We start from the raw sequence: 57,671 nt of genomic DNA, 5'->3' as shown, positions 1-57,671 counted from the left end.
TGTGCCCCGTCGCTCCAGCGCGGGCCGGGTCCTGATGAGGATAGGTCCCACCGTCGAATGCGGGGGCATTTGCTGTGGAGAGGACTTTACGACGTCCTCCTTGCGTGCGCTTAGGGCCGGAAGCATGCTTGATCTGTCTGACAGGATTCAGGACGCGGGGATATTGAAGAAGCTATTCGGCAGCTCTGGCGACACGTCCAACTCTGTGACGCAGCCGCCACAGCACGCTGTGAGGTCGGAACCACGTGTCCAGGTCAGTGTATCGATGGCGGTCGCGCAGGATCGTGTTCAGTTGACCGGCACGACGACGTTCGCGAGGGACGCGATCACCCGGCTCGCCGAGCGTCACCGCATCGCCGCAGGTGGATATCTAGAAGTAGGCGGCACCATCCAGCGCGAACCCGAGAACCCAGCTGATCCTCACGCGATCGCAGTCCATGTTGAGGGTGAAAAGGTCGGCTACCTGCCTGGCTACCTGGCCAGGACGATTGATCTCCCGAGCGGTGGAGCTCGGGCTGTCCAGATCCAGATCTTCACTGAGTTGCTGCCAAAGGGCCTGCGCGCTGAAGCGTGGGCATGGTTGGGCAGAGGACCTGCGAAATGGCAGTACTCCGAGACAGAGCGCCCTCCAATGTCGTCCAGCGCGAAGGCCGCCGCGCATCAAACGAGCATCGACCAGATGATCGCCGACGCTCTTGCCGGTGGAGGTGATCGAGCAGAGTCGTTCCACCGAGGCATGGTCGGGGGAGTGCACTACCTACAGCTGGTCGAACCGATTAAACAGCTCAAACGAGACGGCCGACTCGACGATGCCCTCGTGCTCTGCTACGCCGCAATCGAAGGCGCCGAGGGAGCGCGTAACGGGCTCGAACCCGCACCTTTTTACACCGAACAGGCTGCGATCATCCACCGCAAACTCGGCCAGCGAGACAAAGAAGCTTCCGTTCTGCGGCGATGGCTCGCATACTGCCCGCCAGATCGACGCAAGGGCAGCAGCATTAAAGAACGCCTCGACAGGCTCACCGGATAGTTACGGGAAGCGGTGTGTCCTGGATTGATCCGATCCACCGACCCCGCATTTACCTGACCGGGAATGCAGTCCCGGCGTGGCACTAAACGCGCATCCGTCGCTCCCCGAAAGCTCATTCCATGAGGCTGTTCGCTGGTAGACGCCGCGGGGCTGTGTACCCGAGCGATGTAAAGCTCGGGAACGCAATCCGGCCGCCTCAGGACCACGGCGAGGCTCATGGCGGCGTTCGCAGGAGTCAGGCGTTATCGGATGACTCTAGAGTTGCATTCCTTCCTCGGATCCAGATCGATGCGGCGGATGGGCGTCTCGGATGGCTTGGTCTGAGCGTGGTCGCAGGATTCCCATGGAGAGCTTCCGCCCTAGTTCGGTGAAGCGTCGGCTCTGATCGAGCGGCTGTGCGTCTACGGAGTGTTCGGGCGCGCTCGATTCCCGTGCATGTTGGCGATTAGCGTGGAGCTCCCGAAGGTACCCCGCAGCCGGGTCCTCGTCCGGAGTCCAGTCGATGAGGCGTGGCGGATCTCGCCAGCTCGAAGTGGAGAGCGGCGTGGCAGGCGCGGGGCTCGTGGGTGCAGCGTCCCCAGCAGCTTCCTGAACCTTGGCCAGGGAGAGGTACAGGTCCGGGCGCCAGAGTGGACCGCCGGTCAGCGAAAGGATGCGGTCGACGCTCTCGAGTTGTTCGTCGATCCCTGTGTCTCGACCGAGCCACTTGCCTGCCAAGGCATAGTACGTCTCTAGCCAGGAGTCAGGGTCTGGGTGGACGTCGTAGTCCGACGCCCCGGTGAAACGGAGGAGCAGGTCCATCTGAGCCTCAACGATCCTGAGTTGAATCTCCTCCTCCATCCGAGGGTCGTCGCCGTGGATGTCCTCGTAGTCGTCGCGCACGTCGTCATAGTCCGGCTGTGGCTTGCTGAATCGCAACCCATGGCGAAACATCGCCACCCACTCGTGCTGTTCCTCCCTCAGGTCGCCCGAGGGGCCTGTCTGTTCTTCGCTCATCCTGCGAGCCCCTCGCTCAGGTCGATCAGGCTGGCTCGACGCCGTACGACACCGCGAACGACGAAGGGCGAGGCTCCGAGGAGCATCGTGGCGGCAGCGCCTGCGGCGAGGGTGGCGCCGTCGAAGCCGGTGCTCGCGAGCTTCTGTCCGGGGCGGTCGAGGAAGAGCGTCTGCTCACCTTCCTGCCCACAGACACCTTCGCTGAGGAGTACCTGCTTCGAGTCATCGGCATACGTACGCTCGATCCAGTTGACCCCGGTGCCCATGTCGCGGGTGGCAGTGAATGTCGGCCCGGGCACATCCTTGCGGCCGTTGACCAGGATCGGCGCCGACTCCGGCAGGTATTCGGTTGTCGCGTCGCAGACGGGCTGACCGTCGGTGATGCGGTAGGCGGTGAAAGTCTGCACAGCGGTGTCGGGGTAGAGGCCGACATCTTCGTGGTGGGCGGTGTCCCCGTACTGCTCTCCCTCCATCACCGACGGCACGGCCTTCGTTGTGACGCGGGGGATGACCGTGGTCTCGTCGGGCAGCCCGAACGCGTCGTGCCACGGTCCCTGCAGGACGGACTTGGTCGTGTCGGACTGCTTGTCGAGGTCGAGTGACCAGACTGCGGTGATCGGCCCGTCGGCCTCGTCGGGGCGGGGGAAGCTGGCTTCCATGATGTCGCCGACCTCGTCGCAGGTGGCGGTGGCCGTGCCGAGCGCCGGCCGCCCTTCCGGGACCTCGGGGAGGCTGTCTTCGCCGGGGCGCTTGGCGTAGATCGCGACGTCCCAGGTGACTTCGACGCCTTCATCGTCTCGGTTGCGTCGCCAGGTGGTGCTGGTGCTGTCGGGGGAGAGGTCGCAGGTTGCGTGGTCGATGATGGTGCCGCCGATGGGGACGAGGGTCTGCTGCATTTCGCTCGTCACGATCGGTTGGAAGATCGTCGAGGCGGTGATGCTGGCTTCGGAGGTGAACGGGATGGGGGAGCGGTTCTCGCTGCCGCGGGCGAGGCGCTGTTGACCGGGCGTCTCGTACATCCAGGCCTCGGAGGCGTAGCCGCCGGGCGTGCTCCAGGAACCGTCGGCGCGGATGTCGTAGTCCGCGGTGCCGTCGGCGGGATCGCCGGTGATGTCGATGCGGGATCCGTTCCCGACGGCCACCGAGGTCGCGCCGGTGCTGGTCTCGTGCGCGCCGGTGAGGGCGAGCGTGCCGGTCGCTGCTGTGGGGTCGACGGTCACGTCGATGTATCCGGTGGTGCTGTCGGTCATCGTGATGGCTGTGGTCGCCGTGTTCGAGCCGGCTGCGGCAGCCCAGTTCTTGCCGACCCATGCCCAGATGCTGTTGAACGCTGCGGTCACGGTGGCGTCGTGGCCGTCGGCTTTCTGGCTGATGTAGTGGATGGCGCCGTCGTAGCCGGGGTGGTTCTGCGAGGTGAAGGCGTAGACGAACGCGGCGACGGCTGCCGCGGTGTCGTTGTCCGTGGTCTGCCCGAACTGGGAGAGGCCCGCGTTGAGCATTGCGAGTTCCGTGCCGCCGACGTCGCGCGTCCCGGCTGTTGCTCCGATCCCGCCGACGAGCGTTCCGCCGCCGGTCGCACCTGATGGCCAGTCGGCTTGGACGTCGATGCAGTACGCGAGCGATCCGTCCGGGGTGACGTAGTTCACGAGCTGGCCCCAGCCATAGGCGGTGGTGGCTCGAGGGGATGGAGTGGTGCTGTCCGCAGCGGCCGACGTGTCCTCCGCGGCGGGAACCGAAGCGCTCGCCGAAAGGGCAGGCAAGCTCAGCGTGGTGGCAAGCAGAATCGATGCGCCGGCCGCGCTCAGGAGGCGGCGGCTCATGCGGCCTGCTCCACCCGAGCTCGGCTTCGTCGGCTCCGTACGGCGAGGGCCACGCCCGCCGCGATCGCGAGCAGACCTCCCGCAGCACCGGCGATGAGGAGTTCTTCGTTCGCGCCGGTGACGGCGAGCTGTGGACGTTTGGTCCCGACGCTCCCGCCAGAGCGGTCTGCAACGACATCGATGGCGGTCCCGCCGCCCTCATCCGCGTCGTCGACGGGTAGCTCGGTCTCCTTGCCGTCCTCCGGGTCAACGACGGCCGGTTCGGTGACATCGACGACGGAGGACTCGTGGATGATCAGGTCGAGACCTTCCGGATCGTTCGGGTTGTCGAGCGTCCAGGCGTATCCACCGGCGGCCGAGACGCTCACGCAGTCGCCGTCGTAGCTCCACTCGGAGCCCGTCCAGGTCGCAGAAAATGAGCCGACCGTCACAGCGTCGGCGACCGAGCCGACCGGGAGCCAGCCGCCGTAGGGACCGGTGAGCGCTGCTGTGATCGGTTCGATCGCGATGCCGTCCTGGGTCCCAGTGACGTCGAGTGCGAAGCCGACGCAGTCGCCCACTTCCGCTACCGACGGGCTTGCGGAACCCGAGGCCGTAACGGCAGCGGGTGCTGGCGCGTTGAGGGGGATCGCTGGACCGGTCGTACCGAGCGCGGTCGCACTCAACGCGGTCGCAGCGAGCTGCAGTGAGAGGGGCATTGCCATGGTGTCCTTCCGTCGCTTGCGCGAGTTGAGATGAACGCAGGTGCGTCACCTCCTGTTCTTGCGGAGAGCACGACAAGCAGGCGGACGCGTCCTGCGACTCCAGCCGCTGTCCGGCGTCGGCTCACTTCGACCCCAACGCCATCGAGGCTGGCGGCGCGCGGGCACATCTCCGGTCCCGCATTCGGGCTGCCGCGCCTCGCTCCGCTCGCCTTGCCCTCGAACGGCCGCCATGGTTCAGAGTGTTGGCACCAATTGGGCTGCGATGGGTATCGATGACGGAGCCGCCGCTGACAACGAGGGGAGGGAGCACATGCCCCCGACCCGGGGCCGGAGGCGACATGGACAGGGGTGTCGAGTCAGGGATGCACGCAGGCACCGGGGTGGTGACTATGGCAACGTAAGTCACACCCACCAGGGCAATCTAAGCGGAGACCACTTGCCGCTTGACGGGGTGTCCACGGAAGCCTGAGCCGGGCCCACCTCCACCGTTGACGGAACTGTTGTTCCGGATGCTGATGGTGGAGGTTTGGGATGGGATCTCGGGTGGATGTGTTCGCGACGATCCGGCGTGATTCGCGGGTGGAGGAGCTCTCGATCAGAGAGCTCGCGCGCCGTCATCACTTTGGGTGCGCGACGGTGCGGCGGGCGTTGGCTTCGCCGGAACCGCCGCTGAAGAAGACGCGGGTGAGGTCTGCACCGCGGCTTGACCGATTCAAGCCCGCGATCGACGCCATGTTACGGGAGGATCTGACCGCCCCAAGGAAATAGCGCCACACCGCGACTCGGGTGCTGGATCGTCTCATCGAGGAGCACGGGGCCACAGAACTGTCGTACTCAACGGTCCGCAACTACGTGCGTTTCCGCCGGCCCGAGATCGACACGGCCGCGGGCCGCCGAGTGGAGGTCTTCATCCCTCAAGACCACGCGCCCGGCGCGGAGGCAGAGGTTGATTTCGGGGAGGTTTGGGTGGTGCTGGCCGGGGTGAAGACGAAGTGCCACATGTTCGTGTTCCGGTTCTCCAACTCGGGGAAAGCGATCCATCGGGTCTATTCGACTCAGTCGCAGGAAGCGTTCCTTGAGGGCCATATTGACGCGTTCGAGGAGATCCGTCGCGATCGCCTCCAACGAGTCGTTCTCGGGCTGGACTAAGACCTTCACCGACCCGAGGCTCTGTGCTGCGATCGTTGACCGACTCACGTTCGGTGGCAGCATCATCGAGACCGGCACTGACTCCTACCGCCTCGCCCACACCCGTCGGCTCACCGACTCCGTCTGACCCGCGGTCCTAGTAGATCGTTCCCATCGCCTCGCGCACCTGACCGAGCGTTACCTCGGCCGCAGTGTTCGCCGTCTCATTACCGCGACGAAGGATCGCCCGCACGAGGCTCTCGTCGGCGGCTAGCGCTTTCCTCCTCGCACGCATCGGCTCGAGGAAGTCGTTCACGGCTGTCGCAGTCAGTGCTTTTAGGGCGCTGCTGCCGCCGTCGCCGATCTGATCGGCCAACTCGACCGGTTCAACATCCAGGCACAGCGCGGCCGTCGACAACAGCGCCGAGACGCCTGGCCGGCCTTCGGGGTCGAAGCTGATCCGCCGGTCCTGATCGGTTCGGGATTGACGGATCACTGCGACCGTCTCGTCCGGTGTCATCGATAACGCGATTGCGTTGCCATAGCTTTTCGACATCTTCCGACCATCGAGCCCCGGCACCTCCGGGGTCGAAGTGATCAACGCATCCGGAACCGGGAAGACCTCTCCATAGCGCTCATTGAACCGGCGGGCGACCACTCGGGTCATCTCCACATGGGGGAGGTTGTCTTTGCCCACAGGCACTAGAGTGCCCTTGCAGAACAAGATGTCGGCGGCCTGATGCACCGGATAGGTCAGCAGCAGCCCGCTCAATGCACGGCCGGACGCTGCGAGCTCCGCTTTGACGGTCGGATTTCGATGCAGCTCCGCTTCGGTGACCAGACTCAGAAATGGGAGCATCAGCTGGTTCAGCGCCGGCACCGACGAGTGGGTGAAAATCGTCGTCCGTTCCGGGTCGATGCCGGCAGCGAGATAGTCGAGGACGGCGCTATACACGTTCTCTCGAACGTGGGCCGTGGTGTCCCGGTCGGTGATGACCTGATAGTCCGCGAGCACGAGGAACATTTCGACGCCGGCCTGCTGCAGGCGCACCCGTTCCCTGATAGTGCCGAAGAAGTGGCCCAGATGGAGCAGCCCGGTCGGCCGCTCACCTGTGAGCACCCGAAACCTCTCCGGGTGCTCGGCTACGAGGGCGGCGACCTCTGCCGAACGTTGCGCTGTTGCGGTGAAGGATTCCAACTGTCTCTCCCGATGATTGGGAGCTACACGGAGCACTCGGGCCGTTCCGCGAGCTGCCGCGCAGCCCGTGAACATACTTCAACCGGCTGCTATCGCAGCCACCACCAAGCGGAACGGTTGAAGTTCATGAACGGGATACTACCGGGACTCATCCCCAAGCCCAGAAGACACAGAGTGGGTCTGGCTTAGATTGCCGCCCTGGACCCAGCTGAGGTTGACATTCTCAGGGTGGCCACGTCCGCGTCGGCTGTCCGCCAGCGGCAAGAGCTAGCGAGGCGGAACGACCGCCTTCGGCATGGAGGTGCTCGTGCGCGGCGGCATGGTCAGGTGGAAGCGAGGCATTACTTCGCAAGGGGTCAGGCAGGCCGTCGACTACGCGCTCGGTGGTGCCTGCGATGCAACTGTCGGCACACCCGCTGGCATCGCCCGCGCGCTCGGCTATGCACCCGAGACCGTCACCCGCTTCATCGTCGAGAACGAACAGATCACCGCCGATCAGCTCGACCGGCAGAAGCTCGCCGCCTGGGTCGCCGGCCGTGATCCCGGCACCGAGGTCATGCGTGGCGTCCTGAACCCGTCACCTCGAGCGGATCTCCTCTTGGATGCGACCATTAACGCGTCGAAGTCGTTCTCTGTCGCGGCGATCCTCGATCCGGAGGTCGCGGCAGCCTACGACGCACTGCAGGATCGCCTCCGCGAACGGATCAGCCTCGCCTGGCAACGGGAGCTCAACGCCCGTCGCGGGAAAGCAGGCCACCGTCGCATGCCGCTGACTCGCATCGAGATCGTGGAGCTCCGCCACGCCCGCTCGCGTGCGCTCGATCCCCACCAGCACCGGCACCTGTGGCTCAACATCAAGGTGCTTGGAAAGGACGGGCGTTGGAGCAACATCGACTCCCGAGTGGCGCTGCGTTTCCAGACCGTCATCAACGCGGAGGGCGACCTCGCCGCGAGGACGGACCCGGAATGGATCGCTGCCCTCGCCAGGAGGGGTTTCAGTATCGGCGACGACGGCGAGATCGAGCATCTCGCTCACATCGTGCGACCGTTGTCGAAGCGGTCTCGTCAGATCGAACGGAACCGCGCCAACCGGCTCGACCAATGGCGGCTCGAACACCCCGGCGTTGAACCCACGCCGCAAGACCTGACCGCCATCGACCAGTGGGCCTACGCGCACAAACGCCCGGCGAAGCCTGCCGCGATCGACGAAGCCGACTGGCTGAACCTGGTCCGAGACGAGATCATCGAGCTCGATCCGCAACTCACTGAGCAGCGGGCCCCCTTCGCGCCGATGGTGAGCAGCCTCGGCGATCTCGATATCGATCTGCTTGCGAGGCGGGCGGTCGCCGATGCTGACCAACGCTCGACCCCGAGTGGAGGACGATTCAGCCGATTCGACGTCCACGCCGGCGTGCTTCGGGCACTCGCCACAACAGGGGTGGTCGCTGAGCGATCCTTGCTCGAGCCACTGATCGAGCAGGTGATTCAGCGCGCCGTCGACGAGGGCTGCACGGACTTGCTCGGCGCCGACGAAGTGCCGCCACAGGTGAAGGGCTACCTCTCGAATCACACCGCGACGCTCAAACGGGATGTCGAGCGCCGCATGGTCGAACTTGCGTCCCCCGGACGATCCCTGACCGAAGAGGCGGTCCTCCGCGCCGAGCGCGCGTCCCTTCCAGCCGGTCGCTCGCTCGATGAAGGGCAACGAGCCGCCGCCGCAGCGCTGGCGGGCAACGATCGGCTCGTCACCGTGACCGGCCCAGCAGGTACCGGCAAGACGACCATGCTGCGCGTCGCCTGCGACTTACTCCGTCGCAACGGCCGCCGCCCGCTCCTGCTTGCACCGACGCGGAAAGCCGCGCAGGTGGCTGGTGCCGATACGGGCGCAGATGCAGCGAGTGTGCATGAGCTGCTCCGAGCCCACGGCTGGACTTGGGATACAGATGACGCCGGCCGCGATGTCTGGACATGGGAACGTTCAGCGAACCCGATCGCTCGGCGCTACCGACTCCGACGCAATGACCGTGTCATCGTCGACGAGGCCGGCATGCTCGACCTCGAGGCCGCTCGCGCGCTCTGCATCACCGCAGAGCAAACCGGCGTGGACCTGGCCTTCGTCGGCGACCCGATGCAGTTGCGCCCAGTTGGACACTCGGGAGCGATGCTGTTGGCGACCGAGGCCGCGACAGCACGCGTCGATCTCGAGGACGTGCACCGCTTCCGCAAGCCAGACGGAGCGATCGACCTCGAGTACGCGCAGCTCACGGTCGCGCTGCGCGATGCACGGAGCGAAGATGATCGGCTTGCCGTGGCAGATGGCCTCATCGCCGGCGGCCATGTCGTCGAGTTGGAGCCTGGTCATGATCCGACGGCCTACCTCGCCGAACGGTATCTCGCAGACACCGCGGCAGGGCTGCGTGTTGCGTTGGTGACGGCGACGAACGAGGAGGCGCAGCGCATCAATGACACGATCCAGCGACTCCGACTCTCGCGGGGCGAACTTCAGCCGCGTTCCGTGCTCTTCGCGCAGGACTCGCAACCCATCTACGAGGGGGACCTCGTCCAGAGCCGAGCCAACGAGAGGAACCTGGGCCTGAGTAACCGTCAGCTCTGGCGAGTCCGCAGCATCGCCGGTGAGCACGCCTCCCTCGAATCTGCTTCGGACCCAAGCCGTGTTCGAAACGTCCCCGCGAGCTACATCGCTGAGCACGTACACCTGGCCTACGCATCCACGGCGCATGGTGCCCAGGGCGAGACCGCGGACGTCAGCTATATGTCCGGTGCCGTCAACGGCGCGGCCATCTACGTCGGCCTCACGCGTGGAAAGCACCACAACACATTGGTTCTCCCGTCGAGGGTCTTCGACCTCCGTGATCAGATCGCCGAGGCGCTGGCGCTCAATGCCGGGGAACCGACGGTCAATCGGACACAGGTCGCGGCTCGCGTCGACTTGGCCCGCGCCGCACGAGAAGCAGAGGGGGCTCAACTTGCGCTCTGAAAGACGCGAGCTTGTGGTGTACATCGCCACAGGCATCAATCACCGAACGGTCTCGCTCGCCCAGACTCGTTGGCCCGGCTGCCACACCGTGTACGAGCGTCGCTTGGCCGCTGACACGGACGAACTCCTTCTGTAACGCTGAACGTGCTGTCCACTAGAACGCGAACTTGTTCGTGCTGGAGGTGTCCGCTCACAATGAGGGCGTACCGTGGTGATCAATGATGATTGACGTTGAGGGCGACCGCTTCTCTCTGGAGGTGCGCCTAGGATCAGACGGACGTCGAGTCTATGACTTCTCATGGATCAACGGACCTAGCGAACCTTCTTACGGTTTCACCATTGGGTCGACGTCCTCATCCAGCGAGTTCTCGACGGAAGAGCTGGAGGCGAAAGTCGCCGCTTTTGTCGATTACTTCTATGCCCCAGGGGGGATCGGTCCGGTCGATTTTCCGGAGTTTGTGGCATCCAGAAATCGTCAATAAGCCGGAAGCTGCCCGTCTACCCGATCACTCTGACGATCGCTTACATCGCTGAACACGTTCACCTGGCCTACGCGTTCACTGCACACGTCGCCTAGGGTGAGACCTCGCACGTCGGGTGCGGTGAACGGCGCGGCCATCTACGTCGGTCTCACTCGCGGAAAGCTCCAGAACACACTTGTGCTGCCGCCGCGCGTCCACGAGCTCCGTGAGCAGATCGCTGGGACGCTCGCGCTCGATGCCCCGGAGGCGACGGCGAAGGCCGGTCGACACGCGGCGCGGGTCGATCTTGAGCGCGCGGCCTGCACGAGGGCCATAGCCGAAGCGAGTATCTGACGCTTCCGGGTGTCGGTGATCGCCAGTTTGGGCAGATGGGTTCGTCCATTGTCGCTGACACGACGTACACTCGCTTCATCGAACACGTGTTCGAATCTCGGAGGTGCGGCATGGCGACGATCGTTGACGAAGCAGTGGATGTTGATCTCGCGGCGGACGGTGATCCGCTGGCGTTCGTGTGGCAACGGTTCGAACACCGAGTCGTCGGCCAGCCGCAAGCATTGTTCTCCCGCCAAGCCTGGTGGACAGGCGACTCCTCGCCAGCCCGCATCGATATCGAGACGTGGCGGGTCGACGCAGCGCGAGGCGACGAGGAGCCCACCCGGTACGACCTCCGCCGCGACACCGCGGGCAGATGGACCCTCGCGGTCGCCTGGACGTGAGCTTCTCCCACCTCCACGTCGCCTCCCATCTCTCTGCGCACTACGGCGTCACGTCGAGCGCCGCGTTGGCCGGTCTCGCAGCGGAGGACGGGGCATCGTTCCTCGCCCTGACCGACCGCGACGGACTCTACGGAGGGCCGAAGCACGTCGGAGCGTGCCTGGCTGCGGGCATCTCCCCGGGGCTGGGGGCCGACCTCGCCGTCCTCGATGAACATCAGGAACCGATCGGCCGAATCATCCTGCTCGCGCATGGTCAGAATCGTGGAGCTGGGTTCGCTCAACTGTGTCGGACGGTCAGCGCGGCGCATGGTCGCCGCGAGAAACCGGCGATCCTTCGCGATGAACTCGCCGCGATCCTCGCCGACGATCCCGCGCTGACGGTAATGCTCGGCCCTGAGTCGGATGTCGGGCAAGCGATCGAGCACCGGGATCACGCCGGCGCCGGTGCGGCCCTCGATCGGTGGCGGGAACGGCTACCAGCGCGTCATCTTGTGATCGAGGTCGTCTGTCACCTCACCGATCAAGGGGTGCGGGGCAATGTCGCGGCCGCGACTCGGATGCTCAGCCTCGCGGAGTCCGCCGGCATCCCTGCGGTGCTCACCAACGCCGTTCGATACGGGCTTCCGGACGAGGCCGCCACCGCAGACTTGGCGGACGCCGCGAGATTCTTGCGTCCGCTGGCAGAGCTCGACGACGTGAACGAGCTGCAGGTGAACGGACAGGCCTGGTTGAAGCCCGCAAAACAGATGCGTCAGATCGCCAGGATGATCGTCGGCGCCGGTACACACGATGACGGGGCTGTGCAACGACTACTGACCGAGACTGAGCGCCTCGCCGAACGGTGCGCCCTCGACCCCGTGTCCGACGTCGGCTGGAAGCAGCCGCGCATGCCGGAGGCCTCGGTGATTGGCATCAGCGGAGATCCTCATCAGGCGCTCTGGGAGCGGGCGCGTGCTGGCGTCGATGAACGGTACACGCGGCCGGGGATGCCTTCACTGGAAGACGCGCACCGGGCGCTCGAACACGAAATGCGGATCGTGGAGCAGCTCGGCATGCCGTCCTACTTCTTGACGGTCGCCAAGGTCGCCGACATCATCCGCGAGATGGGGATTCGGATTCAGGCACGTGGGTCGGGCGTCGGGTCCGTCCTCAACTACGCCCTTCACACGTCGTCGGTCGAGCCCATCAGCAACGGGCTCATCTTCGAACGCTTCCTCTCGGCCGAACGCACCAACCTGCCCGACATCGACCTCGACGTCGAGTCCGCCCGCCGACACGACGTCTACCGCGAGGTGTTCGCTCGCTTCGGCTCAGACCGCGTCACGCTCATGTCGATGACCAACGCCTACCGCTCGCGTGGAGCCGTCCGCGACGCGGGTCTCGCTCTCGGTATGGACGAGTCGATGATCGACATGATCGCCAAGCAGATGTGGCGGTTCAACGCCCGCGAGTTCCGCGACGCCCTCCGCGACAAGCCAGAGCTGGCCGACCTCGCCGACGCGGTTCGCGAGTCCCGCGAACTCGACCTGCTCGTGGACGTCACCGAGCGTCTCGATCGCCTGCCGCGCCACATCAGCGTCCACCCCTGCGGTGTCATTCTGTCCGATACGTCCCTGCTCAACCGCACGCCGACGCAGCTGTCGGGCATGGGCCTTCCGATGTCGCAGTACGACAAGCACGACATGGACAACATGGGCCTCATCAAGCTCGACATCCTCGGCGTGCGGATGCAGTCGGCCATGGCCCACGCCGTCAGTGAGCACGAACGGTTGACCGGCGAGACCATCGAACTCGATGCCCTGCCGCTCGACGATGAACCCACGTATGAACTCCTGCGTTCCACGCGCACGCTCGGTGTCTTCCAGCTCGAGTCGCCGGGGCAGATGGAACTGGTCGGCAAGCTGCAGCCGGAGGTCTTCAACGACCTCACCGTGGAGATCTCGCTCTTCCGTCCCGGACCGATGCAGAACAACATGCCGCTGCAATACCTCCAGGTTCGGCACGGTGAGACGATGCCCGACTACATCGACCCGAGACTGCGGCCCATTCTCCGAGAGACGCGCGGCGTGGTCGTGTTCCACGAGCAGGTCATGCGGATCATCGACGAACTCACCGGCTGCGGTCTCGGACCCGCTGACGTCATCCGCCGACAGCTTGCGGACCGCGGACGTCTCGCGGGCATCGAGGCGTTCGTGCGGGACCGTGCGATGGCACGCGGGTTCCGGCCCGCCGTGATCGACAAGGCCTGGACGATCCTCGCCGGCTTCGGCTCGTTCGGGTTCGCGAAGGCGCATGGAGCGGCCTTCGCGCTGCCGACGTTCCAGTCGGCCTGGTTGAAGCGGCATCACCCTGCCGAGTTCATGGCCGGGCTCCTCACTCATGACCCGGGGATGTGGCCGAAGGATCTCATCCTCGCGGAAGCGCGCCACCTCGACGTGCCAGTCCTGCCGATTGATGTGCAGCGCTCAGGGCTTGAGTACGTCGTCGAGATCGCACCCGACGGCCGACTCGGCGTGCGAATGTCGCTCGTCGAGATGAAGGGGAGCACCGAGAAGGAACGAGCCCGCATCGCGAGACACCAGCCATTCTCATCGCTTCAGGACTTCCGTGACCGAGTCCGCCCACGCCGCCGCACCTTCGAGGCGCTGGCACGCGTCGGCGCACTCGACGCGTTCATCGACTACATACCAAGACGACGCCACGAACTCCTCGCTCACCTCGCTGGAGTGACCACGAGCGCCCAGCTCATCGCAGATGAACAGCTCGCGTTCGAACTCGACCTACCCGTTCCAGAGCGCAGCACTATCACCTCGCTCGAGCTACGCGGACGGACCCAGACCGACCTCGAACTGCAAGAGATGCGCCTGGCCGTGAACCGCCACCAGATGGAACGGTTCTATCCCCTCTTCCGGGAGCTGGGCGTCACGCCGGCGCGGGATCTCGTGGACCTTCCCGGAGGAACGGAGGTCCTCATCGCCGGCGTCCGCCGAGCAACGAACACGCCACCGATGCGCGGGGGTAAGCGCGTTGTCTTCGTCTCCCTTGACGATGGCACCGGTCCGGTCTCAAACGTCGTCTTCTTCCACGATGTCCAGGAACAGATCGGCTCAGGAGTCTTCCAGACGCACTACATGCTTGTCCGAGGCACAACGCGACGTTCCGGAGCGCGCGGTGTTTCCGTGACGGGTACCGACGCCTGGGATCTTCTAGGACTGAACCGCGAAAACGACCCGCAGCAAGCGCACCCTCTGAATATTGCGCAACTGCCGCGGCGTGTAGTATAACGCGGACGCCGCAGCCGGCCGCTAGTATATTCTGCTCTGTAGAGAAGACGGTGTCACTGGCAGGTTCGCATGTAGCTATCGTCGATAGAGTCTGAGTCGCGCAGATCGGCGGGCTTTCTATTGACTGCACTCGGCTTCCATGGAGTGGCCGAAATTTTCGGGCAGCCCTCGACAAGGTTCAGCGGGCAAAATCGAGAATAGCTGGCATAGACCCGCTTCCAGCCTCCCGCGGCAAAGTGTTCAATTTCAGCGCAGCGTATTGAGCAATATCTGGCGGGAGAAGGCGATCGGACAGGGCGTGTTCGACCGCGGATCGTCCCGTTGGTGCCAATAGAGCTGATCGCACAACTACCTCCGCGAGGGTCCGCGGAACCTCATCGAGTCGGCTCATGAGGACGCCGACATGTGAAACTGAAGCCCGGCTGATAATGCTGATGCCTACTCCATGGAAGACGGTGGCGAGTTTACTTCTCTGCTTCCGACTGACAGGTAAGTCAGATATCGACTTGCACACGTCCAGGAAGGCTGCCAAGCAGTCTTGGATTGCTCCCGTTTCCAAGTGGCGCCGAATAAATGTGCTAGCGTCGTGGAGCATTGATGGCTCCACTGATGCGCTGCCGGATAGTCGAGGCTGAAACGACAAATCGAGCAGCGTTGGCCAGTCGTTCATCGGCCCATGTGAACCGATGATTGCTCGGTGCACCGACTTCTGAGCGTCGAGCAATGCTCGGCCACGGGGTAGGTCAGATTCGTTTAGCCACTTCATGGCCTTGTGGGCCTGAGCGGGGTCGTTTCGAACAACTATTGCGGTCATGCGCGTCAAGCGAGCCTTGTCGATGTCGCTGCGCACGATAGATACGGCGGACGATAGTTCGTCGACACCAGGCGAGAGAATGCCCATATTTTGGAAACTCTCCCACAGCGTTACTCCGTGCCTCTGCATGCTGTCATTGCCAGCGATGTGTTTGGCGATCGCCGACTCGATCTCCGGTCGACTTGCTTCAAGAGAGCTGAAACACCCAGGTTGCCGAGCCATCTCTTGGAGGGAGCCGACAACATCACCAGCGAGCGCGATCGAAACAGCGGAACGAGCTACTTTGACATCGACGTTCGAGTGTTGGGTGGCGCGCTCGAGGTAGGTCCGCTTTGCGGATGCGTCTAGCAGACTCGGATCCTCCGTAATGCTCTCCACGGCGAGTATGGCGCCGCTGTGGCCGCCAGTGGCGGCTACAGGAAGGATTGGCAGACCGAAGTCCGGAGCGAGCCAGAAAGCAAGATGATCCGACCCATCTACACCAGTTAGGCATTCGGCAGCTACGTCGGGCAAAACGCGTTGGTCGATCAGTGACCGCCTCACAGCGATGGCCCAATGCTGTTCGTTCGTCAGGCCCGAGGCATTGTCGCGGCTGGGGAGGCCGCGATTGAGCACGCCTCGGATCCGGTCGATCACTTGGGTTCGCCCAGGTGACTCGCTGCTGAGCAGGGGGGCTATCAAGAGACCGACGATGCGTGGTGGACCAGACGCTGCAGACACCTCGAATACTACGTCGAGAAAGCGTTCGAGTTGAGGGACATCAACAACGCGCTGGATTTCTAGCTGCAGCGCGACGAGTTCCGCGCCCACTTTGATGGAACTCTCGACTGACCCGACGCTGGCCAGGAGCCGTTGCGCCTGCAGCAGGCGTTCCTCTAGAGGAAGTAGATCCGCCCGCCGTCGCTCGAGGTCGAGAATAATTCCTAGTGCATTTCGGACACTCCTGGTGGGACTATTTTCTCGGCTGTCAAATACTAGTCGTACCTTGATCTCGAGGAGGTCATAGAATTGGTTTCCCCCTAAAGCCTCCCAGTGTTCGCCTGCCAGCTGAAGTAGCTTTATCAGGGGCTCGGAACCCGGCGCGGCATCAAATATGCGCAGAATACTCTTCTGGACGAACGGTGTGCACGACTTCGTTAGCGCGAATAGGGCGTAATAGATTTCGGCAGGGTTGCTTAGCGTATCCGGGGCTTCGGAGATAATTGCCTCAATCAGATCCAACTCCTGCGCCAACGCACCCATCGTGAGTGGATCGCGTTGGGCGATGCGTCCTACGCAACGAATGAACTCGTGCATGACCTCGCCTCGGCGCGAGTTCCATATCCGCGAGAGGGCTTCGACGATATCCGTGCCCTGGATCTGAGGCGCAAGTATCAAGAAGCGGCGCAACGCGGGCGTCGGGAGCGCTTCTAGCCTCGCAGTAAGGTGCTCCGCGAGAGCGGAGTTGTGTGCACATACCGCAACTCCAAGCTGGATCGCGGTTGGAGCATCAGAGTCCAGAAGGCGATTGACACTCTTGGTTACTGCTTCTCGTCGCGCGGCGCTGCTAGAAAGTAGGATGAGAAATTGTTCCAACACGGCGCCCACGAACAAATCAAGCGGTTGGTGCAGTACATGCAGTAGTAATCTCTCGAGCTCCGCCTCGGGGTTCGGCCGGCGGAGTAGTGCTTGAGCCGCGGCGAACTCGAAAAGAGTCTGGTGGAAAAAACGTATACGGTCGGCGACTCGCAACAGTGTTCCTCTGCCTATCAACGCTTGAAGGGCTTCCGAGGGTTGAATAACGTCTGCCGAGAATGCAACTTGAATGGTGGTTTCCAGCAGCAGATCTACCTCGACATCGGGGCTTCCTTCAGCGAGCATGGCCAGTCCGACCCTACATGCCATAGTGGTGAGGTCCTCAGACGGAGTTGGTTGGGTGTCCCTATCTCGTTTGTCTGTCTCGATGCGATCGCGCCAGTATCGCCGGTAGAGGCTTGTCACGTCCATATCCATGGAAGGCGTCAGTCCGTCACTCAGTTCGAAAAGTAGACGGAGTAGCAGCGGCGACTGTAGGACCTCAAGCACAGGAAGCTGGCGCACATGAGCCTGTTTAATGAGGTCGACGAGGTTCTCTGGAGCATGATCTGGGAGATACCGGGAGGCTAGGGATCGGACCGCCGATCCCAGCTCGCGTTCTGAGTAGCGCTCGACGATCACGCGCTTGATCTGCGAAGGAAGCTTTTCCGCTTCCGCAGGTCTCACTGCGAGGATTATCGCAACTCGTAGGGTTCGCAATTCTTCGACCAGCTCGATAGTTGCGAGTACGGAGGCAGACGAGTGCAACAGGAGATCTGCTGTGTCCAGAAGTACCACCGGCTTCGAAGCTTGCGAAGCGATGGATTCCGCATAGGCGACGATGTCACCACGAGTTGCTCGTTCCTCGCCGGGCTTTGCCACCCCGGCAAGCAACGCAGCGGAAACAAGAATCGGCCGATGCGTCAACGTGGCTGCGAGTTCGCGCGCGGTTCCCCACAGCAGACTCGTCTTTCCAAAACCGGCCTCGCCTGCCACGATCAGTGGATCCGTCTGACCGGACATGATGTGATCGACGATCCGTGATTGCAGCTCCCTATGCACGAACAACGGGTGCGGTTCGTCCGGAGATTCCCTGACCCCCGCGAACTCCGCGCCAATTGATTCCAGCATTCGCTCGGAGTCTCTCTCGATGCGAGTGAACGCCAGTAGAGAGGCTCGCGCCGATGCGGTGTCGTCCGCTGCGAGGGTTTGCCCGCGTATTAGAGCCCCGACTCCCTCGGCGAGGGTTGCAGGCTCGGCCGTAAACCAGTCTCGTACTCCGTTAGCCAGGACGGCCGCGAAGGCCTGCGAGTATCCACGTAGGTCCTCTTCTTGATCGAGCACGGTTCCAATGAGTTCAGGTGCTTGAACGAAGCGCGCTGACCATGCTGGTCCGTTGGAGAGCGCGTCTGTGCGAACTTGGCCCCCCTCAGGCCCATGCAGGTCCTGAGTGAGCCGCTCTAGGATTTTGGTCATTGCTTCACGCGTTGGTCCGGTTAGAGAGCTTGGCACCACCTCGTCGCCGGGCTCGGTGAGTGCCCGTTCTGCGTGGTCCAGGAGCTTCTCGTAGGATCCTCGGTCTGGCTGAAGGATCCACGCCTCGATCGGCGCCCTCAATGGCGCAGGCAATGCCGAGGCAGCTCGTGCCTTCCAGAAGCCCGGTCCGGGGCGCTTGCCTAGCGATCCTGCCACGCACCCAAGCATAGGTGGGCGTCGGATTGGACGTACCGACGGAAGCGCTCTAGTTGACAGGAAAATCGTCGCCCCCGGCCCGTAACCGGGGCGTCGAGGACTCCCATGGAGCGGGTTGTGGGTGCGAGCCAGGCAGGGCGATGATTGGAACCTTGTGGCCGGCATTGACGTTGCGAATGGGCGTGGGTCGAGATGCAGTATCCTTGACATCACGACGGGCTGGTCACCAGAACGTTGTTCGCCGGATGCCCCGCCTCGCGGGGCTTTCGTGCTTAAGGGCGCCAGACCCATACATGGACGACCGCCGGCTCGATCGCGGCCCACAGACGCTCCGCGGAGCGGCGTGCACGTGCGTCTCCTTCGGGGTGTCCGTCCAGCCGGTGGTACAGGTAGGCGATGAGGTCTGCTGCCTGGATGCCAGGAGTGCCTCGCGACGCTCGGAAGCTCAGCGGCAGTTCGATGCCGGTGAGTGTCGATGAGGCATAGCCTGGCGTCCCGATGTCGCGGAATCGGCGCACGAGTGCGTGCAGCGCAGTCTGGTCGGGGAGCTCATCGGCGATGACGGTCAGCCATGTGCCTCGGGCAACAGCATGCTCGCTGAGTTCTTCGAGGATGTGCTGCAGTACGACCTCATGCGGTCGGCGTGGATAGCGGTACCGTGCGTGCAACCTTGCAACGTCGAGTCCCCGCACGTAGACCTCGACGGGAACATCGACGAGCAGTTCGAGTGCTCGTCGGTAGATGGTCGCGACTGCTCGGTGGCGCCCTCGCAGTGGTGACCAAGCGCCCTTGCCGGCCGTCATCTCGTGTGCGTGGAGTTCGACGTCGTGAGGGAGACCGAACGCCTCGGCAATGCCCGCCGCACGCACGATCGCCTTTCGGAGCCGATCCTCGTGCTTCGCATCGATGACGACGGCAGCGATGTAGTAGTTGTCGCGAGTGTAGGACTCATCGAGGTACGCGATCAGCATGTGCTGTCCGCCTGTCGATCATGACAGTCAGCCGGATAGCCGCCTGCCCGTCTGTGCGTTTTTCCGTCTGTCATGACGGATTGCGGTTGAGACGGTCGCGAATCGCCTCGTCGAGGAAGTCGACGATGCTGATGTCGTGGATCGCGAGGTAGTGGTCGAGGTCATCCCGGAGGGACATCTCGATCTTCGAGGAGAACGGCTCCATCCGGCGGCGATTGCGCGGCCTACCCGGTCCCAGGCGGCGGGAGGCGAGATCATCCGTCATGCCGCCGGGCCGGCCGGCGGGCGAGGTCAGCGCTGTGAGGTCATCGACCGTCGGCGCCTTCCTCAGTGCTGGGCGACGGTCATCCGCGCTCATGCTGCCACTCCGTGCAACGCCTCTGAGAGTGCAGCGAATCGCTCGGTCAGCACCAGTGCACCGGGAGTCGTCAACGAGCTGAGCGGTCGACGGCGGCTTTCCGCATCTTGTATCGACGTGCGTTCTGGCAGGAACGGGCGGAGCAGGACTTCGCCGTAGGTGGCCTCGAGTTCTTCCAGGCGGTATCGGTGCTCTGAGGTCAGTCGGGGTGTGACTCGGTTGACGACGATACCGGCGAACCGCAGGGAGGGGTTCAGGTGCGGGAGCGCCCGCACCTTTGCCACCGTCTCGAGGTACTGTCCGACGCCGGTGAGGCCGAATGCTGTGGGGTCGGTCACGACGATGGTGCTGTCCGCCCAGAGCAGCGCATTGAGCGTCAGTCGTCCGAGCGCTGGTGGTGTGTCGATCAGGACGTTGTCGTAGGCGTCGAGCTGCGCGCTTCCCCAGGCGGACGTCTTGAGCCGCAGCTCAGGCGTCAGGAGTGACTCCGACTCAATCCGCGCGAGATCCGGGGACCCGGCGATGAGGTCGACGTTCTTCCAGTCGGTCGGAGCCGCCGCTGCACCGAGCGTTCCTGCGTCGCCCGCGTAGAGGACATCAAAGACGGTGTACTCACCGCGTCTCCCGAGGACGGTTGTCGCGTCGGACTGCGGGTCCAGGTCGATGACGAGGACCTTTCGCCCCTCTTGGGCGAGTGCGTCTGCTCGACCAAGGACGACCGTTGTCTTGCCGACACCGCCCTTGCGGGAGCCGATGGCTTCTTTGTGAGGCATGTGTTGACGTCCATTCGTATGGTTTGTCGGAAGGGTGGACGGTGTGACGGGCGGCCGTCCTTCAATACGTCATGACGTATTGACAGGTTGAGCCTCCGTGCCCGAGGCGGCGAACGCGTCAGCCTGCGCCGAGCTGTGTTTGCCGGACGTGGATCAAGCCGTCGAGGGCGGCGTCGTCTGAGTCGTATCTGCCTGCCGGGAGTGCGAGGAGTGCGCCACTGCAGAACGTGAGCACGAGGAAGGCGAGGTATCGAGGCTGACCAGGGCGACCGGGAGCCTCGCGCGCGGGGGCCTCGTGGACGTGTTCGTGAATCCGCTCGACGTGGTCCAGATTGATCCACTGCCACTCGGCCGCTGCCTCGGATGGCAGCCCAGTGTCGTTGAAGGTGGTGAGCATCATGCGGGTGAAGCGAGTCATTCGGTGTCCTGTTCGTTGTTGCTTCGAACGTAAGGACGGCGACACCGGCCGTGGGGTGACAAGTGTCTGACTGTGGATAACTTCGGCGCTGCGGACCATGTGGACCACCTCAGCTCATCGCCGGACTGTTCCGACCCCGGCTAGCTCGACGAGCGAGTTGCTCGGCCTCGCGGCGCTTCTCTGCTTCTACGGCCAGCTGGAGTGCGCGTGCGCGCGTCATTCCAACGGGGGTGACCTTCCCACGCTTGTAGGGTCCAGTCGTCGGCGTGGGTCGCATTGCGGGGTCGATCCGTGAGCGGGACTCGAAGATCTTCTTTCGCTCCTCGGCCGTCGGCCGGCCTGGCTCCGGATGGAGCAGCCTCCACAGTTGTTCGCCACCTCGTCGCTCCTGGTAGAGCGCCTCAAGCCGGGCAGGGCTTGCCCGACTCAACGCGGAGAAGAAGCTCCTGGCACGCTGCTCTGCGAGTCGCTGTTCCGCCGCCGTGGTCTCGTGGAGTCGGGGCGGCGGGAGTAGTACCCGCGTCGGCAGCGGCACGTAGTTCCGCTTCGCGTCCTCGCGGTAGAGGCCGAGCAACGACTGGGTGCGCTGTTTCGCGAGGGCCTTCTCCCTCCCGTACCCGAGCCCGCGCGCTTCGCGGATGTGCTCGCGAGCGATCCAGTCGCGAGACTCCCAGAGCACGAAGCTGAGCTTGGCGTCGTACGCGCCTTCGTTCAGCAGTGCTTGCAGACGCTCGGGGCTCGCATTCCTCAGCCCGTTGAAGAACGCCTTCGCCTCGGCCTGGTAGTCGAGGGTCTTGGGAGCCGCGACGAGCATCAGGGCACCGTGCCGTCTCGGTCGGCACTGCCGATGCGCGCGCGGAGCTCAGGTCCTTCCGACATGGTCCGGCTCGCCGTTTCCAGGTGTCCGTTCGCGCAGCCCTCGGGCTTGTAATGGCGAAGGCGGGAGCGGAAGTACTCGAATCGCTCGTGCCAGCCGAGGGGCCCGTGCCCGCCGCTGTCGGCTTCTTCGAACGACACCTCCCAGCTGCTGAAGAGCGCGGAGAGTTCCTCCACGATGCCGTCGTGGAGATACCAGCAGTCCGGTATGAGCCGGGCCGGGATCGTGTACCGGGAGCAGATCCAGGAGACCCACTCCGCGAGCAGCCGCCAGACCTCTGGCTCACGTTCGTCCGGCAAGGACCGCCAGTTGACGACACCGAAGTACTCGGGCTCGGGCAGCGTTGGCCAGGTGTCGAATCCATCGCCGACCTCGTCCGCGTCGTCCAGCGCGAACGGAGCCCGGAACTCACGCTCCGCTGCCTGCCGCCATCCGCCAGTCTCAGCCATGCGTCTTCCGCCGGGCTTCGGACTGTTCGGTGAAGACCTGCCGCTGGGCAGCCTCCGTTGCTCGCTTGCCCGCGACGATCTCGCGAGCGTCGCGTCGTGTGGTCCATCCTTCGACGTCGAGGAGGACGCCTCGTCGGTTCCGGTAACTCAGCAGACCCATGCCTTCAGGGAGTCGGCGGAGTTCATCGACCGTCAGCACCGGCTCCAGCTGTCGCTGCTCGGAGCGGGTCGTGCCCGTCTCGCTGCGGCTGACGGACCCACGGTTCACCTGCCGTTGGCCGAGCATGCTCGACACGTCTTGCAGGTGCTTGATGTTGGACGACCCGCCGAGCATGAGCTTGGCGATGGCGGAGTTCCAGATCGTGTCAGCCTCGCTCTCCGACCAGGCTGACTTCGCCTGCGACAGCGACTGGAGCACGACCATCGTCGAGATCCCGATACCGCCACCATCGGAGAGGATCGTCGGCAGTTGCGGCCAGGCAAACATGTTCGCGATCTCGTCGAGGATGAGCCCAAGTGGTGGATCGAGCCGGTTCCCAGGGGAGGCCAGCGCCTTGCGGCGAGCGGTCTCGACGATGTCGTCCAGTACCGCGCCGAGAAACCCGCCGACCGCCCCCGCGCCGGTTCCGGTGCCGATGAGGTAGATCGTGTTCGAGCCGGCGAGAAACTCGTCGACGTCGAGCGCCTCGTCGGATCCCGGGTTCATCGCGTCGAACACGGACGGGATCGCGAGCGGTCGCAGGGCCTCGGCGACGCCGAACCACTTCGATCCCAGCAGCTTCGCGTCACCCTCGATCACATCCGCGAGGCCCATCGCCCACCCGGGCGCACCGGAGTCAGCGAGCACATCAACTGCACGTCCCGCCAACACCGGGCTCATGCCCCAGTCGCGGAGTGCCGTCGTGCCGCCGCCGCTGAGCGCTGCTGCATGCAGCAGAGCAGCGAGGAGGGTCCCCGATGCGCCGGCCCATTCCTGGTTGGTGGAGGAGCGTCCGAGTGCACTGCCGGCGATGATCGTGCGGGCTCGTTGCTCGGCGACCAGTGGGTCAGCACAGCCGGTCACCGGTGAGATCCGGAGGGCGGAGCGGATGCCTGAGAGCTGCTGCGGGTCGAAGACCGTGACGGTTCCCCGTTGTGCGCGGTGTGCCATCGTCGCGGCAAGGTTGTCGTTGCGGGTGGAGGTCGTGACCAGCGGGCCGTTCCAGTCGAGTATCGCGGAGATGATGACTCGCCAGCCCTTGCCGGACCGGGGCGGGCCATCGAGGAGGAGCGAGTCTTCGATCGAGACGTAGACGTCGAGGCCACGCGAGGTGCCGATCCGCCAGCCGACATCATCGGCGGTGGGATCCGCGAGCGTCGGACGAAGGGTTCCCGCCCTTCGAAGGAGCGCCCGCTCGGAGACCTGTCGCCGCACCTCGCTGCGTCCCGCCAACCCACTGCGCCGCAGGAGCTGTGATCGGAACCAGCGGTCGGATTCACGGAACGACAACCATCCGGCAAGACACAGCGCGGCGACGATCGTGAGCAGGACCACTATGCCGATGACCGCCCAACGGGCGCCATCTGTGGAGACGGCGCAGGCCCCGCCCGGTGTTGCGGGAACCGAACCGCTGGCGACCAGTAGCCCAGCCGCGGCGAACGGACCGAGTCCAGCCGGCACCTCTCCGCAGGTCAGCAGCACGAAGACCATTACCACGGCGCCTGCGATGCCGATTGCGGTTGCCGCGATGGCGATGATGCCCAGGAGAACGAGCACGAGTCGGTCGGTCATTGGGGTGCCGCTCCGGGGCCGTCGGTGCGGAAGACAGCCAGTTCGCCCGGTGTGCAGTCGTTGCGGACCTTGGCTACCCGCTCCGGCCCGATCTGCCAGAAGCCTTCGCCACGGCGGAGTTTGCGGACAAGCTCGGTCTGCGTCCGGTTCCATCCGAGGACTTGCGAACTGCGCTCGAGCTCTCCCGTGTGCTGCGCGTAGTTGACGCGCGTGTCGCAGTCCGCCAAGAGCCCGAGGGCTTGAGCGTGCAAGGCGGACCCGCGATCGCCAAGCGCGTCGAAGTCGTTGATGCGGTGGATGAGGTAGCAGTTCGACCGCCTCTTGTGACGAGCGGTCTTCTCGTCGCTCACTCGTCCGACGAGGTTGCCACCGCCCGCGACCTCGTTGAGCAGCGCGACGGCTGCCTCCTCGTGCACGATCAGCCGCGCCTGGCCAGGACCGGCAGGGGTACCCCGCTCGATCCAATCGGTCGTCGTCAGACGGAGAAGTGCTTTCGTCTCCGCACTCGCGCGCAGGAGCCCTGAGGTGTCGACCGTCAGCATCGGTGTGTTCGCGTCGAAAGCCACCGTCGATGGGCGGTCCATGAGGTCGGCGAGATCGCCGACCGTGACGCGACGAAGGGTGTGGGCGAGCATCTGGCCGCCCGCTCCGATCTCCTCGGCGATGTGGGACTCAGGGTTACGCAGCGCTTCCCAGACCATCGGCACCAGCGCGGTCGAGTTCGACCGGTGCACCTGCTCAAGTGCGAGATCGATAGCCGTGTGCTCGATCTCGCTGAGGTCCGTCGTGTTCCGGAGGATGGCGACCATGGCGCGGACCTTGGTCCGCTGGAACTGCAAGACTTCCTGCGTCCAATCAGCACCGCTCACGTCGGCGCGGCGGGGTCCCGGATCGAGTGGGTTGATCCGCGCGGCCTGACCAGGGCCCAGGCGCATCGTCACACCTCCGACGTAGGCGGCGACGCGCGTCCACTCCCCGTTCGGATCGTGCGGCACCGCGACCTTCCGGCCTAGCCGACACAGGCGAGTGCTGAGCGCCTTCGCGAGCACGGACTTGCCGCTGCCCTTCACCCCGAAGATCGCCATTGAATGCGAGCGAACGACACCCGCGGCGTAGGCCTCCCACGGGTCGAAGCAGAACGTGGATCGCGACAGCAGGTTCGGGCCGATGTATGCGCCGGCCATCGGATTGCCGCTCTCGGCAAGGAAGGGCAACGCCGCTCCGAGGGTGCGTGACGAGGCGCGGTGGACCGGCGCGACGACGCCCGGCCGCGCGCGGAGGTTGTGCGGTGCTTTCCAGCCGCCGGCCGGCATCGAACTCGCCGGAAGCGCGTCTTCGGCGATTGCATCGCGCCATGCGCTCAGACGCGACACAGATCCGGATCGACGCCGGCTCATCGCTTGCCCACCGGAGTCGGGAATGCGGTCGATATGAACGCCGCGGCCTGTTGGAAGTACATCGCAGCGAGCGTGACCCGGGCCGGCTGCGCTGCCTGCAGGATGGAGGCCGATGCGCGGGTGAGGCCGTCGACGTCGGCGGCCGAGACGGTCACGAACCCGCGGAACTCCATGTCGGTGAACCCGTCGACGATGTCATCCTCGCGTTCGCCGAGATCCTCGTATTCGCGATCCTGCTCACGGGTGGTGATCATCCCGCGTCGCTGACGCAAGCCTCGTGCGACCTCGAGGTCGACCTTCGCTCGCCCCACCTGACTCAGAGCCTTGTGGGTCGGTACCGGCCGCACGCTGAGGGTGAGCACCCGCGTCGCGTCGCCTGAATAGAGCAACTTGTCTAGGAACCCGACGCTGATTTCGGAGCGAGGCCACTCGGCGATCCAGTACGTGCGGTGGACCGAACCATCGATCTGCACGTGATCCCAGCGCTCCTCGATGCCCATCACCGGAGCGAGTTGGTTCTGGCCGTCACTCCGCGACTCTGCTGCAAAGCTCGTCGGGTTCATGGCGAGTGCGAGCATCTCGTCGATCGCTTCTGTGTCGAGCCAGTTCCGGAGCTCGACGCCGATGGCTTCGAGCGAGTCACGCATCTGCTCGACAAGGTCGGTCACGATGGCAGCGATGCCGACGAGGCCGCCGCCAGAGTGCTTGATCGCCGACCGGAGCGAGCGTAGGTCGCAGGTGACGGTCACTGTGTTGGTGAACTGCATCGATCGATCGGCACCCGCGGTGATCAGCGCGTCGTACTCTGCTCGGACCGCGCGGCTGACGGTCGACGGCTCGGTTTGGTCGCGTTCCGCTGCGTAGCGCGCGAGTTCGTCGGCGGGTTTGGCGTCGACACGGATACGCGCCGTCGCGTCGACCAGCCCTGGAACCGCCTCGAGCCCGCTCATCCATCCGACGAAGCCGTCGTAAGCCGCCTGCTGGACGCCTTCATCGAGCAGCGGCCATGCGGAGCTCAGGACGTCGACCGAGAACGAGACGAGGGATCGTTTCGGGTCGAGGATGAATCCGCCCCGACCTGGGACCTGGACGAAGCGCAGTGATCCGTGCGCGCCGGGGAGGCGATAGCGATGGACCTCGCGCGGGCCTTCAGTCCCGCGCCGCTTCGTTCCGATCTTCATGGGTTCGTCCTTTCGTGGGTCCCACACGTCGCGCCTGAAGCTCGTCTGGAGGCGATGCTGTCGGGCGGCGTACGTGAGGACGCGCCAGATGAGCGCGAGACCGGACTCGCGATGCCAGGTCCAGCTGCCGACGGCGATCGAGAGTGCTGCCGGCCAGACGCCGATGCGCCAGTAGCCGTCCCAATCGACCAGGAGCCACATGACGGAGGCCGCTGCCGTGGCACAGATGACGGTGAGCTGGGGCCAGCTCAGACCGAGGAAGGCGCCGCGTCGCTCGCGCTGGGCAAAGCGGACGCGGGGGAGGGGCGGCGAGTTGGTCATTTCGCGAGAATCCGTCCGAGGACGCGCATGGCGTTCTGGGCCTTGCCTGAGACATGCGGCCGGGGCTGCAGGGAGTTGCGGACCTCATCGCCGGCGAACGACACCAGGCGGACCGCCCACAGGGGAGCGAAGGCTGCGGCGAAGACCACCCCAGCGGCGACGATCACGACGCCGAGGTCGGTGGAACTCGTGACCAGCTGTATCGAGAGGACCAGGATCGCCGCCGCCAACGGTTCGGCGATGACGAGGCCGATCGTCAGGTTCGCCCACCTCGTCGCCCAGACGGCGAATTTCGGCTGCCCGATCATCATGAGGCCGATCGGGGCCGTCGCGGCGAGGGCGACGAGCGAGAAGGAGCGGATGGACATCGAGACGTAGAGGAAGAGTGCGGCCAGCGCCATGATGGCGAGGATGAGCAGGACCACGGTGTACTGGCCGATGACTGCGTTCGGGGCGAGCTTGGCGGTGGTCATGGCCTGGGCGATCGCGCCATCGTCGGCCGGGACGGAGACATCAGCGACCACGCGGTATCCGAACATGCGCAGCAGCGCGTTGCCGAGGCTCTGGTCCTGGACGGTTGCGACGAGTGCATCGGTCGTCTCACCGCCGTAGGTCACGAACTGCCTCATCACGTACACAGCCGCGACGCTGGACGGCACTGCGACAACGAGGCCGACGGCGACCTGCGCGATCCGCCGGCCGTCTCGCATGATCGCCGCCGGCGCGAGCTGGAAGCAGGCGACGATGGAGATGACGAGTCCCATCGTCGCGACCCAGAACCAGAACTGTCCGTCGGCGATGGTCCAGCTGGACTCGCCGGGACGGCTGCCGATGAAGGCGTTTGCGAGCATGTCGGTCATGAAGTCGCCGAGGCCGATGATGCCACCGCCGATGAAGCGGGCAGCCGACTCCTGAGCCATGCACGGGATGTCGGCTGGCCCGCAGCCGAACTGAGGCACTCCGAAGTCGTCAGTACGGAAGCCGCTCATACGATCTGCAGCCCGACGCCGAAATTGATGAGCGCGGTCGTGCCGGCCGCGATTGCAGCGGCCGCTACTGAGCAGAGAACGCCGGCGATCCCGACGGACTTCAAGGCTCCGTTCTTGATGAGCCAACCGAGCGCAATGCAGGCGGCAGCGAGAAGCACCCCGATGCCGCAGAGGATGAGGACGACGAAGAGGATGTTGCCCGCAAGGTCCTGGGCGGCTTTCGATCCTGGACCAGCCTTCGGCGTGATGTCGGGGATCGTCTTCAGAAGAAACCCGCCGAGGTTCGTGGTCCCCAGGCTCGTGATGATGCGTTCGCCCACGGTGTTCACTCCGCGTGGATCGGGACGGAAAGGATGAGCGGGTCGTCCTGGGAAGGCACGTCAACGACGAGTTTCAGCGCGGAAACACCGAACGGCACGTAGTAGGCGAGTGCGAAGCTCGTGCTCAGGTGGTTCGGCAGAGACCAGTCACGACCGCGCCCCTGCGCGCTGGCCGGACCCCACGGGACGCCGGCATCGGCCGCGAAGTCCGGTCCTTCGTTCGTGTCTAGTTCGGCCGTGTCGCCGAGGCCGGCCCAGGTCGTCTCCCGAACGGTGAGGCCGGTGAGGTCGAGTTCGCCGAAGGGGACGAACCCGTCGAGCGAAACCTGGATGACGATCACGAAGCTGCCGGCCGGAAAGCGGTCCGTTCCGCCGGGCTGGCGGAGGAGACCCGAGTCCTGGGTCGTCACGTAGCTGCCGAGCTCGTAGACGGCGACGCCAAGATCTGAGGTGGCCGCGCGGGCGACTGGCTCTTGATCCGGAGCGGCGGGGGAGCGGTCTGTTTGGCCTGTGGATGAGGCTGTGGACTGGGGCGCAGTGTCGGCATCGACACACCCGGTCAGGGTGATGGCCCCGACGGCAAGCAGTCCTACAAGCAGCGGTCGCCGCATCGATCCTCCCGAGAGTTCGCGAGGACATGTGCGTCCTCGATCGCTCTTGACGCGACATGGGTAGACCTGCGGACTTAGTTGCGGCGGCGGTAGGGCGTGAGGTCGAAGAACGTACCCGATGTCGCCTGAACAATGCGCTGCCGCCGAGCGACGTGTCTGATGTAGAGCGTTGCGTTCGCGGCAGCAGCAGCCCATATGAGGGCGAGAGCCAACGCGCGTGTCGCGGGATCCTGATGTGCGTCGTTTAGCAGAACCGCGGTTCCGAAGAACGAGACGCCGATCTGGCTGATGACCCAGCCGCCCCAACGGCTGAGGATCACTACAACGAGCACGATCGCCAGGAACGGCAGTGGGAGCAGGAACATCCAGCCGCGCAGCTTCATCGGTTCGCCCAGGTCATGCAGTCGACGCTAGGCGGGGGAGTGGCTCCACTTCGGGCGACGACGGGCGTCTGTGGATAACTTCCCGACTACTTGGACGCTGGTCGAGTCCGGCCCAGGCCAAGTTCGACGCCGAGATCCCGGTAGCGCTCGGATACGACCTGCTCGAGGACGACGTACTCGTACCGGTGCCGTTTGCCGTCAGGCTCCTGGATCGGTTGGGCCTCAATAACTCCCAGTTCACGCAGTGTTTCCAGGTGGTCCTGCACCGTGACGCGGTTTACCTCGACGAGCTCGGCTATACGTCCGCGCGTGAGGGGGCCCTGCTCCAGCAGTCTCGAGAGGATCGCGAAGTTCACCGGTTCACCGAGGGTCGCGAGCGCACTCCTCGCATCGTCGGAGAGCTTGGGGCGAGCGACGCGAGGCATGGGGTCATTGTGCACGGTCTCGGACTGGTCCATGATTTGCAGATGGTTAAACCAGCTTTAAGAGGATCGAGGGTGTGTGACTGCAAGAGCTGAAGTGATCGGCGCCGTTGATGGAGAGGTCCTCCTCACCGGCCCGGTGGAGCGTCCGGTGGTTTCGTTCGTGCTGGCGGACGATCAGCGAGCTTTGAGCGACGATGGGCTCATCGTTCGAGTTCGGGTTGCGTGGTGTCAGGTCATCTGCCAATCCGCTGACACCGCGGAGGCGGCTGGCTCGCTGAGGTCCGGAATCGAGGTCGCTGTTCGAGGAGAGTTGAGCGTCCTGCGTGCCACGCCGGCATCGCAAGGTTCTGATGCGGTCCTTGTCTCACTGATGGCTGACAGTGTTCAGATCCTTGGTCCTGCGCATTGAGGCTTGCGAAACGGTGTTCATCCAGCTTTTGATGGATCCCGCCGTTGGTGGGCTAGGGGAGGAGCGTTTCCAATGGCCAATCCCACGCAAGCCTGATGACGGTCTCGCTGCAACAAATGTTCGTCTCTGGAATCTGGAGCCGAGTCCATGCCATTTTTGCCGCGCCGGCGAGTTCCCGAGGGCGGTTCTTCGTGCCTTCGAGCGGACCAGGTCTTGTCTCGTTTCCTGGAGCGAGCGAAACGGCTCGACCATCTCGCAAGGACGTTGAAGTCGTACCCGACCACGATGGTCTCGAAGAACGCTTGGTTGAACTTGCGACGGATATCGTCGGTCGAGCGAACAGGCTTCTTAGCAGGTATCACGGCGCGCTACCAGTCTTGTGTTCGTGAATCCGGGCCTAGAAGATCAGACGTTCGCACAAAAATAGGGGGATTGATTGTCACGAAATAGTATGCCAAGACCGCGAGGTCTGCGTCGCTCGCATCGGCTCGTCGGAGTTCTTGCAGCAGCTGCAATTTTGGCTGGTTTTACCACCTTTACCGCTCCGGCTCCTTCCGCGCAGGCCGCAATAGCCGGCTCGTTGGTGGCTGGCGCCGACCTGCAAGCGCTGTCCGCAAGCATGGCCACCTCGGCGTTTCCATCAGGCTCGACGAAGGCGGTGGTTGCTCCATACACCAAAGCAGAAGTTGTTCACCAAGCAGCAGCGCTCGCGAGCAGCCTCGGCGTTCCCTTGATTCTGAGCACGTCGAAGACGAGCGCCACTGCAATCAATACAACTCTGAACACGCTCGGCGCCAAGTCCCTGTACTTCGTGAGCGAGGCCGCGACCTTCTCCGCAGCATTCCGATCTAGCTTGCCGGCGGGCACGACCATCGCACTGGATGTGAAGTCTGACAGTGTCTTCGCGCGTTCAACGGCAATCGCCGCGGCACTCCCGGTTGGCCCGATCGTGGTGGGAAACACCACTGTGGCGAACTCCATGAACGCCGCGGGCGCGATGGCAACAGGTCAGGGTCTGACCCTTATCCTGCTGGACGGATCGGAGACAGACGCGACGGTCCAGTCCTTCTTCGCAGGACGAGCCAACCACTACATTGCACTTGTCGGTGGAGCTACAACACTCAAGCAGTCGCTACTGCCCCCGCTGCCGGACAACGGCCTTATGATCCTCGATACCGCTAACGTCGTCTCTGCTTTCAGGACCATCGCGCTGCAGCAGATTAGTAGCCAGGCCGCCGCGTCAGGTTCAAGCTTGTGGACGGCACCTATGAATCAGCCTCAGTCCCAAGCGCTGGCTGCACTCTCAGCCAAGGTGTCCAAGACCTCGTTCCTGCCTGCTGGCACAACGGCAGCTTTCACGACAACCAGCCCAAGCCATGAATTCATCAAACTGTGGGGACCCGAGGCGACGAAAGTCACTCTTGCAGGTACAGCCATGACTGCAGCGGAACTGAACTCGCTGACGGCCTCGGCCAGTGTGACCCGTGTTGCAACACCAAGCTGGACCGTGACCAACATGCAGCTGGGTTCCGGCAACTACACGATCACAGTCAAGGCGCGCTCGGGAGCGGTGAAGTACCAGGCACGCACGCTGGGCGATGCCGTCGCCGGTGAGTCGACGTCAACAACCATCACCGTGCCCGGTTTGCCTGGAACGGTCACCTACATCGCGGCTTTGAACGCTTCTGGCGCCATTGTAGATACCTTCCCGATGAGGGTGAATCAGTACCAGGAAGTGATCGACCGCGAATCAACGGTAGTGGCGACCATCAGAGACGGAGGCAAACACCATCTCAACTGGATTGACGACCGCCGGGTCCCGCGTCTCATCACTCGGTACACCATCGACCCGTTCATGGATGATCCGAATGCTCCATCGGGCAACCCTGCCGGGGCTACCTTTGTCGCCATCACATGCGGCACGGAGTACACCACGCCAGCCAGTGACCTGACGAAGCAGTGGGTCTACACCGTGCAGATACTGTCGACAGACGGCGCAAGCTGCGGAACTCGAGGGGCTACGGGCATGACGACAGCCGTCGCGTCCGGAATCAACCTTCCATTCATGGCCTTCCCCGCGGCAGCCAAGATGCGCTCGATGGACGCTGCAGAAGACGGCGAGACAGACGCGATGCCTATTCCGGGATACACCGTGAGCGATCAGCTCATTGTCGAATCAGGAAAGTTGGACGCCCCGCCCGCTCCGGAAGCTGAATCGTCGGCGCAGCGAGCCGCGCGGTCGACGTCGAGCGACTCTGATGACCCGTCGCCGTCTCCAACGAGTTCGCCGTCGACTAGTCCGATTCCGCAACCCGAGCCAACCTCTGCTCCGACACCGGAACCGACTGCAACGCCAACCGCGGCACCGTCGCCTGAGCCCGGTGAGCAGCCTGAGCCAGAACCAGAAGCAGTGCCCGAGATCATCACCGAGACCGCTCAAGAGGTGGCAGATGCCTCTCCGGACTCCACCTACACCGATGGTCCCCCGACCCAAGCCAGAGCGACAGCCCTTGGTCCTGTTGCCGCCGCACCGGGTGACGACATGCCGACCATGGCGGTCTTCTACATGCAGTACATCCCAGGCCAGTACCTCGGGTTCCCCGGGTTCACTGGCGACACGTCGAAGCCGTTCATCGCCTTTGGCGCAGACAACCGTGCCTGGTACGACCTACATGGGTCCAACCGGACTACAAACCAGGCGTATGTGTTCTTCGGTTCCAACTACCAGATCATTAATGGGCGAGACATCGGCACGAGTCACAAATATAAGTGTGGGCTGCTCTTCACGAATTGCCAGCTGACTGACTCCGGTACGGCTGCTGTCACAACCGTCGGTGGAACGTCGGGGGCTGGGCCCACTCGCGCTGTGGTCGGACAGTGGGTGCACTCTCCTAACCCAGTGCAGGTTGGAGCGCCCGCGATCGATGGAGTTGCGCTGTGGGATCTCAAGCGGGGCGGCTCTACGCTCCGCGCAGAGTTCGACCGGATGCCTGTTCACCAGTTCTGGTACGGCAACTTCGAGGCAGCAGCCTACCTAGCGTTCGAGAACTCGAACTATGATCCGTTGTGCTTGTTCAACGGAACTCAAGCCGTGCACATCCAGGGCTGTACCGTAGCCATCAACACGCAGTTCTAACTTGGTCGTGACTGGGTGGTGCTGGTCGATGACCGGCATCACCCGGTCACCGAATCTAAGAGACTAATCGGCAACCCGAACCACAGCAGGGGCAGAGAGACCAACACCAGCCCCACGGAAAATGCTAGGCAAACCGTCGTGAGCCGGCTGCTCTTGCCACTGGCGATGCTGACTACCGCGACGACGATGGCCGCGATCAGCATCGCAAAGAGTACGGGCAGAAACAGGTAAACGACGGGGTACCAGTACGCTGCTTCTCCTGGGTAGCCAAAGATGAGCCCTGGAACCCAGACCGCCGAGTACATGAGCAGAAACAAGACGTAGGCGCCAGTGGTTAGCCCGACACTGACACCTAACAGGGTGTTTGAAGGTCTGGTTGGCTTCGCACTAGTCATGTCTACAGTGTGCCTCATGCAGTGCGGACCCGTGGGTCCGATCAACGAGGACTGGTCATGCCTCGTAGGTTCGATGCGTAATCGTGAGGTGGTCCCCTCTCACCTCCTCCTTCGTCTGCGTGGGGAGTGACCGATCGATCGGCAGCGCTTCGTGCGCTGGTCCGCCGGACCGAAGGATCCGGGTCACGCTACCCGTGACAACCCGAGCCCAGAATTCGGTGTTGGCGTCGCTCGGGAAGGCGGCGTGAACCTGGACGGCCACTTCGACACGACAGCCACTTAGACGGCAACTTCGCCGAGTTTCTTCAGGGCGGTTGAAGGCTCTGACGTTGTAGTCGACGCGAGTCCGATCGAAGCGGCGTTGGCAGGGGCATAGGCGTGAGGGCCCGCGTCTGGCTGTAGTCAACGATGCTATGGCATGCGCGCTAGCTCCAGCATCCAACCGTCCACGGAAGATGCGGCTCACCGCGACCTCATCCGAACTGCGAGACGGCGTGACCGAGCAGTCGAAGTTACCGCGCTGCGGAACTTGCCGTGGTGGCGGTGAAGGCCGATGAGACCCCTCCGGCTCGACTCTCATCGGCCAAGAGGGTTACCCCCTCGACCCGAGAGGTGCCGTCGTTTGCTTAGTGCAGTCTCGCTCTGACGAAATTGATGTCGACACGATCTTGTGCGGTGTTGGGATGGTTTCAGACTGGACCAGCTAGGAGCGCTCGAAACAGCGGTTGCGCCGCTTGTCTTATGTTGGCGGGGTGGTCACTTTGGAGCGTCTAAGCTGTGGCATTCGAATCTACCCGGCCGAGCGTCGGTACTGTCGGCCCGGCTACGGCTGTCCCATTCCCAACGGACTCCAGCCTTTATCGATATTGTCGTGAATGCACTGAACGTAGCTTCCCCCGCCGGGCCATATGCACACGACAATCGTCGGTTGCGGTCTGAATGCGTTCATTTGAAGAAGGAGAATCCCCATGGCACAGAAAGTCATCACCACCCTCGTCGACGATCTTGACGGATCTGAGCTGAAGCAGGGTGAGGGCAAGACCATCACGTTCGGCTTGGAAGGCTCGACCTATGAGATCGACCTGTCGGAAAAGAACGACAAGGCCCTGCGCGCTGCGCTTGAGCCCTACCTCAAAGTAGCGCGCACCGTGTCGCGGTCGAAGACGGCCAGCTCTGCCGGCTCGAGCCGGAGCAACAAGGAAGAGCTCGCGGCTGCGCGTAGCTGGCTGCGCGCCAATGGGCACGACGTCTCCGACCGGGGACGCATCCCCGCCGCACTCCTCGAGAAGTTCCGTGAGGCTGCCAAGTAGTAGGTCGCCTACCCGTCCTCGTTCTGTGTGGACTACAGCCCCGGATTCGCATAGGCGACGTCGATGTGCACGTGATTGCACGTGTCCTCGAACTCGTCGAAATGAGTGAATCCGGGGCTGTTTCGACAGTTGGACTGCCCGGTTCGTGATCCGGGCGGCACGACGGAGTCCAGGAGTGCCAACAACTGCAGAGACAGGCCATCACCGCCTGTCACGGAGCTGCCATTGAGCGCGTAGATGTCGACCGCCATGCCGCCGCCGTCGCGGTAGTGTGAGGAGTTCTCGCCGGCTCCCTCGAGCGAGCCGGTGCAGCGTCGGTTGAGGTCGGACACGGCCACCTGCTCGAACGTGTTCAGCGCGACGAGCAGGATCTGCATGATGCGGGAGTCGATGCCGCAGTCGGTGAGCGCAGTTCCGTTCGCGACGTTGCGGAGCTGCTGGAGGTAGTCGCTCCCGACCAGGCGTCCTCCGTCCATCGCGCTGACCAGTCGGAGAGCAAGTTCGCGGTTGTCGCCGTCGATCGGCAGGTAGTTGCAGGCTGCACCCACGGTCAGTTGTTCGTCCGTGAGCTCTGGTTCGACGACGGCGAGTGCATTTCGGGCCGATGCTTCGGCGCTGGCGATGGTCGGAGTTTCCGCGTGAATGCCGATGGTCGACAGCCACCACCCGGCGGGTTCGTCGATCCAGGCGGGGTCGCTCATGATCCCTGGTCGGTTCTCGCCGGCCCCGGTCAGGATGAGTGCGGTGGCAGTGGCGGTGTCTTGCAGCTGCTCGGTTGTTCCCCACCCACCGCGGACGGTGCGCCGGTACACGCCGAGTGGTGTGTCGTCGGTGATCGTGTCGGACGTCGAGGCAGTCATGTTCGATGCTGCGTACGCCGCGGTGAGTGCTGCCAGCTTGGCCTTCGGCTCCGGAGTGATCGCCGCCGCCGCATCGACGATTGCGGAGACGAGGAGCTGCTCGGCGACCAAGAGTGGTCCGGTCGGTTGTCCCGCCGGCACCGCCCCGGGCGCCGCGCAGTGCGCTTGCCGCAGCGCACTCCCTGCCGGGACGAACAGCGTGATGGCGATCGCGGGTAGCGCTGCAGTCGCGACGAGTCCGCCCAGCATCAGTGCAAGCGCCCCGCCCAAGAGCTTCTTCGGCCCGATCGCCAGAACGACCTTGACCGCGAGCATCGGCGCCGCCATCAGATGGACTCTCCATCCAGGATGCGTGCGGCGAGTGTCAGCAGCTTGCGTACGTGAGCGATCCGGCTGTGGACCCGGTGCTTGCTCAGGCCGGTGATCCGAGCGACAGCGGCTGCGTCGCGCATCATGGCCGGCTGGAAGAGCGCGATCGCGCGCAGGCCGTCGGTCTCGGGGATACACTCGATCGCGCACTGCCGAGTGTTCGGGTACCCGCGGTCCGCGAGCCGGAGCGCGGCGTTGGCGGTCCAGGCGGCGGCGGCGATGTTCTCCCGCGCGGTACGGATCGTGCGGGCGGAGACGCCGATGTGTTCAGCGACGTCGGCGCGAGCCTCGTCGGTGAGCATCAGTTCGATGGCGATCGTCCAGTCCCGTTCTGACACTGTCTCCCGCACCCACGCGATACGCCGGCGCTGCTCGAATCGGTGCACCAGGAGGTCCAACGGGTCGCCGCCTGCTGCCGGCCGGTCCGTATCGAACTCCGCGGTGAACCGTTCGCACTGAATAGCGGCTTCGCGCCGCGTCGCGAGCACAACCTTGGTTGCGATGCCTTGAGCGTAGTGACCGAAGGATCCCCGGGTCGGGTCGAAGCTCTCTGCTCGTCGCCAGGCGACGACTCGGATCTCCTGCATTGCGGCGTCGATCTCGCCGTGGAGAGCGTGCTGGTTGAGGACTCGAGTCACGTAGCCACGTGTGGACTCGATTGCGGCCAGGAAGACGTCCAACCCGATGCGGTCGATCGCGTCGGATGATGCTGTGAGCAGCGATACATCGACCACAGCTGCCGAAGCAGGCGCCGCCTGTGCAAGGTCAGGCTCATTCACGGTCACGGTCCTTTCTCCAGTCCGGACGCTCTTCGCCGCAGGTGCCACACACCTCTCGGAAGGTTCCGACGAAGCGATGCCCGTCCGCGCTGCACTCAGCGACGGTCGGCGGTCGATTGCCGATTCGTCTGGGACCAGGCGGGGCGAGATCTCCGTCGTCTGATTCACCAGCATTCGCGGGCCACCGACGCGGTTCTCTGGAGATGGATCGGCCGACATAGGCGACCGGATCGCCGACCGGGCGAGACGAACCATGGATCGCGTCGACGCTCGCCGCCAGAACGTCGACCGCGGCCACGTCCACCGATGGCGCGTGCTTCGCCAGCCATCGCTCGACGGCGACGAGGCTGAGCCGAGGATGCAGCGCCTGCGCTGCCAGCTCCAAGCCGGGAGACGTCGAAGAAGATTGGTGTTCTGGGGATTGATGTTCTTTAAGTGGCGGGAGAACCGTCGATGGTTCGGCCTCTGAGGAAGACCCGACGTGGTCGGCAGCGGAGACGGCTCCCGCCGCTGTGCCGCGCAGGGATGGAGAGTCGGATTCATCCCAGGCGTCGAAGAGCGGGGGAGGGAAACCCGCCGAGGTATCGGCAACGACACCCTCGGTTGCTGATTCCGGCTGCTGGGGATCGAGGAGAATCAGCAGCACGCGGCGGTGGCCGGCGATCGATTGCCCGGCGGCATCGACAGTCCCCGCTGGATGCCGGTGCTCCTCGACACGAAGGAATCCGGCGGCCTCGAGCTTGCGTCGAGCTGCCCTGAATGCGTCTTTCCCGAGACCGAGGTCTCGCTGGGCTCGGGACTGCGTGATCCGATATGTGCGTCGGTGCGTGACGAGGTAGAGCATCAGCGAGAATGCGTTCCCGACGATCCGTGGGTCACGCGCCCACCAGTTCCGGAACTGGGCGAACTCGCTCTCGAAGTCGAACTCCGGCCGGATGAACTCCGCCTCGGCCAGTGGGTATGCTGCGTTGGATTCGTCGCCTGCGCGTTGGTCAACGGGTTCAGACATCGGTCGTGCCTGGCGTAGATGACGTCGTCAGCGGGAGCAGATCGGCCCCGCGAAGACCCATGGTGCCGGCGATGAGGCTGAGCTCACCGATGGTGAAGTCGAGGTCGCCTGCGAGCTTGGCGCGCAGGGTTTCGGGGTGCATTGACGTCGCGTGCGCTGTCTCGGACTCGGACCGTTCGTGATCGGTCAACGCCTGTCGGACCGCCGCGGCGATCCGTTCTGTGAGGGGAGTGGTGTCCATTCGGTCACCCTAGGAACCATACGGTCACCATGTCAAATCTAATATTTTGCCCTGTGGATATCTCTTGCTACGGTGACTGTGTGGACACCGGATCTGACTTCAACGCTGCCGTGGCCGCAGCGCTGCGGCGGGCGCGGGCTGATCGAGGACTCACGTTCGACGAGCTCAGTAGCCATGCCGGGATGGTTCGACGGACCGTGCTGCGCTACCTAAACGGAAGCCGCGAGATTCCGGTTCCGGCGCTCTTCAGCCTTGCAAGAGCGCTCGACGTCGCTCCTCACGAGATCCTGTCTCAAGCCGAATCGTCGCATCTTGCGCAGCCAGCAAATACTCCGAGCGGCTGCGAGCAGAGCCCTCGACTGGACGCAACCGAGGTGGGCCGTCGGCTAACCCTGCTGGTCGAGGCTCAGGCGAGGGGGAGGTCATCGAGTCGGGGCTATGACGAGATTTCACCGGAGCTGAAACGTCACGGAGTTCTGCTGAGCCCGCGTACGTGGACCCGTCTCCTCGATGGCGAGGCCGAGACAGTGCAGAGTCACACGCTCGCGCAGATAGCAGACGTGCTCGGCGTTGATCACATCTATTTGACCGGCCCCTTGTCGGATCCGCGGGTCGACGCAATCGACGCTCAGCTCGAGTTCACGCGCGCGTCGCACGCGGCAGGGTTCGACTCGCTTGCTGCTCGGATGGTCGCCGACGTGGCACCGTCAACGCTGCGAGCGATAGCAGCCCAACTGAGCGGTGAGCGATCGCCGTAACCCAGCTCATCTAACACGACGGGGATTTCGTGATGGAAGAAAGAACGACTGTGGGAGCGCGCCAACATGCGCAGTATGTTTTCAAGGAGCAGGAGTGCGCAACGGTGCGGTCGCTCGCATCGGCGATCGAACATGTAGAGCGCGTTCGCGGCGTGAGCATTGACACCCAGCCGCTCGCGGCATTGGACCGCACGTCGGTGTGTGGGCTGCTGCTCGTTGGAGCTTCGAGGTGTGTCATCTTCCACGCGGTGGCTTCGTCGCCCCTGCACCGTCTGCAGTGCATCCTCCATGAGCTCGGTCACCTGCTCCTTGAGCACGATCGACACGGACGGTCAGCGGATCGCCTCGATCGGTTTCTGCCGGGCGTCGAGCTCGAAGCCGGCGACCGCATCTTTGGACGGGACAACTTGCTCGAGCGGGACGAAGTCGACGCAGAGCTCCTCGCCGATCTCTTGGCAGCCGGCATTCGCCGGAGACCACATCAACAGACCTGCCTCGAGGAGTTCTTCGGATGACAGCCCTCATCATCGCCGGCACCATGTGGACGCTCATGCTCGTGCTCGCGATCACCGCGCGCCGGCGCACCAGCCAACGAAGTCTCGTCGCGACAGTGCTCATGGCTGTCGCGCAGACGATGAACATCGATGCGGTCTACCTTGCCGTCGACGCGCTCCTGCCGATCGCGAACCTCACGATGCTCCTCGGGGATGTTGTCCGAGTCGCCGGCGTCGCCGTGCTCGTGACGGCGATCGGCGCGTCAACGGGAGTGCCCCACTCGCGAACGCGTGTCTCGACGTACGGGGGCGCGGCCACCGCGGGTGTGGCCATGATCGTGTCCTTCATCTTCATCGATGCTCCCCTGGCAACCGGGTCGTTCATGATCACCTACGGAGACCAATTCGCTGCTGCCGTCTTCAACGCTGCCCAGATGGGGTTCATCGCCATCTTCACCGGCATATCGAGCTGGCACATTGCTCGCACCCTCCTGGTGATTGACGACAAGTGGTTCCGGGGGAGTCTCCTCTGTTTGTTGCTCGGCGCCTACAGTGCTGTGGGCTTCGGACTGGCGGCGATCTTCATGGACGTTGCGCATCTCATCGGCGCCATACCGGCCATGCAGGCGGGAGGTCGCGTGTACGATCTGCTCCTAACGACGGCCGTTCTCCTGCTCTGCGTCGGCTTCATGCTGCTCCCGATCGCGCGACGCCTCTCGGCTTGTCGACGGTCCGCTCACGTCGGTGAGTTGGCACGGGACGTCGACGCCATCTGGCGAAGGATCGTTCCAGCTGAAACACGTGAGCGCGAAGGATTCGACCATGACGATCCGGAAATGCTGCTGCACCGCCAACTCATTGAGATCGAGGATGCGCTCCTCGCCGAAAATGCCCGTACAGTCCTCGCCTCAGAGGAACAAGCGACGGTCGAGGCTGCGCAATCGTGGATGGCAGCGCTCGCCGAACTCGGGGACGAACAATGAGCCTAGTAGCCGTCGGAGCGATCGCAGGCGTCGTGTTGACCTCCGCGGTTGCTGCTCTGGGCGTCGTCGGAGTCGCGACCGCAAGGCGACTGGTGCTCGGCAGTCCCATCCGATACGTCAGCGTTCTCAACGCCGCCGAAGCGACCGCGCCGGGCGGCGCGGTTGGGTTGGGCATCGGAACGGTGACGACCCTCCCGGGTCACTACACTCTGGAGTTCGACACCGGAGAACGCGTCCTCATAGAGGCGTAATCTCGGTCGACCACCCCGCGGGTACAGTCGATCAGCTGGTGGTGAGAGGCGGGACTCCTACGGATACGACGCTGGTCCGTTTCACGGGAGCCACACTTACGATCGATGACTTTCCGTACACAATCATAGATGACCGGACGCCGTCAGGAGCGTGTTGCTTCGACGCCGGCGCCACGTCCGACATGTGGGTCATCCATGTGCACGTGCTCGGCGCATCCCCGCAATCGACGTTGCGCTCAGTGCGGACCGTCGAGAAGTTCAAGCTGCCCTCCCTCGTAGCTTCCTTCGGTCAGCCTTTCGAAGCACTGCGGGTGGGGTTGGCTTACGACGATATGTATCTAGGTGGCGGCGGTCATCGAGGATGCTGTTGATCTCGGTTCGCGACGAGTGATTCTCCGCGGATGGTCATTCGGAGCAGCGATCTGCCTAGCCGCAGCCCGGGTGCGACCGAGAGCGGACGTAGTCTCGCGGATCGGTAAGGGCAACCCCTGACGTGTTCCTGGCGATCTGCGGCAGAGGGCAGCCAGCTCGTGGTGAGAGTGCGGAGATCCACATCATAGGGGCTCGCTCGGTGCCGTCGAATCCTAGCGCCCAGGACCAAGGGTACTGACATCGTGGCCACAAAAGTAGTACCCTAGATGCTGTGAGCATTCACCCAAGTATCGATACGAGCACCCTCTGGCGCGTCCGCGTGCCGTCTTCGTTGGATAACTCCGCAAGAGTGGCCGCCGATCGCCGAGCACAAAGCTTGTCCCAGTTCATTCGGGACTCCGTCGAGCATCAGCTCACTCTAGAGGCTGGTACCGACGCGGCCAACGAGACCGCGCCAGGTCGATCGATGATGCAGCGAAAACTCACCGCAGTTTCGCTGTTCACGGGCGCTGGGGGCCTTGACGTAGGGCTCGACAGCACAGGGCGGTTTGACCTGCTCGCTGCGGTTGAGCTTCAGGAGACCTTCTGTAAGTCGTTGCGACGTAACCAGGAGCAGGGGCGGTTCGGTACTTCAGACACCCGAATCATCCAGGCGGATCTGTCCGTGTACACGCCAAGAGAACTGATGGCTGAACTTGGGATCAAGCCTGGCGAGCTGGACGTCCTCGTGGGGGGGCCGCCTTGTCAGTCCTTCTCGACCGCTGGTCGCAGAGGCGGTGTTCAGGATCCACGAGGCCAGCTCATCTGGAACTATCTGGACTTCGTCCGTGAGCTTCGGCCCAAGGTCTTCCTGATGGAGAACGTCCGAGGACTGCTGTCTGCCGCCCTGGAGCACCGCCCCATCGCCGAACGGCCGCCCCAGGGAGGGGAACCCCTGCGACCGGAGGAACAGCCAGGGTCCGTTTTCGATCTTTGGCTCTCGGATGCCCTCGATATGTGCGGGGGTGAGTATCGTGTTGACACATTCGAAGTGAACGCGGTCAACTATGGTGCCCCTCAGCTTCGCGAGCGGGTTCTCGTGTTCGGGAATCGTCTCGGCCGCGTCACGCCTGTACTCACTCCCACCCACGCGCAGGACGATCCGATGCTCGCTCCCTATCGAACGTTGCGCGACGCGCTGGACGGCCTGCAGGAGTCTCAGCCGACGCTGCTCGACTTCTCTCCTCGGAAAAAGCACTATCTCGATCTGGTGCCGACCGGCGGCAACTGGAGATCTCTGCCCGACGACGTCGCGCAGGAGTCCATGGGCCGGGCCTACCATGCCAAGGGGGGACGTTCAGGATGGTGGCGGCGACTCTCGTGGGATCTGCCGAGTCCCACGATAACAACCATGCCGAATCACTCGAGTACGAGCATGTGCCATCCAGAGCAGACTCGTGTCTTATCGGTGGTGGAATGCGCTCGCGTGCAGGAGTTCCCTGATGATTGGGAGTTCCTCGGTTCAGTGACAGAGCAGATGAAGCAGGTCGGCAATGCCGTACCTGCTCGGCTGGGCATCATCGCTGGCGAGACCGTTGCACGGCTCATCGAGGATGCCTCGCTGGACTTGGCGCATGACGTGCCGCGGGCGACACAAACCTACATTAAGTCGCACGTCCGCACGCGTCGGTGGTGGCAGAACGGTCAGGCGGTTGTCCAAGCTTGACCACCTGCCTCGAGCTAGAATGAGTGCTTGAAGAGCATCTCCCACATGTCTTCATCGCCGCCAGACAGACCAAACGCGGCGCGGAAGTTTGCACTGAGTTGCAGCCGCGCCTCGATCATATGCTCATTGAAGGTCTTGCCACCATGCGCCACGGCGAACCTGCGCTGCGCTTCCCGGATCGCTCGTAAGACGGTCATGTGGGCGTTACGTACTCCCGTAATGAACTCCCAGAGTTCTGAACCGATGAGCACATGGAAGTAGTCCCCCGTGTTTCGTCGCACAAGCGCCGGCTTGTTGTTCATCTGCGTCGCACGGCCGTAGAAGATTCCAAGAATCAGGCGTTTCCCTGTGACCTCGTGAATGCTTGGAAACGAGCCGCCCATCTCGTTGGCGTGGGACTGGTTCATTGTCCACGGACCAGATTTCCAGGTGGCGAGAAAAGACTCACCCTCGATTGTCATGGCGCCGTCGATCGCGCTGTAGAGCGTCGCCTGGGTCTTCTTTTCATCGACGGGTATGACGCCGAAGATGGGAAATATTCTGTCCTCGACGAACTTGCCGAACGCGGTTGAGTCACCGTGGGGGAGCTTGGCGTTCTGCATGTACTCAGCGGCTTCTAGTGGAGAGAAGATATTGTAAGCGGGAGCCATGGCGAGCATCAAGAACGGGTTAATGTTGGTTTGAGCCACCGTCACCATTGTGCGCATGTTCTCAAACCGTCGCTCGATTAGGCCGAGCGCTTGCTCGACCACTTGGTCGAACTGCTCCTGTGGCATTTCGTCGAGAAGGTGTTCACGGCGTAAGACGTTGATGAACGGTTCAGGGACCGCAACGGATTTTTCAGGCACACCCCGAAGACTAACCGGAAGCGAGGGATACTGGGGATGATCTGGGTCCATTTCGCGCAGACGGATGGAAAAACCGACGCCCTGGAGACGCTCAGGCTCAGCTCCTCAGCGTCGGCGTTCCCCTTCTGCTCCTGGTCGCTGGCATCGCGGCGCCACTCCACTTCTGGGACGAGGAGCTCGCCCAACGCAGGGTTCCGCAGTCACAGGCACCTGCTCGGCCCGCGGTTGCGCTCCTCGATGCCCGGATCACGAGATCGGCTGTTGCTTTGAGCGCTCACTTTCGCCCAGAGTCGACAATCACGTCGGGATGCCACTTGAGCATGTACGAGAACAGAGGATCCAAGATGGATATCACGGCGTCGGCTTTCTTGCCCTTCACCTCAAGCACGGGTTGTGGGATTGCCGCTCTCGCGACCAACTCGGCATAAGCGAAGTCTTCCTCGGCGCCTTCATCTGCCTCATCGAACGCGTCGCCCTCCTCGGCAGGTAAATCAGTGAGCGCTGCGGTCATGTCGCGAGCTGCAATTTCTCCAAGATTGATGGACTTCTGCTCCAATGCAATCTTGTTCAGTCGTTTCGTGTCGAACTTGAGTTTGTCCCCGACGTGCCGCTTGACGTCAGCTACAGCGACTTGAGTGGGGGAGCCCATCTCGTGGATCGCGTAAAGGATTAGCTGATAGCCGTCCAGCTTCACAGGCGGCGACGACGGGTAGTCATATCGGCCGCGCTCTCGTCTGGGCACGTAGGCGGCGGAGAATATCTTGAGCCAATCAATCGCTTCGTCATCATCCAACGAGCGGAAAAAGGCGTCCCGGTCCGCCGGGGCATTGACCTGCAGCTGTTGGTCTTCTGCTTCCCGCTCGTAGATACCATTTTCGTTCTCACACAGGTCCAAGCATAGTTGCTGCATGATCTGAGGGCTCCCGAAGCTTTCGGAGGCAAGGTCGGTGATGAGTGCGTCGTCCGCCCAAAGGTTGAGCTCCTTGAAACCCTTCGTCGCAATCTCCTTGAGCTCGTCGAGCTCCCATGCGAGGACTTCGACTGATTTTCGTCGGCCGCCCGTGTTGGTGTTGTTGAACGCGGGATCCTGGTCTCCGCCGAGCACGGTACTCAGGAAAAACGCTTTGCACCCTGCGTCGGTCAGAGGCCGCAGCGCGACGACAATGTCGTGCCGTTTGCTGTGGTCCTGGACGAAGTGGAAGTCGTCGATCGCAATAATCACTCGGCGATCGTTCGCCCGAATCACCTTCAGGGCCTCCGTGACAGCGTGCTCGGGGTCGATCGTGAACTTTTCACCTGTTGTCCGCGTCTCGTTCTCTTCCCGATCGGCCTTGACTCCGCCTGCTGCGCCTCCAGTCACCCATTTCAGCGAGAGTCGAGCGAAAACGCCCCAGGTGGTCTTATCCCCGTTCGCGAGACCCGTTTCCTTCGAGGTAGGAATCTCCAATGCCTGCGCGAGCTTCAACCACAGATCCGCTGCACCGTTTGCAAGGCTCTGACCGGCGAGGTAGGCCGACCAATCAGTCGCCGGCTGAGCGGCCAGGTAGCTCTTGAGAAACGTCGTCTTCCCGAGTTTCGATCCACCGGTCAGGGAGATGTAGCTCTTCCGCTTCATCAGCTGTGCAATCTCATGCGTCAGCTTAGAGCGATCCACGTCGGTGACTTTGGGGAGCTCGGCTGGCGTGAAAACATCGGAGGTCTGGATAATTGCCATGGCGACATCCTAGCGGGGGGGGGGGGGGGGGGGGGGGGGGGGGGGGGGGGGGGGGACTCGTCAGTCAGGAGCGACTGCACGCAACTTGATGGGGTGGAGGCGCAAAGTCAGATGTACTCGAGTAATCCTCACCGTAACAATCCCAGATCCAATGCCAGGTATTGCTCGGGAGTAATGCTCTTGCGATGCCCGACGCGCCCTTCGGGTGCTATATAGCCGCAGCCACTCCATTTGGACGGAAACGGCAAGGTTCCTCGCCCCTCGCGCGGCCGAAGAACGTGAGCATCTGAAGACCCGGCCCGGAGACCCCTTCCAGCATCGCGAGGGTAATTTCGTTGGCCCGTCCGAGTCATCTCGGGCGACAGCGAACGCGCGGAAGTGGTGCGCCTTAGATCGCGGAGTCGAATTCTCCAGATGAAAGAAATGTCGGGCCCTCCGCGATGTTCACGTTGCGGAGAGGGTCGTCGGCCGCGTGCTGAGGTAGTAGGTGACAGTGAAGGTGGGGGCATCCGGTGACCCATGACGAGATAGTGGATCTTCTTCGATCGGAACACTGCATCGATGACGCATGCGGCGCGTTGTGCATCTTTCCAAAATTTCGAGAGCTGATCCGGAGGCAGTTCCACCATATCCACAACGTGCTCTCGGAGGATCACGAGGCTGTATCCGGCGTGGTGTTGGTTCCGAGCAAGTCGTACGTAGCTCGTATCGGTCGTGGCGATGAGGGCGCTGTGTTCGTTTGCCAGGAAGTGTGCGTCTGCGCACATCCCGCACTGCTCGGCCGTCGCCAGGCCTTCCCACTCGTCGTCCGACCACCACGTGGCTCCCACCGTAAACGACGGCGGTCTCAACCGGTCAACGCACCACCCAGGATTGGTCTGGAGATGTGCCATCGTCTGCGGCCGGAAGCTTCGTGACGTAACGCGAGACATTCGGGGTGTGAGGATAGACGTGTGGCAGCCATTGGATCAGCGAGCACTCGCCTCATCGTGCTGCGCGGTGATTCGGGTTCAGGTAAGACGACGACTGCAGCAGCGCTGCGACCTTTTCTCGGTCACAAGACTGCAGTGATTCATCAGGACTACTTTCGGCGTGAACTCCTGGCTGGTGGTGAGAGAGAATCTCGGTCCGCCGACGCAGCGGTGCTCACCGACGCTGCCGCTCGCCAATCGCTCGACCTCGGGTACGACGTCATCCTCGATGGAATCTTTAATCTCCGCGACTATGCCCGGCGATTGGAACAGCTCTGGAGAGACCACCGAGGCGTCACGCGCATCTACCAGTTCGACGTCGGCTTTGAGGAGACGGCCAGACGCCACGCATTGCGGGACCTGCGCCACGCCTTCACCGCCGAAAAGATGCGCGAGTGGTACGACGGCTGGCAGCCACTCGAGTTTGTCCAGGAAGGCCGAATCGGCCCTCACGAAACCCTCGCTCAGGTCACTGAACGCATTGTCGCGGATATCAGCGCGGGCCAGCCCAAGGCTCAGTCGTAGAGCGCCGACTCGAATGGAACGGTCAACATGGGCTTGCCGAAAGGATCTGCCGGTTGGCGGTTGCGACGAGCGTTTTCGGCTGCCGCGTGCGACCCGCCCCGGAACCGTCAGGGTGTTCGTGCCGTGATGCCGGCCTGGTGTCTGTAGAGCGTTGCTCAGCTCCATCCGACCAGTGCGGCGGCTTCTGCTGCGGTGCGGCCGCGATCGCGGGCGTCGGCGACGATCGCGAGCTTCTCGTCGATGATGTCAGGGCTCACAGGTGGGCGCCCGAAACGGGTGCCCGATTCGCGTGCTGCGGCGATGCCGGCGTTGACGCGTTCGACGATGAGCTCGCGTTCGTACTCGGCCAGGGTGGCGAGCATGTGGAGCATGAGCCGGCCCGTCGACGTCGTGGGGTCAATCCCGCCGGAGAGTGATCGAACGCGGATCCCACGGCCGCGCAGCAGCTCGACGGTGTTGAGGACGTCGATGAGCGATCGGCCGAGCCGGTCGATACGCCACACGATCACAGTGTCGCCGGCCTCGGCATATTCAAGCAGCTTCGTCATAACGGGGCGCTCGATCGCGTTCTTGCTTCGGGAGGTCACGTCCTCGAACACGTCGCGCTTCTGCACGCCGGCGTCGACGAGCGCGTCGAGCTGCAGCTGCGCGTCCTTGTCGGCGGTGCTCACTCTGGTGTACCCGACCTGTCTCATGGCATCAGCATGTCTCAGAAATCGGTGCGAGCCTCGATGAGACGCGCCCTCCTGTGAGACGAGTTTTCGAGACGCCTGGCCACCCGCGAGATCCGGGGACTTCCGGGCCTGCCCGGGCCTGGTCTTGCGACGGGCCCCGCGTCTCGAAACCTGAGACGCGTCCGGCAATTGGGCGAGTTGGTCCGGTTCGGCGTCGACCTCCGCATCGATGACGTTGACCTCGGCGACGACAACTGGGATTCTGGAGAGGATCTAGCGTTTCCCCTTTCAAGGTGTCCGGCTGTACTTGTGGAGGACCTTGGAGTCGGCGCGGCGGGATGTTCTGCTTCCGCCGGAGACAATTGAGGTGCTGACGAACCATCCCGAACTCCCCTAGTAATAACTGGAAAGCGCCGAAGTTTTCTCCGGTCTCGGATGCGCGCCGCGAGACCGCGGATTTGCCCGAGGTGCATCGTGATGCCGTGATGCTTAGACGCGGTCTGTTCGCCAGAGGTCACGTGCCCAGCTTCCGCCAATGAAGACGGCTAGTCGGATTGCGACTGGGACGGACGGCGCGTGAGTTGTTTCGCGACCAGGGAAGCGAAGCGCTCAGCATCAGCATCCGGTATTCCGAGGGACTTCGCCATCGCCCATGCTGTCGCATGTCCCCGCGGTAACGACGCCGTCGTTTCGCGAAGCGTGGACATCGTGGCCGCTAGCCGGTTTCGATCTGTACTAGCCAGCATCATCTCGCAGAACGTGAGCTGCCGCCCAATCAGTGCGAACGCATTCGCGAGGTCTGCCGCGGACGTCGTGTCTACCGGTGACCGGACCTCACCGTCCCGCACGTCCACGTAGGTCGCAGAGAGGCGGCGCCGGTGAAACGCCCCCGGGTCGGGCGGGCCGTCGGTCAGATCTGGATCGAACAGCCACGCACTGATCAAACTGTTCCCAAGCTTCTCCTCGTGGCGTCCCATGCGTTTCCAGAAGGCCTGCCACTGTTCATCGGAGTCTTCGCGCGCGGGGAACGATGCCACCATCAGATGTTTGCCGAGCTCATCGGCAGCCAACCCGAGCAGCACGAACGAGCTTGGGATACGACCAGCGTCGCGAAGCAGCTCGGCGTCATCGTACATGCGCCGGGCATTGGCAAGGGCAGCCAGGGCCAGGCCGGCCAGCTGGTCATAGGTCAGACGACGCATGATGCGACCATACTTGGACCCTCCTGCAAATGTGCCCGGCGTCTCAGCGCTGCGCTGTTAAGCGGCGCTGCCGGACGAGCCTTTCGGGGGAGGTTAGCGGCTCCCGTACTGGCCCTAGGCTCGGATTTGCGCTGGCAACTAACGCTTTCGGTGCAACGCGGGAGCTCGGCGCCGAGCTGCGCGACACGCTTTGTCGACTCAACCGGAAGTGTCAACCCGAAACCTCCATACCCTCAAGCTGCCCACCGGCCGCTATCCATCGGTGCTTGTGATGTCGACTTGGGCACATCGGCAGACCCACAAGGGAGAAAACATCATGCTTGGGCTGCGCCCGAGTCCGGGATCGGGCGCAGGGCATCTGGTTTCGACGATCGTGCGGGAGATAAGTTTATCGGCTGGTTCGCGCTACGCCTGAGAAGGCAGCGTTCCTCAACGATCGTGCGGTCTGGAAGGTGTTCGAGCACTTGCTGGCATTGCGTGAACGCGGCGCGGGATATCGATTCGAGACCCGCGGACCCTTGGAGGCCAGTAGAGTCGTTCGGACGGTAATGGATGGGTTACATCCGGTCGCGGTGCACGGATAGCCGAACCGCTCGAAAGGAGGCATGTGGCGCAACTCATGCGTTTGTCGCAGCTGCGCTCGATCGCCGAGGCGGGCGGCATCACCCTGCTAGATCATCCGATCGACACAGCGAATCTCTACGCTCTAGTCGACCCGAATGATGACGTTCTATACATCGGCAAGGCAGCCTCGAAGAGGCGGCACCTCGAAGAAGAGAGCTTTGCCGGCCTGGACTACGAATATGGGAACGTCATCGGTTTTGCCGCGCTCGTCACGGAGAACGATGCCTCGAGGAGACCCTTGAGGTATGACCCTGACACATTCGATCCAGCGACGGTGTTCACGTACATTGCCGCCGAGTCATGGGCTGGACCGGCAATTGATCGAGTCGTCGCGCGGCTCAAAGCTGGAGCGTTCCCGAGTGCTTCCGAGGTCGAAGAGATCTTGATTCGGATTCACGTCCGCACTGGTCGCCTGATCGGTAACTCGCAGTTCGCCTCGCAGTGGGAAACACCCATCGGGTCCTTTGAGGATACGATCGCGGTGCTCGCCGCCGGAGCGGCTCGCATGTCGGGCGTCCTGGGGCGTCACACTTCGTTCAGGACGCTTCACCCGCGTACGACCGGGGTGACTGAAGGAGAGCCTCTCGAAGCACACTCTGACGCACCATGGACAGTCGACGCAGCTGCCGCCGAGTGAGGCGATCCTCAAGGCCTCGACGGCCCAATGGCGCTGCACCGTAGATTCGCCAAAGACACTGAGTGCTGCTCGCGCGACTGAGTTTCCCAACTAACAAATAGGCGGCTGCGTCGGGCAGCGTCGTAACCCTCATTTAGGACTCATGCTGGGCCTGTGAGCTCTCTAATCGCGAAGCTCGTCGACGAGATGTGGGTCGGAACGAAGCACCGCGACGCAGCGCTACCGAGGCAACATCGTCGGTATGTTGGGCCAGCGGATCGCTGAGGAGGGACGTCACCATAGACCCGATCTACATCCGGTAGTACTTGCCTGGCTCGAAGTCCGGCTCTCACCCTCGGTTTTTCGGGTGCGTAGACAACCACCGGGCCAGTTCCGTGAGCGCGTTGTTCAGATCCTCGAGTAGCGCGACTTGGCGATGCACGAAGGTCTTGTCCGTGATGTTCGTGCGTAGGGCATGGGCTGGCTTCTGCCTAGCCTGACGGATTTTGCGCAGCGGCCGCATTAGATCCTTCACGTTGGCCGCGTCGATGCCCTTACCCTCCAGGAAAGCTGCGAGTCTGCTTAAGGTGGTGCCAAGGTTTTGGTCGTTCTTGTCCTGGCGGAGCGCGCCGGCGGCGTCTAGGGCGTCGTGACGGATGTTGTCCGAGAGCTGCTTGTCGAGCTGCACGATGAACTCGTCCCATTCGCGCTGCGACGGGCGCAAAAGCCAGCCGAGGTCCTGCGGCCGGTCGGTGTGCTTGAACAGTGCTTCGCCGAATGCTCCAGTCCAAAGCACATTGAGATTCTCTAGCTCCTGGAACAGGTGGTCGAACGGGCCGATGCCGTCCGGCCAGTGGCCCATCTGTGTCATCCACCACGCCGGGTGTACCTCAAGGTCGCCCTCTGCCACCTGGTATGACTGCCAACGTTGCTGGTGCTCTGGAGTGAGTTTGGCAATGTCGCCGTAGAACGCAGCGACGCGGCGCACGATCGGTGTATTCACGTCAGTTCGGGTATAGCCGGAGAGGTCGTAGGCGAACCCGAGACGGCTCAGCGAAATCTTGTCGCGCTCGAGCTCGGTCTCGTCGAGATATGCATCGTCACCGATCCCCATATCGACGCCGAAGTCCCAATACCGGAAGTGATAGCGAGGGTCGTTTCGATACGGCTCGAGGACGTCGAAGCTCAAGTAGGCCAATTCGAGCGTTCCGCGGCCCTTCGCCATCGCAGCGCCGAACGGGTGCGCCTTCAGACGAGCGGGAACGCGCACGCCCCCCCAATGCCAGTGCCGTTGGGTAGAGCACCACGCCATATCCCGCGCCCGCCAGTTCGTCCAGCGACTTGATCTGTGACTCGATCGTGCGCCGGGAAGGCCACGGGCGGATGTGAGGATTCGGGTAATCGACCTCCGACACCATCACCTCGATCTTGCCGTCAGCGACCATTTTCTTCGCGACCGATACAAGCGCATGTTCGGCGTCCGTGTGGAGATGGAGTCCGTTGAAGTCGCCGGACTTGAAGTACCTATCCACGACTGCCTTCATTAAGCCATCGGGTGTGGGATCGGTCATGGTGGCATTCAACCGCACCCAAAGGTTCCCGGCGCGACGCCCGATCAGGGATCGTCCAACGGGCACCCGCGCGGTTCAATCAGAGTCTCGCACCCTACCTGCCTCATAACGCATGGGTTGCAGGGCGGTGGCCGGAGAAACGTCCCATTGCTCGGCGGGTTCCCGTTCCTTGGGTTGTTTAGTTCGACGTCGCGTGCTCTCCACGAAGCTTTGCAATGTCAATGCGGTCATCGCGGCGGTGAACATGGGTCGTCCCACCTGGCAAGCGCGATGAACACACGGCTTCGAAACTCCATGCGGCGGAGCTCGACGCTCGGTGTCACCAAGTGTCCCTAACCCTTCTTCTGACCCGCGGCATTGCGCGGGCATGTTCTCAGCGACACTTTGTGCTGAAAACGGCGGCGACACTTCAGGTTGGAAACTCGTTTATTCAGCGGCACCTTAGGCCCAGCCCTGCGGCGTCCCCTCGCAGTGCAATGCAGGCTGCGAAGAGATGTTCCGGGCAACGTTTGAGACCCGGACAGATGCGAACCCGCCTGATCCGGGAGTGCTTACACCCTGAAGGTCGTCGGTTCGATCCCGGCAGGGCCACCACGCGAGAACTCCTAAACTATGCCGATCTCGGGGTCCTTGTGGGTTTTCGTGTGGCTCTTCAGTCCGGACACTCGGTGCTAAATACGTCCCTGCGGCGCCCCGAATAGAAGGCTGTTGAGATTGCTCTACGCTCCGGCGACCGCGGCTGGTCGCGTGCGACCGAGGATGCGGATGGCATTTCGGTCCGGAGCATCATCGGGCAATGTAGGTGCCGAGCCACGGTGGTTGGTGGAGGCCGGAGGGATGGTTGTCGGCCACTGCGTAGGTCCCAGCGTGCGCGGGCGCGGTTGACCGTGCGACGCCCTGCTCGCGCTGTGGCGGGGCACTCGTTGCAGCAGCGCACAGCGCTGGCCACAGAACGGATCTCACCGTTAGTCTGTGCAAAACGCATGATTCTGGCAGAGGAAGGTCACAATGGATACTCGATTCGTACCCGTCACCGTCGATGGCATCGACATCCTCGTCCAAGTGGCTGCAGGCCCAAGCGGAGAAGTGCCAGTCGGGGCCGTCAACGCCACTGTCGAGTCGGCACTCGCGGGAGCGAGCGCGACCGTGCAAAAGGCTCTCGAAAGCGTTCAGGATCTCGAATGGTCGAAGGCGACGATTGAACTCGGTGTGGAGTTTGCGCTCGAGTCTGGAACCATGCTCGCCGTAATCGGCAAGGGCAGCGCGACGTCAGCCCTGAAAGTCAGCCTCGAATTCACACGAAGCTCTTGAACACGTGACGACGGGAAACTTCCCTGGTCAGGATCTACTGCGCGACCGCAGCGTGCGTCTCGGACAGCTCGATGGCGCGCTCCCGGCATTCATAGGCACGGGCTTCTTCGTCAGGGCAGACACGATCGCGACCGCCGGGCATGTAGTCGAGGCTGCGCTAGCCGTATCCGCCACCGTCGGGTACTTCAGCGCGGATGGTCACTTGGTCGAGGCCGAACTGCTCGGAAGATGGGCGGATGGCGCGCTCCTGCGCGTGCGGGGCGAGGCGCGTTCTTCGCGGTACGTCGCACACAACCCCACGATCGCTCGAGATGACGCACTCGACACGTTTGGCTTTCCGCAGGGCGAGTTCAACGTCGGTGGCACCCCCAGCCCGCTGGTCGCGGCTGGGACCTCCTATCACGGAGGTGATCGGGTTCCTCGACTGCGCTATACGGGCCTCCCGCCAGGAGCCGGAGCGAGCGGCAGTCCCGTGCTCAATCTGCGCACCGGGGGAGTGTTCGGACTCGTCGTCACCTCGGACTTTGCGAATGGCACCGGGCACGTCGAACCGCTTGGACCGCTACTCGACCGCGTGCTGACCGGTCCAGCGGAGTCGGATCCGGAGTGGCTTGACGCCTTGACCGACGGCCAGATTCGGGCTGGTAGCTGGGCGCTCCCCACTCGAAGACTTCGACGCCTTGTCGAGGCCGTCCACCGACAGTGCGAGGAGCACCCGCACCCCGGCATGCTCTTCGAAATCCCTCCGCCGAAGCTGTCGAAGGTGTACGGCGAGCCCGTCTTCATCAAACGCCCCCGAGATAAGGCCGACATGTCACCAACCAGGGTGACACGGGCGATGCTCGCCAATGGCGGTCTCCTGATCGGGACACCGGGCGGTGGGAAATCGAGCACCCTCCGCATGGTCGCTGCATACATGTGCGAAGAGTTTGCGGCCGGCCGCTATAGCCGAGTGCCAGTCATTGTCAACGCAGCGGACATCCGCTTGGATTCACCTCTCAGCGAGTCGCTCGCTTCGGCGGCAAACCTGACGTTGTTCAACGGCGAACGTGTGACTGATGCCGACCTTTTTTCGCAGGAACCAACTGTCGTCTCCCAATGGCATCTCCTGATCGACGGCTTTGATGAGGTCCTCGATCCAACGGTACGTGCCGCAATTGTTGCAAAACTCACGCCCGATGCACACGATCATGCCGCGCTACTCCGTCACACCGTTATCGCGTCGCGCCCGCTGCCTCCCGCAGAGTACGAGTCGATGGCGAATCTTGTCGATGACGCGGTGTTCGTCCAACGACCGTTCGAAGGGAACGAGGTCCTGCACGTCATGACCCTGTGGCTTGAGGCGCTCGGCGTCATCGATCCCGGGCTGGCAGCCGCGCGGGCGCTCGGGCAGATGCAGGTAACCGAGTCCGACGCGCTTCTGCGGAACCCGCTGATGCTTGCGATGACCGCTCAGCTCTACGCTCTGTCACCGGACCGCGACGCGCCGGGTTCCCGGTCCGCCCTGTATCGACAGTTCCTAGACGCCATCCGGAAGCGGTTCTTTACGCGCGGGGCTGGCAACCCGGGTACGCAGGCGGCTGCAGCTCTCGAACATTTCGGCCCACAGGGCAGCGAGGCCGCCCGAACGGCGACGGAGAGCATCTACGAGGATCTAGGCAGGAGCGCCTACGGATGGTTGTCGACCGATGCCGACGAGCAGATCCTCAGCGACCTCCTCGACCATCGGCGCCCTCGTCATGTCACGGAGGGCGCGTGGGCCGACTTCACACACGACATCATCCGACGCAGCGGCGTCGCCATTCAGGACGGTGGTTCCTTCCGATTCCTTCATCAAACCTTGGCAGAATTCCTCGCGGCGCAGGTCGCCGTGTCCGGCGAGCTTGGGCGTCGCGACGCACTACGCGATCTCCTCGCACCGAATAGCTCGCTCAGCAGTAAGTACTCCTTCATTCGCTTCGCTGCGTCAGGGTGGGCGTCGAACAGATCATTTAGGGGTTGGTTGCTTCGCGCGATCGCCGACGATAGTGATGAACGCGCGCCGACCCTCGTGACGGATCTCCTCGACGACGGCGTCGTCCTGCCGAGACGACTGTCAGCAGCACTTGCGCAGCGCTTGCGGTCGGAGCTCGAACGAGATGACCTCACCGACCACCACGCAGTCCTCCTGCTGGTGACGCAGCTCTCCCGGGTGGTGGACGCAGGATTACTGACCGAAGTCGTGCGCGCACTAGTCCGACGCACCGAGCTCGAACGCGGCACGCGCACCTGGGCGATCGCGGCGGTCGGCAGTCGCGTCGTTGGGGTCTCGGAGCGCCTGAATACAACTGAGCCGAGCCCCGCTTCCGTGCAGCTCGCGCTCGACGCACTCGCGGCTTCGTCGAACCAGCAGGATGCGGAGCTGATGGAGTTTGTCCGGCAGGACCCGGAGCTGCGCGGCCTCGTCGAAACGGCAACGCTTCGAACGATTCTACCGACACTCTTTGCGCGAACCGCGCATGAGCGGCCACTGGAACTGTTGCTGGCGACCGTCCAGACGGCGTTTCCGCAAACGAAAATGGACCTCATCCAGCACGCGTTTGCCCTGGTGCAGCGGGCTGTCGTGGAGCAATCCTGGCATGAGCCTCCAACCGAGCGGGAAGTGCCGAACCCGGCGCCTGCCGCTCAGATTCTCGCCGAGCTCGGCTTCGATCGCGTCGTTATCACGGCCGCGCTCCTGAACGGGGTACCGCTCGCCGCTGAGGAGTTGGCCGAAGAGTTCGGCGACGAGATCGCATCGCTCGTCGCTGGCGCGGCACAGCTTCGCCGCCTCACCTTCGGAGGTGGGGTCACCGCGGAGACCGCGCGCAAGATGATGATCGCGATGTCGAAGGACCTCCGAATGCTCGCCATCGTGCTCGCCGAGCGGCTGCGCGACGCACGGGGATGGGGATCGCTCACGGCAGAAGTAGCCGCGCCCATTGCCCAGGACACTTGGGATATCTTCGTCCCACTGGCCGACTGGATGGGCCTCGAAGCCTTGAGGCGAGAGTTGGATGATTTAAGCTTCGCCGCCGTGCACCCGAAGCTGTATGTGGAGATCGAAAGCCTCGTGCGGGCGCGCATACCGGGCCGCGAGCAGTTCGTGTCAGAGGTCGTTAATGCGATCGGTTTCGATGTCAAGCGGCAGAAGATCCGCGCCACGATCGTCGGTCGGGCGAAGCAGTACGCCGAGATCTATCGGGAAATGGTCGTGGATGGCAAGGAATTCGATAGCCTCTTTGACCTTGTCACCGTGCGTATTGTGGCAGACACCCTGCGCAACTGCTACGCGGTTCTAGGGAGCATTCACGCAAGATGGACCCCCATTCCCGGAATGCTCAAGGACTATATCGCGACTCCAAAGTTCGACCTGTACCAATCGGTGCACACATCGGTCATTGGGCCGAGGGGAACCCCCATCACAGTCTTTATCCGAACCGTGGCGATGCAAGAGCGCATTGACAAGGGTGGGACTACGAACTCCAAGCTCGCTGCCCGGCTCGGGGAGGCGGGTTCATTGTCGGCGTACTCGACCGCGGGCTTTGCGAGCAGCTTCTTCGAGATACTGCGCGACGAGGTTGGCGCGAGCACGGTTTTCGTGTACACCCCAAAGGGCGACATCATCACGCTCCCAGCAGGGTCGACGCCCGTCGATTTTGCTTACGCAGTTCACACGGAGGTCGGGCATCGAACAATCGGCGCTAGAGTGAACGGTCTCCTCGTTCCACTCGAATCGGTCCTCGACAGCGGCGATACAGTCGAGATCTTCACCTCGAGACATGCCGGCGCCGGACCACAAGTGGACTGGCTCGACTTCGTGCAGGACCCTCGCTCGAAGCGGCAGATCCGTCGCTGGCACCGGTTATTCGACCCGCCAGAGGGGGGAGTGTGACTACATGGAGGAGACATACCCGCAGCGCGGGAGCCCGGAAAGGGTCGACTCTGCCAGTTTCTCTCCCGGCGGGCAGTGGCTAGCGGAGAGCGACGCACGTTGGTCGAGCACGAAGTGCGGTTGGCATCCGCGCAATTCGCAGAGCGGCGGATCACCATGGCGCCGCGCCCGAAACCGCGGTCACGCGTCTTTGCCGGCGCTTCGGCGTAAGCCTGTCCAATGAGGAATGCGGTGCACCTGTTGCCCGAGTGAGTGTTTGATCTGAGTGCGTCGATCTCTGTAGCCGCCAGAGAAGCCGCCAGGAAAATACTTGAGCTGTAACGTGTGCACGAGCTGATTCGTGGCCTCGACGCGCACAGCGACGTCGATCCCGTCGTCGTCGCCGCGGCCGCCCAGAGCGTAAGCTCTTAGTCCGTCGTGTGTGTATTCGCGGACGAGTAGAACCTCGACGAGGTCATTGGAGTCCTTCTCTTCGATGTGCCGCCACTTGACTCTGCCCATATCTGCCTCCTGCCTAGACCGTAGGGCATTGCACGACCCCTCTCCCATGCACGGTGGCTAGCTCAGCCAGCACGGGCATCAAACGTGCGCGGCCAGACGCATCCGATCGAATCTTTGCGTTCGGCGCACAGCTCCCGCTCGCGCTAGGTATTCCAGTTCGCATCGATCCAATCGTCGCGGTAACGCAGCGGGCGCCGTCCGGTGAGTACATCCAGAGGTGACCCGTCGGAGGCCATCACCGTGTTGTCGAGCATCTCGTGGATCGTGACTTGCAGTTCGTCATCGAAGGTGCCCGCCATCGCCAGCCGCGCGACCTCGCGGCCGACGCCGGCAAGAATGTCGGCGAGCTGGATGCGTGCATCAGCACGGGAGTCCTTGAGCGAGATGGCTCGGAGATCCGGCGTGGGAAGGACATTACCCGCAACAGCGAGAGGTGTGCGCGACGCTTCCACGATGAAACCCCTGACGGT

At 63.4% G+C, this 57,671-nt stretch carries 47 protein-coding genes and 2 pseudogenes (1 of these 49 only partly in view); 17 read left to right on the top strand and 32 right to left on the bottom strand.

The features are described 5' to 3' along the window. Window positions 1-124: 124 nt before the first annotated feature. Window positions 125-1,030 carry an HIRAN domain-containing protein gene (locus CCK91_RS19500; RefSeq protein ID WP_133059952.1) on the top strand — a complete coding sequence of 302 codons (906 nt, stop codon included), beginning with the start codon at window positions 125-127 and terminating at the stop codon, window positions 1,028-1,030. A gap of 255 nt (window positions 1,031-1,285) precedes the next feature. On the opposite strand, the gene CCK91_RS07020 is transcribed toward CCK91_RS19500, so the two are convergent. From CCK91_RS07020 to CCK91_RS07010, 3 genes are read right to left on the bottom strand one after another with little or no spacing between them, the layout of a single operon-like run. Next, a complete protein-coding gene (locus CCK91_RS07020) occupies window positions 1,286-2,026 on the bottom strand; it encodes a hypothetical protein (RefSeq protein WP_086473456.1) in 741 nt (246 codons plus the stop codon). Next, window positions 2,023-3,846 (bottom strand): hypothetical protein, encoded by a 1,824-nt coding sequence (locus tag CCK91_RS07015; protein ID WP_133059951.1) that lies wholly within the window; start codon window positions 3,844-3,846, stop codon window positions 2,023-2,025. Before CCK91_RS07015 ends, CCK91_RS07020 begins: the two co-directional genes overlap by 4 nt. Continuing rightward, a complete protein-coding gene (locus CCK91_RS07010) occupies window positions 3,843-4,550 on the bottom strand; it encodes a hypothetical protein (RefSeq protein WP_133059950.1) in 708 nt (235 codons plus the stop codon). The genes CCK91_RS07015 and CCK91_RS07010 overlap by 4 nt, the downstream gene beginning before the upstream one ends. 531 nt (window positions 4,551-5,081) lie before the next feature. On the opposite strand from CCK91_RS07010, the pseudogene CCK91_RS07005 reads away from it, so the two are divergent. Both CCK91_RS07005 and CCK91_RS07000 read left to right on the top strand, forming a co-directional pair. Further along, window positions 5,082-5,657, top strand: a pseudogene (locus tag CCK91_RS07005) (IS21 family transposase); the annotation flags it as partial. After that, window positions 5,590-5,826: pseudogene (locus CCK91_RS07000) on the top strand (ATP-binding protein); the annotation flags it as partial. The pseudogenes CCK91_RS07005 and CCK91_RS07000, both read left to right, overlap by 68 nt. 9 nt (window positions 5,827-5,835) lie before the next feature. Here the strand turns inward: CCK91_RS07000 and trpS are convergent. Continuing rightward, window positions 5,836-6,876: a tryptophan--tRNA ligase gene (gene trpS / locus CCK91_RS06995; RefSeq protein ID WP_242664423.1), complete on the bottom strand. Its 1,041-nt coding sequence runs from the start codon at window positions 6,874-6,876 to the stop codon at window positions 5,836-5,838. A gap of 295 nt (window positions 6,877-7,171) precedes the next feature. On the opposite strand from trpS, the gene CCK91_RS06990 reads away from it, so the two are divergent. The 3 genes from CCK91_RS06990 (at window position 7,172) to dnaE (ending at window position 14,356) form a co-directional block, all read left to right on the top strand. After that, window positions 7,172-9,874, top strand: a complete 2,703-nt coding sequence (locus tag CCK91_RS06990) for an AAA family ATPase (RefSeq protein ID WP_086473452.1) — start codon at window positions 7,172-7,174, stop codon at window positions 9,872-9,874. Window positions 9,875-10,799: 925 nt separating this feature from the next. Then, window positions 10,800-11,072: a hypothetical protein gene (locus CCK91_RS06980; RefSeq protein WP_086473450.1), complete on the top strand. Its 273-nt coding sequence runs from the start codon at window positions 10,800-10,802 to the stop codon at window positions 11,070-11,072. Continuing rightward, a complete protein-coding gene (dnaE, locus tag CCK91_RS06975) occupies window positions 11,069-14,356 on the top strand; it encodes a DNA polymerase III subunit alpha (RefSeq protein ID WP_165767002.1) in 3,288 nt (1,095 codons plus the stop codon). The genes CCK91_RS06980 and dnaE overlap by 4 nt, the downstream gene beginning before the upstream one ends. Before the next feature lie 178 nt (window positions 14,357-14,534). On the opposite strand, the gene CCK91_RS19495 is transcribed toward dnaE, so the two are convergent. The 15 genes from CCK91_RS19495 to CCK91_RS06905 all read right to left on the bottom strand — a co-directional run bounded on the left by CCK91_RS19495 (window position 14,535) and on the right by CCK91_RS06905 (window position 29,660). Then, window positions 14,535-18,416 carry a hypothetical protein gene (locus tag CCK91_RS19495; protein ID WP_133059949.1) on the bottom strand — a complete coding sequence of 1,294 codons (3,882 nt, stop codon included), beginning with the start codon at window positions 18,414-18,416 and terminating at the stop codon, window positions 14,535-14,537. 272 nt (window positions 18,417-18,688) lie between these two features. Beyond that, window positions 18,689-19,387 (bottom strand): DUF3800 domain-containing protein, encoded by a 699-nt coding sequence (locus tag CCK91_RS06970; RefSeq protein WP_086473448.1) that lies wholly within the window; start codon window positions 19,385-19,387, stop codon window positions 18,689-18,691. A 70-nt stretch (window positions 19,388-19,457) separates the two neighbouring features. Next, the gene (locus tag CCK91_RS06965) at window positions 19,458-19,745 is read right to left on the bottom strand and encodes a hypothetical protein (RefSeq protein ID WP_086473447.1); all 288 of its coding nucleotides are present in this window, start codon (window positions 19,743-19,745) and stop codon (window positions 19,458-19,460) included. After that, a complete protein-coding gene (locus tag CCK91_RS06960; RefSeq protein WP_086473446.1) occupies window positions 19,742-20,518 on the bottom strand; it encodes a ParA family protein in 777 nt (258 codons plus the stop codon). Before CCK91_RS06960 ends, CCK91_RS06965 begins: the two co-directional genes overlap by 4 nt. 118 nt (window positions 20,519-20,636) lie before the next feature. Continuing rightward, window positions 20,637-20,936, bottom strand: a complete 300-nt coding sequence (locus CCK91_RS06955; protein WP_086473445.1) for a hypothetical protein — start codon at window positions 20,934-20,936, stop codon at window positions 20,637-20,639. A gap of 109 nt (window positions 20,937-21,045) precedes the next feature. Then, window positions 21,046-21,750, bottom strand: a complete 705-nt coding sequence (locus tag CCK91_RS06950) for a hypothetical protein (RefSeq protein ID WP_086473444.1) — start codon at window positions 21,748-21,750, stop codon at window positions 21,046-21,048. Further along, entirely contained in the window at window positions 21,750-22,262 is a 513-nt protein-coding gene (locus tag CCK91_RS06945; protein ID WP_086473443.1) for a hypothetical protein, read from the bottom strand. The genes CCK91_RS06950 and CCK91_RS06945 overlap by 1 nt, the downstream gene beginning before the upstream one ends. After that, complete coding sequence (locus CCK91_RS06940) at window positions 22,255-24,033, bottom strand: type IV secretory system conjugative DNA transfer family protein (RefSeq protein WP_242664421.1); 1,779 nt, start codon at window positions 24,031-24,033, stop codon at window positions 22,255-22,257. The genes CCK91_RS06945 and CCK91_RS06940 overlap by 8 nt, the downstream gene beginning before the upstream one ends. Then, window positions 24,030-25,217 carry a helicase HerA domain-containing protein gene (locus CCK91_RS06935; RefSeq protein ID WP_133059947.1) on the bottom strand — a complete coding sequence of 396 codons (1,188 nt, stop codon included), beginning with the start codon at window positions 25,215-25,217 and terminating at the stop codon, window positions 24,030-24,032. The genes CCK91_RS06940 and CCK91_RS06935 overlap by 4 nt, the downstream gene beginning before the upstream one ends. 209 nt (window positions 25,218-25,426) lie before the next feature. Beyond that, window positions 25,427-26,932, bottom strand: coding sequence for an SCO6880 family protein (locus CCK91_RS06930; protein WP_086473441.1), 1,506 nt, complete (start codon window positions 26,930-26,932; stop codon window positions 25,427-25,429). Next, window positions 26,929-27,852 carry a hypothetical protein gene (locus CCK91_RS06925; RefSeq protein WP_086473440.1) on the bottom strand — a complete coding sequence of 308 codons (924 nt, stop codon included), beginning with the start codon at window positions 27,850-27,852 and terminating at the stop codon, window positions 26,929-26,931. Before CCK91_RS06925 ends, CCK91_RS06930 begins: the two co-directional genes overlap by 4 nt. Window positions 27,853-27,917: 65 nt before the next feature. Next, entirely contained in the window at window positions 27,918-28,241 is a 324-nt protein-coding gene (locus tag CCK91_RS06920; RefSeq protein ID WP_133059946.1) for a hypothetical protein, read from the bottom strand. Window positions 28,242-28,246: 5 nt separating this feature from the next. Next, complete coding sequence (locus CCK91_RS06915) at window positions 28,247-28,651, bottom strand: hypothetical protein (protein ID WP_086473438.1); 405 nt, start codon at window positions 28,649-28,651, stop codon at window positions 28,247-28,249. A 275-nt stretch (window positions 28,652-28,926) separates the two neighbouring features. Further along, window positions 28,927-29,235 (bottom strand): hypothetical protein, encoded by a 309-nt coding sequence (locus CCK91_RS06910; protein ID WP_086473437.1) that lies wholly within the window; start codon window positions 29,233-29,235, stop codon window positions 28,927-28,929. Between the two features lie 86 nt (window positions 29,236-29,321). Continuing rightward, window positions 29,322-29,660: a helix-turn-helix domain-containing protein gene (locus CCK91_RS06905; RefSeq protein ID WP_165767001.1), complete on the bottom strand. Its 339-nt coding sequence runs from the start codon at window positions 29,658-29,660 to the stop codon at window positions 29,322-29,324. Between the two features lie 992 nt (window positions 29,661-30,652). Here CCK91_RS06905 and CCK91_RS19490 point away from each other — a divergent pair. Further along, window positions 30,653-33,205 (top strand): hypothetical protein, encoded by a 2,553-nt coding sequence (locus tag CCK91_RS19490; protein WP_133059945.1) that lies wholly within the window; start codon window positions 30,653-30,655, stop codon window positions 33,203-33,205. Between the two features lie 38 nt (window positions 33,206-33,243). Here the strand turns inward: CCK91_RS19490 and CCK91_RS06885 are convergent, their stop codons facing one another. Then, window positions 33,244-33,600 (bottom strand): hypothetical protein, encoded by a 357-nt coding sequence (locus tag CCK91_RS06885; RefSeq protein WP_133059944.1) that lies wholly within the window; start codon window positions 33,598-33,600, stop codon window positions 33,244-33,246. A 968-nt stretch (window positions 33,601-34,568) separates the two neighbouring features. Between CCK91_RS06885 and CCK91_RS06875 the strand changes: the two genes are divergently transcribed. Beyond that, a complete protein-coding gene (locus CCK91_RS06875; RefSeq protein ID WP_086473430.1) occupies window positions 34,569-34,910 on the top strand; it encodes a histone-like nucleoid-structuring protein Lsr2 in 342 nt (113 codons plus the stop codon). Window positions 34,911-34,942: 32 nt separating this feature from the next. On the opposite strand, the gene CCK91_RS06870 is transcribed toward CCK91_RS06875, so the two are convergent. The 4 genes from CCK91_RS06870 to CCK91_RS06860 are packed head-to-tail and all read right to left on the bottom strand — an operon-like array spanning window position 34,943 to window position 38,168. Then, window positions 34,943-36,097, bottom strand: coding sequence for a hypothetical protein (locus tag CCK91_RS06870; protein ID WP_086473429.1), 1,155 nt, complete (start codon window positions 36,095-36,097; stop codon window positions 34,943-34,945). Next, window positions 36,097-36,918 (bottom strand): RNA polymerase sigma factor, encoded by an 822-nt coding sequence (locus CCK91_RS19625; RefSeq protein WP_165767000.1) that lies wholly within the window; start codon window positions 36,916-36,918, stop codon window positions 36,097-36,099. Before CCK91_RS19625 ends, CCK91_RS06870 begins: the two co-directional genes overlap by 1 nt. Then, entirely contained in the window at window positions 36,911-37,927 is a 1,017-nt protein-coding gene (locus tag CCK91_RS19620) for a hypothetical protein (protein WP_165766999.1), read from the bottom strand. The genes CCK91_RS19625 and CCK91_RS19620 overlap by 8 nt, the downstream gene beginning before the upstream one ends. After that, on the bottom strand, window positions 37,920-38,168 hold the full coding sequence (locus CCK91_RS06860) for a hypothetical protein (RefSeq protein ID WP_086473427.1): 249 nt from the start codon (window positions 38,166-38,168) through the stop codon (window positions 37,920-37,922). The genes CCK91_RS19620 and CCK91_RS06860 overlap by 8 nt, the downstream gene beginning before the upstream one ends. 80 nt (window positions 38,169-38,248) lie before the next feature. On the opposite strand from CCK91_RS06860, the gene CCK91_RS06855 reads away from it, so the two are divergent. From CCK91_RS06855 to CCK91_RS06835, 5 genes are all read left to right on the top strand, one after another. After that, the gene (locus tag CCK91_RS06855; RefSeq protein WP_165766998.1) at window positions 38,249-38,926 is read left to right on the top strand and encodes a helix-turn-helix domain-containing protein; all 678 of its coding nucleotides are present in this window, start codon (window positions 38,249-38,251) and stop codon (window positions 38,924-38,926) included. 32 nt (window positions 38,927-38,958) lie between these two features. Beyond that, complete coding sequence (locus tag CCK91_RS06850) at window positions 38,959-39,441, top strand: ImmA/IrrE family metallo-endopeptidase (RefSeq protein ID WP_119863545.1); 483 nt, start codon at window positions 38,959-38,961, stop codon at window positions 39,439-39,441. Further along, the gene (locus CCK91_RS06845; protein ID WP_086473424.1) at window positions 39,438-40,403 is read left to right on the top strand and encodes a hypothetical protein; all 966 of its coding nucleotides are present in this window, start codon (window positions 39,438-39,440) and stop codon (window positions 40,401-40,403) included. The genes CCK91_RS06850 and CCK91_RS06845 overlap by 4 nt, the downstream gene beginning before the upstream one ends. Then, window positions 40,400-40,654, top strand: a complete 255-nt coding sequence (locus CCK91_RS06840; RefSeq protein WP_086473423.1) for a hypothetical protein — start codon at window positions 40,400-40,402, stop codon at window positions 40,652-40,654. Before CCK91_RS06845 ends, CCK91_RS06840 begins: the two co-directional genes overlap by 4 nt. Window positions 40,655-41,297: 643 nt before the next feature. Beyond that, window positions 41,298-42,731, top strand: coding sequence for a DNA cytosine methyltransferase (locus CCK91_RS06835; RefSeq protein WP_207568197.1), 1,434 nt, complete (start codon window positions 41,298-41,300; stop codon window positions 42,729-42,731). Between the two features lie 14 nt (window positions 42,732-42,745). On the opposite strand, the gene CCK91_RS06830 is transcribed toward CCK91_RS06835, so the two are convergent. From CCK91_RS06830 to CCK91_RS20125, 3 genes are all read right to left on the bottom strand, one after another. Next, window positions 42,746-43,579, bottom strand: a complete 834-nt coding sequence (locus CCK91_RS06830) for a PmeII family type II restriction endonuclease (protein WP_165766997.1) — start codon at window positions 43,577-43,579, stop codon at window positions 42,746-42,748. 274 nt (window positions 43,580-43,853) lie between these two features. Next, window positions 43,854-45,293, bottom strand: a complete 1,440-nt coding sequence (locus CCK91_RS06825; RefSeq protein WP_086473421.1) for a hypothetical protein — start codon at window positions 45,291-45,293, stop codon at window positions 43,854-43,856. 128 nt (window positions 45,294-45,421) lie between these two features. After that, entirely contained in the window at window positions 45,422-46,060 is a 639-nt protein-coding gene (locus CCK91_RS20125) for an HIT family protein (RefSeq protein WP_369821875.1), read from the bottom strand. 186 nt (window positions 46,061-46,246) lie between these two features. On the opposite strand from CCK91_RS20125, the gene CCK91_RS06820 reads away from it, so the two are divergent. Further along, window positions 46,247-46,789 carry an AAA family ATPase gene (locus CCK91_RS06820; RefSeq protein WP_086473420.1) on the top strand — a complete coding sequence of 181 codons (543 nt, stop codon included), beginning with the start codon at window positions 46,247-46,249 and terminating at the stop codon, window positions 46,787-46,789. 155 nt (window positions 46,790-46,944) lie between these two features. Here the strand turns inward: CCK91_RS06820 and CCK91_RS06815 are convergent, their stop codons facing one another. Together CCK91_RS06815 and CCK91_RS06810 are read right to left on the bottom strand one after the other, a co-directional pair. Continuing rightward, window positions 46,945-47,484 carry a recombinase family protein gene (locus tag CCK91_RS06815; protein ID WP_086473419.1) on the bottom strand — a complete coding sequence of 180 codons (540 nt, stop codon included), beginning with the start codon at window positions 47,482-47,484 and terminating at the stop codon, window positions 46,945-46,947. Window positions 47,485-48,008: 524 nt separating this feature from the next. Next, window positions 48,009-48,665, bottom strand: coding sequence for an AbiV family abortive infection protein (locus tag CCK91_RS06810; protein ID WP_086473418.1), 657 nt, complete (start codon window positions 48,663-48,665; stop codon window positions 48,009-48,011). A 607-nt stretch (window positions 48,666-49,272) separates the two neighbouring features. Here CCK91_RS06810 and CCK91_RS06805 point away from each other — a divergent pair. Further along, the gene (locus CCK91_RS06805; RefSeq protein ID WP_086473417.1) at window positions 49,273-49,926 is read left to right on the top strand and encodes a hypothetical protein; all 654 of its coding nucleotides are present in this window, start codon (window positions 49,273-49,275) and stop codon (window positions 49,924-49,926) included. A gap of 328 nt (window positions 49,927-50,254) precedes the next feature. On the opposite strand, the gene CCK91_RS06800 is transcribed toward CCK91_RS06805, so the two are convergent. Then, window positions 50,255-51,175, bottom strand: coding sequence for a hypothetical protein (locus CCK91_RS06800; protein WP_242664420.1), 921 nt, complete (start codon window positions 51,173-51,175; stop codon window positions 50,255-50,257). A 1,309-nt stretch (window positions 51,176-52,484) separates the two neighbouring features. Between CCK91_RS06800 and CCK91_RS06795 the strand changes: the two genes are divergently transcribed. Next, window positions 52,485-52,787, top strand: a complete 303-nt coding sequence (locus CCK91_RS06795) for a CU044_2847 family protein (protein ID WP_086473416.1) — start codon at window positions 52,485-52,487, stop codon at window positions 52,785-52,787. Window positions 52,788-52,791: 4 nt separating this feature from the next. After that, window positions 52,792-56,700 (top strand): TGS domain-containing protein, encoded by a 3,909-nt coding sequence (locus tag CCK91_RS06790; protein WP_086473415.1) that lies wholly within the window; start codon window positions 52,792-52,794, stop codon window positions 56,698-56,700. A 180-nt stretch (window positions 56,701-56,880) separates the two neighbouring features. Here CCK91_RS06790 and CCK91_RS06785 read toward each other — a convergent pair whose 3' ends face one another. Both CCK91_RS06785 and CCK91_RS06780 read right to left on the bottom strand, forming a co-directional pair. After that, window positions 56,881-57,201: a hypothetical protein gene (locus CCK91_RS06785; RefSeq protein ID WP_086473414.1), complete on the bottom strand. Its 321-nt coding sequence runs from the start codon at window positions 57,199-57,201 to the stop codon at window positions 56,881-56,883. A 143-nt stretch (window positions 57,202-57,344) separates the two neighbouring features. After that, window positions 57,345-57,671 carry the end of a hypothetical protein gene (locus tag CCK91_RS06780; RefSeq protein WP_133059943.1) on the bottom strand. 720 nt of this gene lie beyond the right edge of the window, so 327 of the gene's 1,047 nt are visible here — the last part of the coding sequence; its start codon lies off the right edge, out of view; its stop codon occupies window positions 57,345-57,347.

The sequence above is a fragment of the Plantibacter elymi (nom. nud.) genome, from assembly GCF_900177795.1.
Classification (GTDB): domain Bacteria; phylum Actinomycetota; class Actinomycetes; order Actinomycetales; family Microbacteriaceae; genus Plantibacter; species Plantibacter elymi.
This window is presented reverse-complemented; position numbering and strand designations above follow the sequence as displayed.

What these genes read in the sequence shown, in the direction of transcription:
- CCK91_RS19500 (WP_133059952.1), top strand. Translation starts at nt 125, where the DNA reads ATGCTTGATCTGTCTGACAGGATTCAGGACGCGGGGATATTGAAGAAG.
- CCK91_RS07020 (WP_086473456.1), bottom strand. Translation starts at nt 2,026, where the DNA reads ATGAGCGAAGAACAGACAGGCCCCTCGGGCGACCTGAGGGAGGAACAG.
- CCK91_RS07015 (WP_133059951.1), bottom strand. Translation starts at nt 3,846, where the DNA reads ATGAGCCGCCGCCTCCTGAGCGCGGCCGGCGCATCGATTCTGCTTGCC.
- CCK91_RS07010 (WP_133059950.1), bottom strand. Translation starts at nt 4,550, where the DNA reads ATGGCAATGCCCCTCTCACTGCAGCTCGCTGCGACCGCGTTGAGTGCG.
- CCK91_RS06990 (WP_086473452.1), top strand. Translation starts at nt 7,172, where the DNA reads ATGGAGGTGCTCGTGCGCGGCGGCATGGTCAGGTGGAAGCGAGGCATT.
- CCK91_RS06980 (WP_086473450.1), top strand. Translation starts at nt 10,800, where the DNA reads ATGGCGACGATCGTTGACGAAGCAGTGGATGTTGATCTCGCGGCGGAC.
- CCK91_RS06970 (WP_086473448.1), bottom strand. Translation starts at nt 19,387, where the DNA reads ATGCTGATCGCGTACCTCGATGAGTCCTACACTCGCGACAACTACTAC.
- CCK91_RS06965 (WP_086473447.1), bottom strand. Translation starts at nt 19,745, where the DNA reads ATGAGCGCGGATGACCGTCGCCCAGCACTGAGGAAGGCGCCGACGGTC.
- CCK91_RS06960 (WP_086473446.1), bottom strand. Translation starts at nt 20,518, where the DNA reads ATGCCTCACAAAGAAGCCATCGGCTCCCGCAAGGGCGGTGTCGGCAAG.
- CCK91_RS06955 (WP_086473445.1), bottom strand. Translation starts at nt 20,936, where the DNA reads ATGACTCGCTTCACCCGCATGATGCTCACCACCTTCAACGACACTGGG.
- CCK91_RS06950 (WP_086473444.1), bottom strand. Translation starts at nt 21,750, where the DNA reads ATGCTCGTCGCGGCTCCCAAGACCCTCGACTACCAGGCCGAGGCGAAG.
- CCK91_RS06945 (WP_086473443.1), bottom strand. Translation starts at nt 22,262, where the DNA reads ATGGCTGAGACTGGCGGATGGCGGCAGGCAGCGGAGCGTGAGTTCCGG.
- CCK91_RS06940 (WP_242664421.1), bottom strand. Translation starts at nt 24,033, where the DNA reads ATGACCGACCGACTCGTGCTCGTTCTCCTGGGCATCATCGCCATCGCG.
- CCK91_RS06935 (WP_133059947.1), bottom strand. Translation starts at nt 25,217, where the DNA reads ATGGCCGGCGCATACATCGGCCCGAACCTGCTGTCGCGATCCACGTTC.
- CCK91_RS06930 (WP_086473441.1), bottom strand. Translation starts at nt 26,932, where the DNA reads ATGACCAACTCGCCGCCCCTCCCCCGCGTCCGCTTTGCCCAGCGCGAG.
- CCK91_RS06925 (WP_086473440.1), bottom strand. Translation starts at nt 27,852, where the DNA reads ATGGCTCAGGAGTCGGCTGCCCGCTTCATCGGCGGTGGCATCATCGGC.
- CCK91_RS06910 (WP_086473437.1), bottom strand. Translation starts at nt 29,235, where the DNA reads ATGAAGCTGCGCGGCTGGATGTTCCTGCTCCCACTGCCGTTCCTGGCG.
- CCK91_RS06905 (WP_165767001.1), bottom strand. Translation starts at nt 29,660, where the DNA reads ATGCCTCGCGTCGCTCGCCCCAAGCTCTCCGACGATGCGAGGAGTGCG.
- CCK91_RS06885 (WP_133059944.1), bottom strand. Translation starts at nt 33,600, where the DNA reads ATGACTAGTGCGAAGCCAACCAGACCTTCAAACACCCTGTTAGGTGTC.
- CCK91_RS06875 (WP_086473430.1), top strand. Translation starts at nt 34,569, where the DNA reads ATGGCACAGAAAGTCATCACCACCCTCGTCGACGATCTTGACGGATCT.
- CCK91_RS06870 (WP_086473429.1), bottom strand. Translation starts at nt 36,097, where the DNA reads ATGGCGGCGCCGATGCTCGCGGTCAAGGTCGTTCTGGCGATCGGGCCG.
- CCK91_RS19620 (WP_165766999.1), bottom strand. Translation starts at nt 37,927, where the DNA reads ATGTCTGAACCCGTTGACCAACGCGCAGGCGACGAATCCAACGCAGCA.
- CCK91_RS06860 (WP_086473427.1), bottom strand. Translation starts at nt 38,168, where the DNA reads ATGGACACCACTCCCCTCACAGAACGGATCGCCGCGGCGGTCCGACAG.
- CCK91_RS06850 (WP_119863545.1), top strand. Translation starts at nt 38,959, where the DNA reads ATGGAAGAAAGAACGACTGTGGGAGCGCGCCAACATGCGCAGTATGTT.
- CCK91_RS06845 (WP_086473424.1), top strand. Translation starts at nt 39,438, where the DNA reads ATGACAGCCCTCATCATCGCCGGCACCATGTGGACGCTCATGCTCGTG.
- CCK91_RS06840 (WP_086473423.1), top strand. Translation starts at nt 40,400, where the DNA reads ATGAGCCTAGTAGCCGTCGGAGCGATCGCAGGCGTCGTGTTGACCTCC.
- CCK91_RS06825 (WP_086473421.1), bottom strand. Translation starts at nt 45,293, where the DNA reads ATGGCAATTATCCAGACCTCCGATGTTTTCACGCCAGCCGAGCTCCCC.
- CCK91_RS20125 (WP_369821875.1), bottom strand. Translation starts at nt 46,060, where the DNA reads ATGTGCGCAGACGCACACTTCCTGGCAAACGAACACAGCGCCCTCATC.
- CCK91_RS06815 (WP_086473419.1), bottom strand. Translation starts at nt 47,484, where the DNA reads ATGAGACAGGTCGGGTACACCAGAGTGAGCACCGCCGACAAGGACGCG.
- CCK91_RS06810 (WP_086473418.1), bottom strand. Translation starts at nt 48,665, where the DNA reads ATGCGTCGTCTGACCTATGACCAGCTGGCCGGCCTGGCCCTGGCTGCC.
- CCK91_RS06795 (WP_086473416.1), top strand. Translation starts at nt 52,485, where the DNA reads ATGGATACTCGATTCGTACCCGTCACCGTCGATGGCATCGACATCCTC.
- CCK91_RS06785 (WP_086473414.1), bottom strand. Translation starts at nt 57,201, where the DNA reads ATGGGCAGAGTCAAGTGGCGGCACATCGAAGAGAAGGACTCCAATGAC.